The organism is Rhizobium sp. SG_E_25_P2 (assembly GCF_029892285.1).
Taxonomy (GTDB): domain Bacteria; phylum Pseudomonadota; class Alphaproteobacteria; order Rhizobiales; family Rhizobiaceae; genus Rhizobium_E.
On sequence record NZ_JARXVM010000005.1, the window covers coordinates 1 to 57,139 of the forward strand.

Below are 57,139 nucleotides of genomic sequence, written 5' to 3' on the forward strand. Positions count from 1 at the left end.
CGCATTCTTGCCCTTCCATGCGCTGACGCCGATATCGCTGAGGCCTTCATCAAGACGCAGGCCGTGCTCTTTGGCGAAGGACCGGGATTTTTCCAGCTGTCGGCGCAGGCTGTCGCCGGATAGCTGTTTGTGGGTGCTCATACGAACGTAGGAATAGGCCCGCGTCCCAGGCCGGGGATGGTCTTGGGTCATGTCATCTCCCTGTCAGCCCACGCCGGCCTTGGGCAGCGGCGAGGAAGGACGGGAGCCAGGGCAAAGCGTATCGCGCTATATTAGTGTGCTGTTCCAGCTAACAGGACAAGAGCGCAGGCGGCTCCTGTAGAAAAGGCCGTGAGCGGCCGTTGGAAAGCAAACATAAATACCCTCAAGTCACTGGCATGACTGCGTTTCGCACCGGAAATCTGCAATTGTGCGAAGCTGATCCCAGCATGCGGGCCGGGTGTTAAAACTGCGTTAACCGGCGGCTTGCGCAAACGCATATAACATGACCCTGTGCGGGCTTGCTGCGAGCGGAAAATTGCCCTTGCGAGCGCCGGCCATGACCAGCATCCACACCAACAGCGGCGCGATCTCCGCGCTACAAACGTTGCGCTCGATCAGCGGCGGCATGGAAAAGGCCCAAGGCCAGATATCCTCGGGTTTGCGGGTATCCACGGCCTCCGACAACGCCGCCTACTGGTCGATTGCAACGACGATGAAATCGGAGCGGGCCGATCTGTCTGCCGTGTCCGACGCCATCGAATTCACATCGGCTGTCCTGGCGACCGCCTATACCGGCATGGACGCCATTCAGAAGGAATTCTCCACAGTCCGAAACCTGATGATCGCGGCCTCGCAAATGCCTACGCCGAAGATTGCGTTTCCCTGGTCGGCCGTTGATCAGGTGGACCAACTCGACCCCGGCTATAACCGGTCGCAGCAGGCGAAGATTGCCCATGAGGTCGATCAGCACATGCTGCAGATCAGGACCATCCTGCAAAGCTCGTCATTTGCCGGTGTGAACCTAATCTATCTGGGCGACAACAGTCCGGTTCGGGCAAGCGAAGTCGTCAATTCTTTCGTGACGGGATACGCCGATGGCAGGGTTTTAACCTCCGACCTCGCGTTGAAAGATACGCTGCTCGTCAACGAAAGCTTTATGGACGCCGCGACATTTTCTAACATGGACCCCGAGGATGATGGCTTGTTCGATCCATCCTATAGCCTCACCGTAACCGGCGCTGACGGCGATACGCACGCAACGGGGCTCGCCAGTTTCAGCCAATATTCGGTGTCGTGGGAAGGTGGCAGCACCGCACCGATTACGAAATCCAACGACATGATCAGAACAGTCGAAATGTATGCCCAACGCTACGGCGCAGACCGCCAGGCGGCTTGGGACTATCTCATTCCGCAGATCGACGAAAGGCTGCAAGGGCTGATCGACCGGATGAGCACGCTCGGCAGTCTGCAAAAAGCGGTCCAAGCGCATGGCGAGACTGTCGTCGGCAAGATGGATGCCATCGACAGAGGCGTCGGCCGTCTCATCGATACCGACATGAACGAAGCGTCCACCCGGTTTCGCGCGCTTGAAACGCAGCAGCAGTTGGCAAACCAGGCGCTCACCATTGCCAACAGTAATGCGGAGAATATCCTGCGTCTGTTCGGGTGACCCAGGGCGATGGCCATAAGATGGAAATATTCCATCTTATGGCGGCGGCAGCTTCAGGGGGAGAGCCCCGTACACACGCGGCCCTCTCTGCGCGCATCGTTGCAGCAGCGCGCCCCATGACCGCATTGCACGAGCGCCGTAGGGCATTTGTGGCGCATGTAAGGGCAGGGGCAGCGAGCAACGCCGCCGGGTAAATATGCGGGTCGCCCAGATTAACCCTGCTGCCGTGTCTGTGCTCGCTCTTCCATCAAAAAGGATTTTTGTTGAGCCGATACAATCGGATCAGAGGCGCATGGACGAGGGCAGCAACGGCAAAGGTGATAGCGACGCCAATACGAAAGCCGCCGTCTCTGTCCTCGATAGTGACCTCGCCGCGTTGGCTACATCCCGGCTGGTGATCGGCACAACACCACTCAGCGAGATCAAGCCGCCGAATGCTCGGCCTATGTGGATGCGCTTCGAAGAGGTCGGCATTGTTCACAATCGAATGTACCGGACAACGTCGCTTTGGCGTGTTCGGGTGACGTTCGCTCTAAAAGAGGGGCGCTCGATCCACGCGTTGGAGATGGACGAATGGGGGCGGCTGAAGGCGATGTTCCCCAAGGAAGTCTGTGCCCGTCTCGCCTGGAACGCTGCGCATGACGGCGAGGTTAAGCCGGTTGCGCGGTTGTTTGATCCGAACGGCCATGCGGAACTGCTGCTGTTCCGTAGCCGTTGTCACGGTCATGCCGTCCATGTCCTACACAATCTCACCGATGGTGGTCCGGTGTTTCAGCCGCTCTGGATCTCCGACATTATGCGGCTTCATCCGCTGCTCGGGATCAAGCTGGTGCGCGATGAGGCATTCAATTCAGCCGCGCCGATCAGCATTTTGCTGGACCGCGACAACTCCGCCAACTGATCGAGAATTGGGTGCAGAGGTCGATGGCGCAGATTTAACCGACGTGGTGTCCGTGGGCATCTCCCCAGTCCAGTTAGCATCATGTATAGATTTATTATACATGCATGATCCATGAACATCATGATCATCAACGAGCACCAGCTCCATCCCAGTCATCTCGATCATCTTCAAGTCCGAAGAGATAGACAGACACGAAATCCCATGAGCCTTCAACGGTTTGTCTTTCTCCTTATGTCGATTCCGAACACGGTCGATAATCGCTGCACCCGGTGTCAGACCGTTCCCATCGTTTTCTACTTGTACTGCCGCATCAGAGCAATCGGCCTCATCGGCCTCCTTGCTGCCAATGATGACGCGAAGCGACTGAAAGCCGGATCTTCCTGTCGGGCATAGCCAATCCACATAGGCGGCTATATCCGCTGCAGGCCACCAGGCGCGTGGGCGGGCCTTGTCCTCTGCGTTTTCCGCTTCGATGAAGTCCTGAGCATCCACGCGCTTGTAGTCGCGTTCGATGCGGAATTTCAGCGAGTACCGGATCACGTTCTTGAGATTCTCGGCGAAATCGCGGTTGGTGCGGAACCGCTGAAGGTCGACTTGATAGCTACCCGTATGGGTTTCCTTGCGCAGCGCTTGGGTGACCTCGTCAGCAGTCAATCTGCCCAGGCGAACGATCGCATGCAGGTGTGGCCGCCAGATTGTCTTGTCGGGAGCGGCGGCAATGGGGAAATCTAGGTCATCAAGCGCCAGACGCGTGTTCCGACCCGCAGTCTCGTAGTCGCCGTGACTCATTCTATCGATCTCCCACCACCCCATGAGCTGGAAATCGTCCCAGCGAGAATCCTTCTTGCGGCGTCGATCGATGAGTGTTCGCAGGCGGCGCTTTTCTATTTCGAACAGCTCGGTCATGCCGCTGAAATCCAGCTGCACGGGCAGGAGGATCGTGGCGAAAGACATTTCCTCGTTCACCGCGCCGACGAATTCCCTCTTGATGGCGATCGCCGATTGCACGGTGCGCTCCCGCATATGGCATCTCGGACAAAGCGGCACTCGGCAATAAATGAGGTTGTTCCAGTCGTCGCGCTTGCCGCATTCCGTCATTTGATCGCGCAGCAAATGCTTTGCGGGCAGCGCATCCATCACCACGCGGCGCTGTTCGTTATGTGCGTCCGTCAGATATTCGATCGACTTTTTATCGCGGCGCGTAAACCCGCTACCCCGCTTAGTCATCATATTTGCGCGAAGCTGTTTGATCGGCGTCTTCATCAAAATCTCCAGTGTTATCAAAGCTATATATTTAGTACCTTGGGCGGATGGACCGGCGGAGCACATAAATAGGGGTGGAGGTGCCCAATGAATGTTTCTGAAATCTACCAAGCGATGCGCTCACTCGGACTGGCAAGCTCGCAGGTGCAGTTCTCGACCGTGTGGCTCGGCCGCAGCCCGCGCTATTACTCGCAACTCGTAGCGACTGGCCGCCAGCCCAGTGTTGGAGCGCTTCTGGGGTTAGCCAACAGGCTTGGGCGAATTGCGCCGTCGCTCCGGCCCAACAGCGGGCATGCGATGCTGGATCTCAAGCTGGCGCTCGACCGCCATTGCGAGCGCAGGGAGCTTCTCGCGGTTCGCCGGCACAGCAGCCATGCGTTGGCCCCTGTGGCCGGTAGTGAGGGGCGCTGATAGCGCCCCTAAAGTCCCCTGCTATGGCGAGGCAAGCCCGTCTATCGGTCGTCATCTTCCATGGCCGCAGCAACCGCGTAGTGGTTCAGGAAGTCCTTGTATCGCACTAGCTCTGTCATTGGCCTCTCCGACGAGAAAACTGCGTCGAAGCCGTTCCAGGCTTGCCGAATGGGCCAGGGCGTTTCGCCCATAGTGGATGCCGCCTCTGCTTCCGCCAGCCGGTTCACCTCTTGTAGAGCCGCGACTTCCTTGAATACCTCATGGTTCGAGAGCATCTGCATCCCGAGCGTGTCCCACCCCGTCGCGCTATTTGCGTTGGCTGGATTGAAGTCGCCGATAGTCGTGAGGTCGCCGAGAGGACTGGAAAAAGGAAAGCGCGCTGATCGGTCCAACGCCGACCAATGGTCCGGGAAGCAGTAGCGTGAAAACCGCATGTCTTTACGGTCATAGTTGATGCCCGTGGTGATCTGCTTGTTCACCTGCACGATCCGGAATGCTAGGGAGCTATCGTAGCTGACCCTGATTTCCGAATGGAGGTGCTTTCTCAGAGCTCGCTGTAGCCCCGTCAACATGACGCCGACGCCGGGCTGGGCGGTCCCCAGAACGTGGATCCATCGCAACTTGTCGAGAAGGCCTTGGTCTCTCATCTCCACCAGAATGCCAGCCCAGGCCGCAAAGTTCAGCTTCGTAGCACCGGCAAGCGCGATACCCTCAAAATCGTTTTGAAGCGGGGCAACCGCCGCGTTCCATGCCTTCGCCTCCCTGCCGCTCCTGCCTTGCATAACGGTGAGCAGGCGCATCTCGGCATTCGAGCGGTTCTCGATTGCGAACCGCATGCTGTCGAGGGTCACGTCCAAGCATTGCTGGAGGGTCGTGTAGGGGCTGCCTTTCACGTCAAGCGCGCGGGTCGGGACATCCAAGATGATGCCAACATCGCAATGCTTCTCCTGCCACGCAAGAGACTTGGGTCGGAACGCCGCAAGGGGCTCCCGGAGCCCTCCGTTGATTTCCGTGAAGCCGCCGCTATCCCCAACTATGATCGTTTTCTCGCGGTCCCGCTGCGTGATGATGGTCGGCGCGTTTTCGTAAGCGCCGAAGGCCGCGCTATGCAGGCCGGCATGGTAATGAAACAACCGGCTCTTCGGCGATAGGTAATTTAGATCGGATACCCTGATATTGCCGGGCAGTGCTCGTGACACATTCGCCGACGGCGTCAGGGGATAGCGTGCGAAGCTCTCGTTGATCGCCGGGAGATAGAGAGCATGAGCGTCCGAATGGATGCTGAGATCGATAGCCATTGGCGGCCGTCCCTTCTTTTTAAAAGATTGTTCGCTGAAACTGAAAAGGCGGGGGGCAACACCCCCGCCTTGGGGATTGGGCCGGATCGGCTCAGACCGAGTAGGGGAGCAAGAGCGCCGCCGTCCGGTCGCCTGCCGTGGTTCGGGCGGGGATGTAGACCTCGTAAGCGAAGTGCTCGGTGGAGAACGCAATGACCAGACCGATGTGGCGGGCGGCCTTCACAGTTATCTCGCCGATGACCGGCAGCGAAGTGATGACCTCACTGACCCGCTTGAAGTCCGCCGGAAAGACTTCGACATCGGTCGCCGCCCCCGATCCCTGGAAATCGCAGCGATCGTTTTTCTTGGCCGATCGGATCGTCCACTCGGTCGTGGTGAAGCTGTGCTTCTGAACCGTTTTGGTGTCGTCCTCCTTGTGCGACTTCGCCACGTAGTCCTTGTGACGACGCTTCCAGAGGTCGTGGCTGACGTTGCCTTCGATCTGGACGTTAAAGCGGTCGAGGTCGATTGCCAGCGGTAGATTATCCTGCGCCGATCGAAGCGGCTCGACGAGAACGCCGACATTGCGGCCGTTGTCCGTCTTCTCGGCGGCAACCTCCGTCGTCACGACGATGCGGAAGACCCCAAGGGTATCGCCGGCGTCTTCGACATAAGCAGAGAACGCGCCACGGCGTGCCGGTTCGGCGATGTTGGTCTCCATGATCCGACGCTCGCGTGTCCGGAAATGGCAGGGCTTCCCGAGCGGACGGCCGAACATCGGCTCGATCGGTGCCGCCCGCACAATCACGGACGAGCTTACAAGGATCGGCGCAATCACGACCGGCTTGTCATCCTCGAACACGAAATGGCGAAACGCCTTCCGGTAGCCCTCTTCAGGGTCTTCCGGATCATCCAGCGGATTGACCAGCGCGGTGGACGATTCTTCAGCCACCATCTCGCCGGCTTGAAGAAGTTCGCCCAGCTGATCGACGAGCGGATCGACGACCTTAAGGTCAAGCAGCGCGCGCTCGATCACGTCGTCATTCGGCTCGATGACCGCGCCCACCGACCTGCTCGCGCCGTCATCATAGACGAATCCCAGTTTCATCGTCGCGCCGGGGCTTGGCGCGTGCTTGACGAGCAGATCGAGCGCCCGATCGACGTGGCTCTTCTTTTGAGCCGCAGGATCGAGCTTGATCTTCGCCGGACGCCGACCGCCGACCGCAATCTCCTTCAACGCGATGCGTTGTAGTTTCGCGATTTCGGAGAAGCCGCCATTGTCGTCGATGAGCTTCAGAACCGCTTCGACGCCAAGCTCGCTCGCCGGAAAATCCGTCGGGCGCTTCTTGACCTGGGTGACCAGCCAACCGACAGCCGCTGCCATCCGGTCAAGGAACGCGGACAGCGCCTTTTTGGCTGTCTCAGTCGAGGTGGTGCCGCCAAAGGTGACCACGACCGCTGGCATCTGCGCGTGCCGGCTCTTCGGCACATCTATCCGATGGGCGTATGCGTCGCCCTTCCAATCCCTGGATGGGCCGCAGGCGATCTCAATCACGAGGTGGCCTACCGCGTTCTTTTGCGTCTGCCGCGACCCTTCGTATTCGTGCTGACTTTGCTGACCGAGCTGGTGTCGCTTTTCGGACCATGCCGGCCAGCCGCCGGTCGGGGCGACGGCTTCAAACTCCGCCGCCACCTCCTTGACCACCTCTGTTTCGCTACCTGCGCCGACCTTCGCTGCTGCGATGGTTGTGTCCGATGCCACCACGGCATCGGCTGCATAGGCTTCGTTGTGACGCTCTTCAAACGTATCAGCCATGTCTGTCTCCTGTTTTGGTTGGCTAACGATGCCAGGATTAGACACGGTCGGAGGGCCTTAAGCTCACCGAATAGCTCGGCAACTGAGAATTAGACCAGCGAAAAATAGTGATGAAAAATCAGATCTTTAGGCGGATATCTTCCGCGAGTTGAAATGGCTAGTTTTTGTGCAGTCAGGTAAGCGTGGTATTTTCGGGCGACTAAAGCGGCGAGCACCGGATCGAGCTGAGAGATCGGACTTGACTGTTTCCGCGGAATTGAGGCCGCCATGCTGATGGCGATCCGCGACGTTCGCGAGCCAACCATCGTGAGGTGGTCATGGGAGGGAAGTCGCGAAACATGGAACTTCGTCTCAAGCCGCGACAGATCGATGGAGGTAAGCCTGGCTAAATCAGCTTCGAAAATGGCGAGCGCTTGGCAGGCATTAAACGACAGCTGACCTCGCCAAACTGTCTGTCGCTTGAGAAAGGTCGAGGCCGCAGCCTTCTTAGATGTAGAGTTATAGCGGGCAGAAGAGTGGAAGCCATCGGCCAGTCGAAAGCGTTCAGTGTGCTGCAGGCTTCGGTTGAACCTAAGCGTTTCTTCTTCCACCCTACGCGGGAGCTTCTCTTCGAGGTAATCTTCTAGGAGTGCGATGACCCGCCGCTCGTCAGGGAGCATGCCGTCCTCTTGAATGCCATTCATGTCTTCAAGAATCTGCGACACTGGCTGTGGGCCAGCCCCAGGCGTTAAATCGCCCCGTGTAATTTGGAAATACACAAGCGACAGCACGGTCGCCGGATCGGCTCGATTGTAGGTGTATCGTGCGGGGAGCCCTGGACGCGTGACACCTGGCCGTGCCGCCATGAAGCCAGCTATTTCGTGAAGGACCTCCAGCCGCTCCAAGAACTCCACCGCGCTATCGGAATTGGGGTTTACCGCGTCGTTCTGAAATCGGTCTCTTTTGTCGACAACGTTCCGATAGGACGCCCGGTCCAGAACGGAACCATGCACATTATAAGGGGATAGGCCTGTTACCCTGCTTCGTGGCGTGCCCATCTTCCAGACCCTTCCGGACTAACCTTAAACCGCGTGGATGATGCTCGCAGTTTCTTTTTAAAAGATTATCGCGGCGCACATCCCTTCAATCATGCGAGCGGTTTGGCCTACAAAAGCTCTACCGCCGCCTTCATCATTTCGTCGCGGACATCGATATAGCGCTGCGTCGTCGTCAGGTTCTTATGACCGGCCAGCGTCATGATAACCTTCGGGCTCACACCGGAGTGGGCGAGGCGCGTGATGAACCATCGGCGACCGCTGTGCGAGCTAGCCCCATCAAGACCGGCTTGGCCGTAGAGTTGGGCCATGAGCTGGCACAAAGTGTTGGCGGAGAATGCGGTTTGCTTCTGGGTCAATAAAAGCGGCGCGGCCGCCGGTCGTTCCTGAGGCCATTCCGCCCGGTGTCTTTCTATCTCACGGCGCAGTTTCTCGCCGACAAACACGACCCGGGCATCACCGCCCTTTGTGATCTCGGCCCGTAGCCGGATTTGCTCCCGCACCTTGCCATCGCTATCGAGAACGTCCTGGACAGCCAGAGCGGCAATCTCACCTACGCGTAGGCCGGCGAAGTGCGACAGCATCAGCGCGAGCCGGTTCCTGCCCGCATGCTTGCCCTGCGCTACGACCGCCAGCAGCCGTTTGAATTCCTGGTCCGTTAAAACTCTCGCCTGTTTCAAAATCCCTCACAAAAAGTCTGGTTTCCACGGCTTTTATTGTGTTTCCGACTGGCTCAAAGAGCGACTGGAATTTGACGAGAAAAATTGTTCAGCATGATCAATGCGGTAACTTAGGATCGGAGCACTACCTAACAAAATGCACATTTTTTGAGGTTTTGAATTGACTGATTGGAGCGCGACAAGCTGCAAAAATGTGGTCGGCGTCGCGGTTGGATTTAATGCCGACGATAACAATGAAAGTTGGCCTGCTAAACCTCGGCTGCGGGATTTCCGAGTTAACCAACCACAAAGTTCAGACGAGCAACATCAATTTCGCACTTGCGAAGAATGGGAAATCCTGAATATTGATAGTGTAGTCTGGAGATTGTCGATGCAGTTTGAACGTCTAGCTATCCCCGATGTTGTTAAAATCACGCCTGCCCGTTTCGGTGACAATCGTGGATACTTCTCGGAAGTGTTCAAGGATTCCTGGTTTCGTGAAAACGTTGCCGATGTAAGCTTCGTGCAGGACAATCAATCCCTTTCCGCAACGCCGGGCACCGTGCGTGGCCTGCATTTCCAGCTGGAGCCCTTCGGCCAGGGAAAGCTGGTGCGTTGCATACAGGGTTCGATTTTCGATGTTGCCGTGGATATCCGCCTGGGGTCGCCGACCTATGGGCAATGGGTGGGTGCTGAGCTTTCCGCCGATAACGGGGCGCAGCTCTGGATTCCCGTTGGTTTCGCCCATGGCTTTGCGACCTTGGTTCCCGATACGATCCTCCACTACAAAGTGACAGCGCCCTATAGCGCCAAGGACGATCGCGGCCTGCTTTGGGACGATGCCGATATCGGCATCGAATGGCCGTTCGACATGAGCGCGGCCGTGTTGTCTGACAAGGACAAGGTCCAGCCGAAGCTGGCCGATCTTCCACCTTCATTCCATTATGCCGCCTCCGGGGAGACTGTCTGAAATGCGTATTCTGGTCACCGGCGGCGCCGGTTTCATCGGGTCAGCCCTAGTCCGCCATCTCGTGCGCGACGTCGGCGCCGAAGTGCTCAATGTCGACAAGCTCACCTATGCCGGCAATGAGGCCTCGCTGAAGGTCATCGAAAACGCGCCCAACTATCACTTCCTGAAGGCCGATATCTGCGACGGCCAGGCGATGAATGAGGCCTTTGGATCCTTCAAGCCCGACCGCGTCATGCACTTGGCGGCCGAAAGCCATGTCGATCGCTCCATCACCGGTGCGGCGGAATTCGTCCAGACCAATGTGATGGGCACGTTTATGCTGCTGGAAGCCGCACGCCGTTACTGGGGCGGGCTTGATGGCGATGAGAAGGACGCGTTCCGCTTCCTGCATGTCTCCACCGATGAAGTCTATGGTTCGCTGGGCGACGAGGGGCTTTTCCATGAGACGACGCCCTACGATCCGTCTTCGCCCTATTCGGCCTCCAAGGCCGCCAGCGACCATCTGGCTATCGCCTGGCATCGCACCTATGCCCTGCCGGTCGTGGTGTCGAACTGCTCGAACAATTATGGCCCCTATCATTTCCCTGAAAAGCTGATCCCGCTGATTATTCTCAATGCGCTCGATGGCAAGCCGCTGCCGGTCTATGGCCAGGGCGTCAACATCCGCGATTGGCTCTATGTTGAAGATCACGCCCGCGCTCTGCATCTGATCGCCTCGAAAGGCCGGCTCGGCGAGAAATACAATGTCGGCGGACGCAATGAGCGCCGCAATATCGACGTGGTCAAGCGCATCTGTGCGCTCATGGATAAGATGCGGCCCAAGGCTGAGCCGCATGAAGCGCTGATCAAATATGTCACCGACCGGCCCGGTCACGATGCGCGCTACGCGATCGATGCGACGCGACTGGAAACCGAGCTCGGCTGGAAGGCGCTGGAAAATTTCGATACCGGCATTGAAAAGACGGTCGCCTGGTATCTCGACAATGAATGGTGGTGGCGGCCCTTGCGCGACGGCGTCTATTCCGGCGAACGTTTGGGCACGCTGGAGAAAAAAGCGTGAGCCCGCTTCGCATCGCCGTGACAGGCAAGGAGGGCCAGGTCGCCCGCTCGATGATTGCGCTCGGCCCGGAGATGGGCGTCGAGATCATCGCCGTGGGCCGCCCTGACGTGGATCTTCTAGACCCCGCGTCCATCCTGCCGGCACTTGAGGCGGCGCGGCCCGACGCGATCGTCTCTGCCGCCGCCTATACGGCTGTTGACAAGGCAGAGACCGAGAAGGACGCGGCTTTCGCCATCAACGGCGCCGGCGCCGGCGCGGTGGCTGAGGCGGCCAGGGCGCTGGGCGTGCCTGTGCTGCATCTCTCCACCGACTATGTCTTCGATGGCTCGAAGGCCGAGCACTATCTGGAAAGTGATCCGACCGGCCCGACCTCGGTCTATGGCGCCTCAAAGCTTGAAGGCGAGCGCCAGGTGGCGGCGGCGACGGATGACCATGCGATTTTCCGCACCGCCTGGGTCTATTCGCCCTATGGCGCCAATTTCTTGAAGACCATGTTGCGGCTTGGCGAAACGCGCGATGCGCTGTCCGTCGTCGGCGATCAGTTCGGCTGCCCGACTTCGGCCGAAGACATTGCCCGCGCCATGATCCTCGCGGCGCAGAAAATGGTCGAAAGCGATGATAATAAGTATCGCGGCGTCTTCCATCTCACCGGGTCTGGCGAGGCGAACTGGGCCGATTTCGCGCGCGAGATTTTCGCCTGCGCCGAAGCGTTCGGCCGCAAGCCGGTGACGGTGACGGCGATCACCTCGGATCAATATCCATCGCCGGTGAAGCGCCCGGCCAATTCCAGGCTGTCGGGCGAAAAACTGCAACAGATCTATGGCATTGTGCTGCCGCCATGGCGGCAATCGACCGCCAAAGTGGTCGCGACGTTACTGGGTTGATCGGGGCGCGACAGCGTCCGACGCATAAGAGGGGAAGACGATGAAGGGCATTATTCTGGCGGGCGGCAGCGGCACGCGTTTGCATCCGATGACATTGGCGCTCAGCAAGCAGCTGATCCCGGTCTATGACAAGCCGATGATCTATTATCCGCTGACCACGCTGATGCTGGCGGGCATCCGCGAGATCCTGATCATCTCGACCCCGCATGACATGCCGCATTTCCAGAAATTGCTGGGCGACGGCTCGCAATGGGGCATTTCGCTGAGCTATGTCATCCAGGAAAAGCCCGATGGCCTCGCCCAGGCTTTCGTGCTCGGCGCCGATTTCGTCGGCTCGTCCCCCTCCTGCCTGATCCTCGGCGACAACATCTTCTTCGGCCACGGCCTGCCAAAACTGATGGCCGACGCTCGCGCCAATCTCACCGGCGGCACCGTCTTCGCCTATCACGTCGCCGATCCCGACCGCTACGGCGTGGTGGAGTTCGACGACAAGATGAAGGCTGTCTCGATCGAAGAAAAGCCGGCGGCGCCGAAATCGAACTGGGCGGTCACCGGCCTCTATTTCTACGATTCCTCCGTCATCGACATCGCCGCCAATCTGAAACCCTCCGCGCGCGGCGAATATGAGATCACGGACGTCAACCGCATCTATCTCGAACAGGGCAAGCTGAAAGTGTCGATCATGGGCCGCGGCTACGCCTGGCTCGACACCGGCACGCCGGACAGCCTGATCGAAGCCGGCGAATTTGTGCGCACGCTCGAGAAGCGCCAGGGCTTCAAGATCGCCTGCCCGGAAGAAGTGGCGCTGCTGCAGGGCTTTGTGTCCAAGGAGACGTTCGAGAAGCAGGCGGCGCGGTATGGCAAGAGCGATTATGGCAAGTATTTGATGAATATTGTCGGAACGCACTCCTAATATCGTTTTCGAATTAAGGGGAGCTGAAAATGCTAGAAGACACGGAAGTTGGTGAATTTCTTACCTTCGATGCCTGCATTGAAGCCATCGAAAAGTCACAGAATTTTATTGTCCTCGACGGGTGGATTTCAACTTCAAGGCCGCTAACACAAAGCGACGCTGTAACAATGAAGATTGGGCGGAAGAAATTCCGAATAGAGGGACTTTTCCCGCGCCCAGATTTACCCAGTGAATCGGACCTTAACTACTACGGCTTCAAATCGGATCACCCCATCACAAGCCGCGATCTCAGGGGCGAGACGATAGAAATTGAATTTGAAGGTCACGGAGAGAGGGATTTTGATCTATCCGGGCTAAGTGTCGTCGATTTCGAACCTACAGGTGGTTTTGATCCAAGTACGTTCAGCTATGTTGCAGGATGGATTTACGCCCCGGGCATGTGGCATGATCCGGTTCGCCTTAAAACGTTGAACCTAACATGCGGCGATGTCGTTATACCTGTGGACATCAATTGTTTTCGTTACGAACTTCCCTTTTCTGCCGCCAGGGCGGGAAAGCGTTTGGGTTTCCAGATTTCGCTTGAACCGTATTTTGATAGCATTAAATCGCAAATCGGACCATCCAATTCCGATTCAGTGGTTTTAAGATTGATGTATGGCGCGTCTGAGTTGGCATCAGCCTCTGTAGATGTAAGTGAAGTTCTCAATGCTGAGATACGCCGTGTTCCAGTCAATTTAGACGTTAACCTAAATATTGCAGAGTCCGCGGAAACAAGTCTTCAGACATACTCAGCTGAGTCCGCAAAAGAAATCGGCTATATCGATTTCTGGAGCTATTGTCCGTCGCTCCAGGGATGGATCGTGGGGGGATGGATCCGTAATGAGAGCCAAGCCGACGCCGATAGTCCAAATGTCACCGTCGATTTCAGTGGAACGCATATAAAGTCTCTGGCCGAGATATGTTTCTTTGACAGAGAAGATGTAAAGTCCTTCGGATCTGGCTTTATCTTGTATTTCCCGGCGGGCCGCGCAGATGGTGCGCTTTCCAGTATTTGCGTCGACGCTGGGAACAAATGCATCCTGCGCTCATCGGACGCGGCGCATAAAATCGACGAAAAAACAGCCGTTACTGAGGCCCGTATCCGATGCCAGAACGCATTATCGGCCGCGCCCGAGTTTTTTAAGTCCTTGATCGAAAACTCGATTTTCGACGGATCCGACACAATTAGCCAGTTGGGGCCAGAGGTTCAGATCGGAATAGACGAAACCTTCATTGCCCCCGGGGAAGGCGCGGTCATCATCGGATGGCTTCTGGATCCGAACAAACAGGTTGTTGGACTCCGCGTCAGGTCAGATGAGTTCTCCTCCCCGAATCTTTTGGATCATTGGATCACCACGGATCGGCCAGACATTGGTCAGGCATTCGGCAGCGCTATGGGTTTGACGCATTCGCGATGGGGCTTCACCACATTCGCTGCATTGAAAGACCTCACGGCGAACAAAGCCTATCTTGAGCTTCGATTGGCCAACGGGCGCATAGGATACCGGGCGCTGCCGCCCGCGAAACGCGCCGGCATAGCCGCCATTACCAGAATGCTCAATGACGTTGTGCTCTCAGCCGATGTGTTCATTCCAGCCCTGCAAGATGTGCTGGCGACGCCAGCGCGGGCGATCAACAGAGCGAGACTGCCGGAAAAGCCTTCCTGTTGGGAAGCTGTGGCCGGCGCTCCGCCGTCCAATCCGCGCGCGTCGATCGTTATTCCACTCTATGGCCGGCTGGATTTCTTGACGTATCAAACCGCATTGTTTGACAAGGATGAACACGCCGAAGACGAGATAATTTACGTTCTCGACCAACCCGAGCGTAAAGAAGAGTGTCTCGAACTCGTGAAGATGAGCTATATAAAATATGGCGTGCCAATTCGCTTGGTTATCCCCGAGCAAAATCTAGGCTTCGCGGGCGCCAGCAATGCTGGCATGCGTGTGGCCAAGGGGAAATATCTGGTTTTTCTGAACTCTGATGTCATCCCGAAGACCGGAAACTGGATAACGCGCCTGCTGTCAACCCTGAGAGACAGGCCAGATATCGGCATTATCAGTTCCATGCTTTTGTTCGACGACGAAAGCATCCAGCACATTGGTATGGACTTCGAACGAAACAGGCAGTTTGGCAACTTGCTGTTTCCTTTCCACCCGTCCAAGGGGCGGCGACCTCCGGCAAGTTCTGAAGTTGAGATTGTTCCGGCGGTCACCGGCGCGTGCATGGTCATGGAGCGATCGCTAGCCGAGACCGTTGGCGGATTTGACGAAGATTATATCATCGGCGACTTTGAGGACGCGGATCTGTGCATGAAAATCAAGGCTATGGGCTTTGAGTGCGCCGTGGATTTCGGCACTGTCCTGTATCATCTCGAGCGTCAATCACAGTCCAAGGCTGTCAATCGGGGGCGCCTGAACCTGACGCTTCTCAACGCCTGGACTTTCGCTGAGCGCTGGGATCAAAATCTCACCGACCGCCAGCCGGTCGAAACCGTCTTCCAGATCGTATGATGGCGCTTATGCAAAACAAGGCTCGGGCAACTGTGACATCATCTGCGGAACCGGACGGATTCGTCGTCATGAAGAAAAACCAGAAGAACGCGCAGCCACAGGCGAAGTCCCGGACCCCGCTCAAGGTGTTGATGGTGAGCCACATGGATCCGCGCCTGTCCAACGGCGGCGCGGAGATCGCCGCGTTCCAACTTTATAATCAGTTGCTCGACACGGGCGATGTCGACGGCTGGTTTCTATCGGCGGCCCCAAACAAGATTGAACGCAAGGATGGCGTGGTCTTTGCACAGCCCTTTGATGATCGCAGCTATGTCTATGCAGGCGGTGCGTTCAATCACTTCCTTCACGGCAACACCGACGCGATGTTCTTCGAGCACGCCCGCGAGCTCCTGGCCGATATAAATCCCGACATCGTCCACTTTCATCACTACACCAATTTCGGCGTCGAGATGTTCAAGCTGGTCAAGGATGTCTGTCCCAAGGCCAAGGTCATTCTGACGCTGCATGAGTTCCTGGCGATCTGCAACCATTTTGGACAGATGGTGAAGCGGGGCAACTTCATGCTGTGCAACAAGAGCGGCGCCCGGGAATGCGCCAAATGTTTTCCCGAACATTCGCCGCAGGATTTTTTCCTGCGCAAAGCCTATCTGATGCGCTATTTCGGTGAAGTGGATCACTTCATCTCGCCCAGTCATTTCCTGGCCGAACGTTATATCGAATGGGGCGTCGACAGGGAGAAGATGTCGGTCATCGAGAATGGCAGTCCGCATATTGAACCTCGACGCGATGACGAGCCCGCATCGGCGTCAGGCGTGCTGCGCGTTGGCTTCTTCGGTCAGATCTCCAAGCTGAAAGGCGTGAACGTCATTCTGGACGCCGCCGAAATCCTGGCCAACGACGAAGATACCTCCATCCGCATCGATATCCACGGTGACTACAGTTCTCAGCCGCCGGATCTCCAGGCGGAGTTCCTGGCGAGGATCAAGGACGCGCCTGGCAACATCAATTATTTCGGCCCCTATGACAACAGTCGGGTGTCGCAACTCATGGCGACCGTCGACGCTGTGCTCGTGCCGTCGATCTGGTGGGAGAATTCACCACTGGTGATCCAGGAAGCCCTGGCGCGCGGCCGTCCGGTAATCTGCTCAGATATCGGCGGCATGAAGGAAAAGGTCAGGCCTGGGCTGGACGGCTTTCATTTTCAGGCAGGGAGCGGGTTGGCTTTGGCGAATTTGCTCAAGGAGTTGGCGGAAAATAGGAACAGACTTGACTCTCTCAGGTCCACGATTAGCACGCCACCTACAATTTCCGAAACGGCGTTCCAGACGGGAGAAATATACAACTTGATCTCTGCCGAAAGATAGGCAACATGAAGAACGTTACAATCAAAGACGACGGGGGAATCCAGTGCGAGTAATCGTTTTAACTTTAAGTCCATATTTGCCGGATCCATGGACTCTGTCGGCTGATCAAATATTTGATTTGACGGGTGGCAATACTGGAAACATGGCCTTTCAGTTCGCCGTAATTCAACACATTGGATCACCATGCAAAGTAATGCATTTAGGCGCATCCCCTGAACAATTGCGAGAAGCGGGTGACATAATCGTAATGCCGTTGGCAAATCAGCTAGGGAGCCACACAGATCTTGGCGCTCTTGCAGATAGGCTTGAAGCCGCCCAATTGCCGGTAATCGGCATCGGTCTGGGCGCGCAAGCTGCCAGCCAGTCTCAAGACATTAGTTTGTCTGAGGGGACTTTGCGTTGGGTTAAGACCATGGCGTCACTGTCTCCGACCGGTGGACCAAATCTTGGAGTTAGAGGCGAATATACTCGGCTCCAGTTGGAAAAGCTTGGTTTTGGTGATAGCGCAGTCGTGATGGGATGCCCGTCAAACTTCATTGCACCAGATGAAAATTTCATTCGAAAAATATCGAAAAAGTACAACGAGGAAATTCAAAAGGTCGCTGTCACTGCAGGTATTCCTTTTGTTCCAAAGCTAGACAAATTAGAAAGAGATTTGGCTGACATCGTAACTAGTTCAGGCGGGCTCTATATCGTACAACACGCTATCGATATGATACGTTTGGGGCGCGGTGAATTTGATAAGCTCAGCGACACTGCGATGGAAATGCATCGCAAATATGTTGCGCCACATCTCCCGACTGATGCCTTTAAGGTTTGGTGCCGTCGGTATGCCCGAGCATATACGGATATTCGTCACTGGATGGACGATCTGAGCCAATGTGATTTTGCGGTGGGAACTCGGTTTCACGGTGCAATGCTTGCTATCCAAGCTGGGACGCCCGCTGGATGTATCGCGCACGATAGCCGTGTATATGAGATGTGCCAAACAATGGGTATACCGGTCGTTCTTGAGCAAGATGTTAAGAATATTACTGCCAGCAGCTTGAAAGACACATTTGTTTGGGATGAAGAATATTACGTATCAAAGCGTAAAGCTCTAAAATCCATATATTTCAATCTTCTTACGTCAGCTGGAATAGAGACTACAAGGCGTGTAAAACTTTAAGTTTTCAACTGGGGTAAAATAGTAATTATTTTTACTTTGGTAAGTTGAGGTCGCGAGGTAGCTTAAAGTAGGTTGCTATTTGGGTTGGTGTTGCTTTAGAATTCGAGGGCAGAGGTCGCTTTTTGCTACGCGCCCGTTGTGGTTGTGGTGGAGCGGTTTGCTTACTGTCTTGGTGGCTTTGCTTGCTTAGGCGGCATAAACTGAGCTCGTAGTTGTTTTTGACGCGAGACGGAGGTCGTTCAGATATTGCGGTCCGCTGAGTATATTTGATGGTGTCGGTCATACTTCTGCAGTACTGCTATCGCTTAACTCTTGCTTCAAGAGCCGCTCGTTTGAAGGAAAGGTGATATCGCTCGAAAAGCCCATTCAGTACGAGAGGAACGGTTGCTAGAGCCGTGCTTTAGATAGACTGTAGAGAGTGTGACGACATGAATGACAAACCTGGTCAAAACTATGGTTTCACATGCTTTGACCGGTGGAGTACTCTAATCTCATCAGAGAGGGCCTTATGATTGGGGATCAAGTAGAGTTTGGTGTGGCGCAAAAAACTGCATCTACAAACAAGCAACGTATATGGTCATCCACCGGTAAGGGCGGCTCTGGGTTTGAGCGGATCAGTGGTCATTTCCCGGATTTAAAGATAAATCCTAAATTCAAAATCTCAAAAGATGCGAATTTTTTTACTATTGGCTCTTGCTTTGCAAGGGAAGTAGAAAGTGCGCTGCAGGCGCTAAACATTACTTCTTTAACATTAAGTGCTTTATTCCCAGCCACATATTATGCCCTGGCCAAATCTGAAGCCTATAACGGAGCGCTGAACGTCTATACGCCTGCGTCAATGCGAGATCTGCTGTCTTTGGGATCTCGACCAAACCCAATGGAGATCGCCGCGCTCCAGGTCGGTGACGATTGGTACGATATGCTGCTTTCCGGGTTCCGCCCGTTAACCCGCGAGGAATTTGACATTGCGCGGGGTATTCTTGTGTCGACATACGCGCAGCTTTCAAGCGCGGACGTTGTTGTAGTTACGCTTGGATTCACCGAAGCGTGGTTGGATACGCATGATCATATCTACGTCAATCGATCGCCCGCAGCGACAATGGCAACCGTAAAGGCAGGTGCTCGTTACAACTTTCATAATTTAGCCGCGCCTCAAGTGATGGACATGCTTGAGAACATCGTTTCAATAATCCAAGCCCAGACAAATGATAGGGCTAAGATTGTCTTCACGACATCGCCTGTCCCTTTGCACGCAACTTTTGGGGGGGCGGATGTCATCTCTGCCAACACATATTCGAAGAGCACGCTTGTCAGTGCGGCGAACTGGATCGCATCGAAATACGATTTTGTGGACTATTTTCCGTCTTACGAATTCGTTACTCACATGCGCCGCGATCTAGCATATATTGAGGACGGTGTGCATGTGAACCGCGATGTCGTAGCAGCCATAATGAAGCTGTTTGTTGAGTCATATATCGAGTAAATGCACGGCACACCGCACAACATCGCAAATTCTGATTGGGTGCGAAACCGCGCCGGTAAGTAGAAACCAGGAGACTGAAATGGCGATGCGGGCTGTGCGGGCGCTGTTTCTGATCTTTATCTGCCTTAGTTGTTCATATGTGCTGGCGGATGTCCGGGTGGAAGCCGTCGGCGAGATCAAGACGCTTTACTCTTGGGAGGTGGACAGGTGCGAAGCGGAATTCATTCCTGACAGTCCGGCCAGGGCGTTTCGCCGTTACGATGGCAAGACTTTGCTGCTTGCGACGCATCGTGAGAACTGGGTGTTGGAGGGCGACACCTTGTTGAATGTTCAACCACGCTGCAGATCTGTGTTGCGTAGCAGCGCCTATGCCAATTCCGGTTTGGGGGCGCTCTGGATTGAAGCCGTGTATACGCCGGATGGCAAAAATGTCTATGCGCTAGTGAGCAACGATCTGACCAGCGTGATGCTTGGCCAAGGTTGCAAAAAAGATGGGAAGCCAGGGCGATGCTGGGTGAACCGCATTCTGGCGGCGCGTTCCCTAGATGGCGGGACGAACTTTTCTTTGGAGCCGGAGGCTAAGCGAGCAGTCGCTACTGCGGGTGACGATTTTCCCGAGGGGCGAGAAGAGCGATATGGCGTTTTTACAACGAGTAATATTTTCAGGTGGCGAGATCACTATTTCACATTCGTGTGGCGCGGCTCCGCAGGTCGGACAAAGAGTGGCAACTGCCTTTTGCGCAACGCGGATCCTTCAAAGCCCCACGAATGGCTTGGATGGGATGGTAGGCAATTTTCGATCAAGTCAGCTGAAAAAGGCGCCATTCTCGACTGTGCGATTGTCGCGCCGAAGGAGTTGGTTGGAGAAGTGCGCTCTGTAATATTCGACAAGAAAAGCGGTATGTGGATCGCCGCCTTTTCGGGGCGACTTAATGTCGATGGCAAGGTGACTACGGGCTTCTACTATTCTGTATCAAAAAACTTAGTGGAATGGTCCACCCCAAGACTTGCGATGGCGGCCCCGACAAAACCTCGGGAGCAACAGTCTGACTACTTCCTGATGTATCCCTCTATGTTGGATCCCAACAGCAAATCGCGAATTTACGATACTTTAGATGGGGATCAGCCGGTTATGTTTTTCACCAAACAGCATTTACTTCATGGACGCGGCACAATGAAACGTGATTTGCAGTTCGTTCAGCTTCGAATTGTACGCTCACCCTGATGCTTATGGACACTCAGTCTTTCCGCTTCGGCTTGGAGATTCCAAATTTCCATAAAGTGAAAATAATTCTGTCGCCGCCCTTGCAATGGTGAAAAATGCCGCCTTAATAAAAAGGCGTGTAAGATATACGTAACTCCATTCAGAATGCGCTTTCAGTGCGACGAATAAATCTAGCGCAACTCTAGCGCACCAGGACACGACATTTTTAAAATCAAATGCTTATGCACTGGTTCACTCAATTGAAAATCCGCGTATGATTTTCAATTCCGCTTCACCTGTCTCAACGAAAATCGCTTGCCTACTTCCTCGCTGTCCCATGCCATGCCGCACTCCGCTCCCCCGCTTGACATCCCGCCCGCTCCGGACAACATTGTTTGCATACAAATAAGCGGCATGCTCCGTTTCAACCCGCATGGGTTTCAAAAACCGACGTCATGAGCGTCAACGCTCCAGTTTGGGTCCTGTTTGCCTCCCGCTGTCGCTGCGGGACGTTTGTCCTCGAAAAATAAACAGATAAAACAATCAGTTGCTCGGGATATTGCCCAAAATATCCCCTTGCAAACAAATTAAGCTTTGTTATCCTTCCCCGGTAATTCAAGCGCATACGCTCAAACCGCAAAGAGGCTGCAAAGGCCCGGCGGCGCAGGCTTCCGAGAGTGATCAGAACAGAAGCAAGGGGAACCAGAATGACAAGGCAATCCGAAAAATTCGCCGTCACCAGGCGCGGCGCGTTGAAGACGTTGGGCGCAGGCGCTTTGGCGCTCGCCTGTCCGGCGGTGCTCCGGCCGGCGTTCGCCGCCGACGGCAAGATCAAGTTTGGCGCGCCGATCCACCGTACCGGCATCGGCGCCTCCTATGGGCGCTGGTATGAGCGGACGGCGGCGGCGGCGATCAAGCTGGTCAATGAAACCGGCGGCATCAATGGCCGCGAAGTGGAGCTGATCGTCGAGGATGACGGCACCGATCCCAAGCGCGGCACCGAACTGATCGAGAAATTCGCGACCGATTACAAGGTCGACGCCGTGTTCGGCCATCTCTTCTCGCATGTGGTCGCCGCCGCCGCGCCCCGCGCCGGCGAATTGAAGATGCCCTATTTCATTTGTTCGGAAGCGAGCCTGCTGCCGTCAGGCGCGCTCAACCGCTATGTGTTCCAGCCGGGGATCACCGATGTGCATGCGCAAGTGCACGCCATGGCGCCCTGGGTCAGCTCGACGCTCGGCAAGAAGGTGACGATGTTCATCCCCGATTACAATTTCGGGCATAACCATCGCGACTTCTTCACCGCCGCCATCAAGGCGCAAGGCGGCGAGGTGATTTCTGTGATCGCCGTTCCGCCGACCGAAACCACCTTCACCCGCTATTTCCCGCAGATCCCGCCGGAGACCGACGTCATCTACCATGTCATGGTCGGTCCCGCCGTGCTGACCTTCGTCAAGGAAATGGGCGATTATCTCGGCAGCCAGCGGCCGCAGATTTTTGGTTTCATCGATTCGCTCGAAGCGGTCGATCTCGCCACGCCGCAGCTCGAATTCCTCGATGGCACCTATTTCTGGGAAGCCATGCCCCGCTACGCCCAGGCCGACCAGAGTGAATTCGACAAGTTCTACCGCGAGAAGGTCGGCGTCGACGCCAATGGCGCGAGCCTGTCGGATCCCAAGGACATTTCCACCTATTCGCACATGTTCTCCTGCTGGGAGACGGTGTTCGCCATGAAGCAGGCGATGGAAATGGCCAATTACAAGGGTCCGGACAGCAAGAAGGACCTGGTCGTGGCGATGGAATCCATCAGTGATTTGCCCGAGAGCAAGGAGCGGCCCCAGGGCGCCAAGATCTTCGACGGCAAGACCCATCAGGCCTTCGGCAAGCAATCTATCTCCAAGGTCGAAGGCGGCAAGCTTAAGGTGGTCCACACCACCTCCATCGAGGATGGCCGCTACGAGACGACGGTCGACTACACCAAGATGGATCTCTGATCTCTCCGTGCTGTTCAAAGCCCTCCGCTCTGGCGGAGGGCGGATGTTTAATCGCGGCGGCGGCGCTGGCTAGCCGGGGCGCGTCGCCGCATGTCCGAAAGGTCCCTTCATGGGAATGGGCCCCTATTTTCTTCTCGCCACGCTCGAAGGCCTCGTCCAGGCGGCCGTGCTGACAATCATGGCCGCCGGCCTGTCGCTGGTGTTCGGCGTCATGCGCATCGTCAATGTCGCGCATGGCGAATTCGTCATGCTCGGCGCCGTCATCGCCTGGTTTGCGGCGAGCCTGATCTCGGGCCATCCCGCCCTCGGTTTCATCGTCGCGCTGCTGGTCAGTCCGCTGCTGGTCGGCGCGATCGCTTACGCCAGCGACCGCCTCATCCTCAAACGGCTCGATTACAATCCAGAGGCGACGATCGTCGCGACAATCGGCCTTCTCTATATTCTCCAGCAGGGCGTGCTGATCATTTATGGACCGGATGCGCGCCCGGTCGAGCCGCCATTCTATTTCACGATCCGGCTGCCCTGGTTCGGTTATTCCGGCTACAAGCTGTTCGTCATCGCCGCCGCTGTGGCGATCATGGCGGGCATCTGGGTGGTGATGCGCAAGACGCGTCTCGGCTTGATCATGCGCGCCGCCCAATATGACCGCGAGACAGCGCAGGCTTTCGGCATTCCCGTCGATCGGGTCTCGGCCTTCGTGTTCGCCTTCGGCGCCATGCTGGCTGCTCTGGCGGGTGTGCTGGTGGCGCCGATCCAGCAGGCCCACTATCTGATGGGGGCCGATCCTTTGCTGTTGTCCTTCATCGTGGTGATTATCGGCGGGCTCGGCTCGCTGTCCGGCGCCGTCGTCGCCGCCATGCTGATCGGCCTGTCGGACGGGATCATGTCGATGATGTTTTCGCCGACGCTGGCCAAGATGGTGTCGACGCTGCTGGTGGCGCTGGTGCTGGTCTTTCGGCCCAACGGCCTGTTTGGAAAGGCGACCCGATGACCCGCGCCTTCGCCAACAATCTCGCCCTCGTGGCGGCCACGCTTATCGGCCTGTTTTTACTGCAATTCAGGTTGGCGGATTACTATGTCCTGACCGCCACCCGCATGATGGTGCTGGGCGTTTTCGCGCTCGGTTTCAACGCCTTGTTCGGCTATGTCGGGCTGCTCAGCCTGGGGCATGCGATGTTCTTCGCCTGTGGTCTCTATGCCGCCGGTCTCACCTCCTATCACCTCGGCTGGAGCGCGCCGGCGGCCTTCGTGGCGGCGCTGGCCGCTTCCGCCGCGCTGGCCGTGGTCATCGGCGCGATCACGCTCAGAACCGCTCGGGTCTCCTTCATGATCGTGACGCTGATGTTCGCCCAGGTCTTCTATCTGGCGAGCCTCTATTTCTCCGCCTACACCAATGGCCAGGAAGGCCTGTCGATACCGGTCGCGCAACGCCGCTTCACACTGGCCGGTTTCGAGATCAATCTCGCCGACGCCGTGACGCGCTACAATATCGCCCTCCTGCTTCTGGCGGCTGCGCTTATCATCCTGTTTCTCTATCTGAAGGGCGCGCGCGGAAGGCTGGCGGTCGGCGTGCGTGAAAATGAAGAGCGCACGGAGATGCTGGGCTTCAACATCTTCGCCGCCAAGCTGGAAATGTTCGTGCTGTCGGGCCTGTTGTCGGGGGCGGCCGGCGGCGCCTATGCGCTATTGTTCGGCTATGTCGGCTCGACCTTCGCCTCGTTTCAATATTCGATCGAGGCGCTGCTGTTCACGCTGCTCGGGGGTGCGGGCACTCTGCTCGGACCGCTGGTCGGCGTCGTGTTGATGGTAACGATGATCGACAAGCTCAGCGAATTGACCAGCGCCTATCTCCTGGTCATCGGCGTTGTGCTCATCGCGTTGGTGCTTTGGTTCCCCAAAGGTCTCCTCGGAACGATCCGCGAAAGGTGGGCCGCATGGCTGATGTAATCCCGCTTCTGCAAGCCCGTGGGCTCAAGCGCTATTTCGGCGGCCTGAAAGCGGTCGACCATGTCGATTTCAGCCTGAATACAGGCGAGATCCGCGCCATCATCGGTCCCAACGGCGCCGGCAAGACCACTTTTGTCAGCCTGTTGTCGGGGCGCACGCAGCCGACATCAGGCACGATCCTGTTTGACGGTGAAGATGTGAGCGCTCTGCCGGCCTATCGCCGTGTCGAACGCGGTATCGCCTATACGTTCCAGATCACCAACATCTACAAGACCATGAGCGCCGCCGACAATGTCCGCATGGCGGTGCAGAGCCGGCTGAAGCGCGTGCACGGGCAGAAACCGAATTTTGAGGGAGAAACCCGCGCCGCGCTCGACGCTGTCGGCTTGTCGGACCGGGCGGACACGATCGCCGGCGAACTCGCCTATGGCCATCAACGCCTGCTGGAGATCGCCATGGGCGTCGCCCTCAGGCCCAAATTGCTGATCCTCGATGAGCCGACCCAGGGACTTTCCGACCTGGAGATCGAGAATTTTCTCACTCTGGTCCGCCGCATCGCCAGGGACGCCACCGTGTTGCTGATCGAGCACAATATGCATGTGGTCATGTCGCTCGCCGATCGCATCACCGTTCTTGCGCGCGGTCAGACGCTCGCGGAGGGAACGCCCGCTGAGATCCGCGACAATGCCGAAGTCCAAGCCGCTTATCTGGGGTCGTGATGCTGAAGATCGATAGACTGGACGCATTTTACGGGCAGAGCCAGGCGTTGCGGGGCTTTACCATCACCGTCTCACCCGGCGAGGTGCTTTGCCTGCTGGGACGCAACGGCGCTGGCAAGACCACGGCGCTGAAGGCCATCATGGGCGCGGTGGACCGCAAGGTCATGGGCATGGAGCTTGACGGCGTCGATCTCGCGCAATTGCCGGCCCATCAGATCGCCAAGCGCGGCGTCGGCTATGTGCCGCAAGGCCGGCGGCTGTTCGCCGAACTGACCGTGCGGGAAAACCTCGAAATCGGCCTGATGACCCGCAACACCGGACAGGCCGCGTTCGAGCGCGCGCTTTCCTATTTTCCGGTGTTGACCGAACGCATGGATCAACGGTCCGGCACGCTGTCGGGCGGCGAGCAGACCATGCTGGCCATCGCCAGGGCGCTCTGTATCGAGCCGAAGATCATCATTCTCGACGAACCGACCGAAGGCCTGATGCCGAGCATGATCGGCAAGATCCGCGATGTCGTGCTCAAGCTGCGCGGCGAGGGTGTCGGCGTGCTGCTGGTGGAGCAGCGTATCGATGCGGTGCTGCCGGTGGCCGACCGCATCGCCTTCATGGATCACGGCGAGGTCAAGGCGGAGTTCGGCATTGAGGATGTCCGCGCCGACACGTCGATCCTCAAGAAATATCTCGGCATCGGCCATTGAGCGCGAGGGGAGGGGACATGCCGGCGTCGCGCCAACTGCTCCATCCTCTGCTTCGTCCACGCGCCGTGTTCTGCGGCCTCGCTCTCGTGGCGATCGCCGGCGAGGCCGCAGCGCATAGTTCCGAAGGCGGGCTGGTGCTTCTGCTGCCCACCGGCTATTTCATTCTCGCTGGCGTCCTCGCCGTGGCCGCGACCTTTCTGATCCTCGCGCTTGCACCGGCAGGGCCCATTCGCGCGCTGCGTGAGAAGCAAATTTTCATCGGCGTGATCCCGGCCATTTCGCCCGTCATCCCGAGCAGCCTGTCCTTTCTGCTTCTCCTGTTCATGGTGGTTTGCGGCGCGTTGGGCAGCGTCGATCCGGCTCACAATCCCTTGCCTGCTTTTGTCTGGACGGTGTTTTGGGTCTGTCTCGTCTTCGCGCACGGAATTGCAGGCAAACACTGGACCTTCGTCAATCCCTGGGCCGGGCCGCTCGCTTTGCTCGAGCGACTGGCCCCCGGCGCCGCAAATCCGCATGGACGGTTTACCCTGCCGAAAAAGCTGGGCTATAGCGCAGCCATTCTGCAATTTGCGGCATTCGCCTGGTTCGAACTCGTCTATCTCTATCCAGAGGATCCCCGCCGGCTCGCCGCAGCGGTTGCAGCCTATTGGTTGGTCAATGCGCTGGGCTTTCTGTTGTTCGGCGAGCGGCAATGGGGAGGTCGTGCCGAGCCCTTCGGCATTTTCTTCGATCTCATTGGCCGGCTTGCTCCGTTCGGCTGGGAGAAAAGCGGCGTGCGATTGCGGCTGTTTCTCGCCTGGCCTGGGATGCAATTGGCTCGCCAGCGGGCCATGAGCCCGAGCGGCGTCATCTTCGTGCTGCTTACATTGTCGACAGTCTCTTTCGACGGATTGTCCTCGACTTTTGCCTGGCTCACCGCAATCGGCATTAATCCGCTCGAATTTCCGGGCAGAAGTGAGGTGACGCTCTCCTCCAGCCTTGGCCTGCTTTTGACGTTCCTCGCTTTGGCCGCCGCTTATTTCGGCAGCATCGCGCTCGGTTGCGGGCTCTCCGGCGAACGGCGGTATGCGGAGATCGCAGGGCGTTTGGTTTTCTCGATCCTGCCGATTTCACTCGGCTTTCAGGCTGCGCACTACCTGACGCTCGCCATGGTCGGCCTGCAGGATTTCGCTGTCGCCGCCTCGGATCCTTTTCATCGCGGCTGGAACCTGTTTGGCTTTTCGGACTATCAGGTCAGCACGTCCTTCCTGAATGTCTATTCCTCGGTGCGGATGATCTTCGTGACGCAAACCATGGCGGTCACGCTCGGTCATGTCATCGCGGTCATTCTGGCGCATGTTATCATCAAGGCTATCGCGGGCGACCGGCGAAAGACGCTGATGATCGAAACGCCTTTCGCGTTGCTGATGATCGCCTATACCGGCTTCGGCCTGTGGCTCCTGGCTGCGGCGAGGATCTGATCATGGCCAACCTGCCATACGAGGAAAAACGCCTGCGGGACGACGCAACCGGGCGTTCGGCTCCCGAAGGGGCAGGTGGCGAAGCCTATGTCGTCACCCAGCAGGTCGGGCATCTTCTGCGCCGCGCCTATCAGCGGCATCTGGCGATTTTTCAGGAGTTCGCCGAGGATCTGAACCTCACATCAATGCAATTCGTCACGCTCTGTGCGCTCTCGGACCGAGGGCCTTGTTCGCAGCGCGATCTGGTCGAGGCGACCGCGATCGATCAGGCAACCATCCGCGGCATCATCGATCGGCTGCAGGCGCGTTTCCTGTTGCAGGTGTCGCGCGATGAAAGCGACGGCCGCAAGGTGGTGATGTCGCTGACCGGTCAGGGCGAAGATCTGCTCGCCGCCATGCTGCCGCGCGGGCCGGCGATCTCGGAAAAGACCATGGAGCCCCTCAACCCGGCCGAACGGGTGGCGCTGCTTTTTCTGTTGCGAAAACTGTCGGATTGACAACCGGGACTTGATTGGCGGAGCGCAAGACCCGAAGGTGTGTACATGTTGAAGACGCGCCCGTTGCTGTTTCTGGTTTTCGCCGTCTGGTTCGCGCCGGGCGCGCAGGCGCATGTCTTCTCCCCGCCCGCTGATGTCAGCGGGGTGCCCATCCCTTCCATATCGCATGGAGAAATGGCTGTTCTTTCGCGCTATCGCGGCGAGGTCATGGACCTTGCGGAACAAACGTCTCAAAGAGACGCGGAAATCAGGGCCCTGCTGATGTTCACCGGCCTGCAGTCGGCCAATTGCGCCTGGGGCCTTGTGCCCGGAAGCGTGACCGACGAGGCGAATCCGCTCAACGAATGCGCCCATGCCGAACTCGCGGGCGTCAAGGCGATCCTGCTCAAGCTTCGCGACTTGCCGGCAGCGCAGCCGATGGCCGGCGATCTGGTGTCGCGCATCGACCGCGAGATGACGCTTGCCGGGGCAGCGCTGATCCAATGCGAGTTCAGCGCCGAGGGCTTTAATACGGCTTCGCCCGTGGTTCCCGACTGGGGTGCGGTCGGCGCCTATCTTTGGCAGCGCTTCGGCAAGATCACATCCGTGCTGATCGCAACGCTCCTCGCCACTCTGGCGGCGATCGCCGTTCTCCGCGCGCCGGGGCGTCGCGCCGGCCCGCTCGGTTGAAGCGTGTCAGCACGCCGCGACGTCCATCGTCTTCTGCCGGCTAAGGTCGCGTTCGACGATGGCGCGAACCCGAACCTGGCTGACGGGCAAGGCTCCGCGCGGCGTCGGCGACACGATCGCGAAGGGCCGACCATCGCCCATGCGCACATGGATGCGGATCGCAGCCTCATCGGCCCCGCGCGCCAGCCGATTGGCGATCACGCGTGCGTAGTAAAGCGCCGAACCTTCGTCGAAATGCGACGCGCCGTCATCGTCCTGGAGCATTTCGCCGTTCCAGTTGATGTCGAAGAAATAGGTCTGCATGGCCGGCTCCGATAACGCCTCGATCTTGGCCATATTAAAGCAGCCGGCATCCGAACCAGGCCTGAATTGGCCGTTCAGCCGCCATTCACATTTCTGATCCGGCTTCCGTCGGATCTTGATCGAAAGCGCCTAAATACAGCCGTCCGCCAATTGATTTATGTCATGGTTGAAACGGCGCCTGTCCCTAAGCTCTCCTCGACTTGCGACGGGTGGTTCACCAGCAGGATTTCGAGCACGAAGGGATTTGCCGCATGCGTTTATCCAGACAGTTTTTCGCCGGCGCCCGTACGCTCAATGACCGGACCATAGGAGAGGTATGATTATGGCGTCTTCCAAGATGATGCCGGTGCTGATCGCGGCGGCGCTTGCAGCCGGTTTCGGCTATTACGGCTACAAGACCTACCAGGGAAACGGTCTACCGGATGGCATCGCCGCCGGTAATGGCCGGATCGAAGCGGTCGAGATTGATGTGGCGGCAAAAAGCGCCGGGCGGGTCAAGAGCCTCGAGGTCAAGGAGGGCGACTTCGTCCAAGTCGACCAGGTGCTGGCGCGGATAGATACCGAGCAACTCGAGGCGCAGAAGCGTCAGGCGGAGGCGGATTTGCGCCGGGCCTCCATCAGTGTCGACACCGCCAGGAGCCTGGTCGAACAACGGCTCGCGGAAAAGCGGGCCGATCAAGCGACCGTGGCTCAGCGCCAGGCGCAGCTCGACGCCGCCGCCAAACGCCTGGCGCGTTCAGAAAAGCTGACTCAGACCAACACCGTTGCGCTACAGGTGCTCGATGATGACCGGGCGAGCGAAGCCGGCGCTCGCGCCGCGCTCGCGGCTGCCGATGCATCGGTCGCGGCGGCTGACGCCGCTATCGGCGCGGCCCGGGCCCAGGTGGTGGACGCCGAAGCCGCGGTGGACGCCAGCCGCGCCGCGATTGATTCCGTCGACACGCAGATCCGCGACGGTGTGTTGAAGGCGCCGCGCGACGGGCGCGTTCAGTATATCGTCGCCGAGCCCGGCGAAGTCGTCGCCAGCGGCGGCCGCGTGGTCAACATGGTGGATCTCACCGATGTTTACATGACATTTTTCCTGTCGTCCGAAATGGCGGGCAAACTGGCGCTCGGCGCGGAAGCGCGGCTCGTTCTCGACGCTGCCCCGCAATATGTCATTCCGGCGACGGTGTCCTTCGTCTCCGACGTCGCGCAGTTCACGCCCAAGACTGTGGAAACCGAAGAAGAGCGACAGAAACTGATGTTCCGCGTCCGCGCCCATATCGCGCCGGATCTGCTGCGCAAATACATAACTTATGTGAAGACCGGTCTGCCCGGTATGGCCTATGTCCGTCTCGACAAATCCGTCGCCTGGCCTGCTGATCTCGAAAAAGGTCTTGTCAAATGACCTCGGCCGCAGAGCCTGTCGTTCGACTGTCCAATGTAAGCCTTGCCTACGGAAAAACCCGTGCACTGGAAGATATCACGCTGGATATCCCGGCGGGGCGGATGGTCGGGCTTATCGGTCCCGATGGCGTCGGCAAGTCCAGCCTGATGTCGCTGGTTTCGGGCGCGCGCGCCATTCAATCAGGCGCCGTGACCGTGTTGGGCGGCGACATAGGCAAGCCCGCTGTTCGCGCCGACCTCTGCCCGCGCATCGCCTATATGCCGCAAGGCCTCGGCAAAAATCTCTATCCCACGCTGTCGGTGTTCGAAAACATAGATTTCTTCGGCCGACTGTTCGGGCAGGACAAAGCGGAGCGCAAGGCGCGGATCGCCGATCTCGTGGCGCGCACGGGGCTTCACCCCTTTGTCGACCGTCCAGCCGAGAAACTGTCGGGCGGCATGAAGCAGAAGCTCGGCCTGTGCTGCGCCCTCATTCACGATCCCGATCTGCTGATCCTCGACGAGCCGACCACCGGCGTAGATCCCCTGTCGCGCCGCCAGTTCTGGGAAATGATTGATGCGATCCGCGCCGGCAGGCCGTCGATGAGCGTGCTGGTGGCAACGGCCTATATGGAAGAGGCCGCGGGTTTCGACTGGCTTGTGGCGATGAATGACGGCCGGGTTCTGGCCGAAGGCGCGCCGGCCGACTTTTTGGCGCGCACCGGCGCTGAAAACCTCGATGAAGCCTTCATTGCGCTGATGCCCGAAGAGGTCACGCGCGGCCATCAGTCTGTCGTAATGCCGCCACGCTCCGGGAACGAGTCCGACCTCGCGATCGAAGCCGAGCATCTCACCATGCGCTTCGGCGATTTCACAGCTGTCAGCGATGTCAGCTTCGCGATCCCGCGCGGCGAGATCTTCGGCTTTCTTGGCTCGAATGGCTGCGGCAAAAGCACGACCATGAAAATGCTGACCGGTCTGCTGCCAGCCACCGAGGGCAAGGCGCGCCTGTTCGGCCGCGAGATCGACGCGGGCGACATGGAGGCGCGTCGGCGGGTCGGTTACATGTCGCAGGCCTTTTCCCTCTATACGGAATTGACGGTCCGGCAAAATCTCGAATTGCACGCTCGGCTGTTTCAGATGCCGCCGGAAACCGTTGAGCCCCGGATCCGCGAACTGACGGAGCGCTTCGGCCTCGACCCCATCATGGATGAATTGCCCGATGGCTTGCCGCTCGGGGTGCGCCAGCGTCTTTCTCTCGCCGTGGCGCTGATCCATCGGCCCGAAATCCTGATCCTCGACGAGCCGACCTCTGGCGTCGACCCGGTGGCGCGCGACGATTTCTGGCGAGTGCTCGCCGATCTCTCGCGCAAGGACAATGTCACGATCTTCATCTCCACCCATTTCATGAACGAGGCGTCGCGTTGCGATCGCATCTCGCTGATGCATGCCGGCAGGGTTCTGGTCAGCGATACGCCGGCGGCAATCATCCAAAGCCGCGGCGTAAGCGATCTCGAAACCGCCTTCATCGCCTATCTGGAGGAAGCCTCCGGCGAAACGCCCAAAGCGGATGCACCTGCATCCCCATCTGCGCCATCCAGCGCGTTTCAGCTTCCCAAACGTCGCGCCTTCGATCTCCGTCGTCTCCTGAGCTACAGCCAAAGGGAGGCGATGGAATTGATACGCGATCCGATCCGCGCCACGCTCGCTGTCCTCGGCAGCCTGATCCTAATGTTCGTGATCGGCTATGGCGTCAATCTCGATGTCGAGAACCTCACTTTTGCTGTCCTCGATCGCGACGACACCTCCATCAGCCGTGATTACGCCTTGGACATCAAGGGCTCGCGATACTTTGTCGAGAAAGAGCCGATACGCGACTATGCGGACTTGGATCGCCGGATGAAAAACGGCGACATCAGCCTGGCGATCGAAATCCCTCCCGGCTTTGGCCGCGATCTGCTGCGCGGCGACACGGTGTCCGTCGCAGCCTGGATCGACGCGTCCATGCCCTCTCGCGCCGAAACAATGGCGGGTTATGTCCAGGGCATTCACAATACCTGGCTGACCGCCAGGTCGCGGCTCCTCTATGGCGACGCCGCCCAATCCGGCGCCTTCACGATCGAAACGCGCTATCGCTATAACCCCGACATCAAGAGCCTTGTCGCCATGGTTCCGGCGGTCATCGCGCTGCTGCTCATCCTGATCCCGTCCATGCTGACGGCTCTGTCTGTGGTGCGGGAGAAGGAGCTTGGCTCGATCGTCAATCTCTATGTGACGCCGGCGACGCGGCTTGAGTTTCTGTTGGGAAAGCAGGCGCCCTATATCGTCATCGGCATGTTCAATTGCCTGTTGATGTGCTTCGTCGCGGTTTTCCTGTTCGGCGTTCCGTTCAAGGGCAGCTTCCTTGGTTTCGTGCTGGGCGGGTTCTTTTATGTCTGCGCCACCACCGCAATGGGGCTCCTGATCTCCACCTTCATGTCCAGTCAGATCGCCGCTGTCTTTGCGACCGCGCTCCTGACGCTCATTCCCGCGGTCCAGTTTTCCGGCATGATCGACCCGGTTTCGTCATTGCAAGGCGGCGGGCGGTTCGTCGGCGAAATCTACCCGGCGACCTATTTCATGAACATTGCCCGCGGCGCATTTTCCAAGGGACTCGATTTCCACGGATTGTCGGGATCGTTCTGGCCGATCCTGTTGTCGATCCCCGTTCTCATGACGCTGAGCGTCGCCCTTCTCAAAAAACAGGCGAGATGATCCATGCGGCTTGCCAATATCTTCAATCTCGGCGTCAAGGAAATCCGCGGTCTCCTCAGAGACTCCATGCTGATGATCCTGATCATCTATTCCTTCACGATATCCGTCTACACGGCGTCGCGCGCGATGCCCGAAGCGCTCAACCATGCCGCCATCGCGGTGGTCGACGAAGATCGCTCGCCGCTGTCGGCGCGGATCGAAACGGCGTTTTATCCTCCTTATTTCACGACGCCGAAACTGATCGACATTTCCGAGATGGATCGCCGCATGGACGCCGGCCTCGACACATTCGCTCTCGACATTCCCGCAGACTTTCAGCGTGATCTCTTGGCGGGCCGGCAGCCGACACTGCAATTGAATGTCGACGCCACGCGCATGACGCAGGCTTTCAGCGGCAATGGCTATATCCAGTCGATCGTCACGTCTGAAATCAACGAATTCGTCAAACGCTATCGCGGATCGACCAGCGTTGGCGCGGACCTCGTGATGCGCAACCGCTTCAACCCGCAGCGGGACAGCCTCTGGTTTGGCTCCATCGTCAATCTGATCACCTCCATCACCATGCTGGCGATCGTTCTGACCGGAGCGGCGCTGATCCGCGAACGCGAGCATGGCACGGTCGAGCATCTGCTGGTGATGCCGGTGACCAGCACCGAGATCATGCTGAGCAAGATCTGGTCGATGGGACTGGTCGTTCTCATAGCGTCGGCTTTTTCGATCACGGTGGTCATCAATGGTCTTTTGAACGTGCCGATCCAGGGATCGCTGGCGCTATTCCTCGTCGGGGCGGCGCTTCACCTGTTCGCCACGACCTCGCTCGGCATATTCCTGGCCACGACCGCCGGCTCGATGCCACAATTCGGCATGCTGCTGATGCTGGTGATGATTCCGCTCCAGGTTCTCTCGGGCGGGGTGACGCCGCGCGAGAGCATGCCGATGATCATCCAGGATATCATGCTGGCCGCGCCGACCACGCATTTCGTCATGCTCGGCCAGTCGATCCTGTTCCGAGGCGCGGGCCTGTCCGTGGTCTGGCCGCAATTCCTGGCGTTGATCGCCATCGGCGCCGTATTGTTCGCCATCTCGCTGCACCGCTTCCGCGCCTTTCTGCGCTGAGAGAAAGGGGCGTTCGATAAAAAGTGAGCCCGCGCTCTTGGAAATGCGTATGATGCTTCGAATGGAGGATCGAGATGACACGCAAGATCTTGATGGCTGCGGGCCTGCTGATTGCCTTGATGGGCTTGATCTGGATGGGGCAGGGAAGCGGGATGTTTCCCTATCCCGAACAGAGCTTCATGATCAACGACCGCAGTTGGATCTGGTGGGGCGGCGGCATGATCCTGGCAGGTCTTGGCCTGTTTGCCGCCGCGAGACGGATCTGAACGATCAGTCGTCCGAATAGCGCTCTTCCCGCCAGGGATCGCCGCGCATGTGATAGCCGTTGCGTTCCCAGAACCCGGCTTTGTCTGCGTCGATGAACTCGATGCGGTTTAGCCATTTGGCGCTTTTCCAGAAATAGAGATGCGGCACGACCAGCCGCATAGGGCCGCCATGCTCCGTAGTGATCGGCTCGCCTTGCCAGTGTGTGGCGAGAATGGCGTCCTCGCTGGCGAAATCCGCAAGCGGAAGATTGGTGGTGTAGCCGTCATAGCTGGTCAGCATCACATGCGTGGCTTCGGGCGTCGGCGGAGCCGCATCCAGCAGGTCACGCACGAACACGCCGCGCCAGTCATTGTCGTAACGCGACCACGTCGTCACGCAATGAATGTCGCTTCGGCTCTCCGACTGGTCGAGCGCGAGAAAGCTTTTCCACGATAGCGTTACAGGACTGTCTATCAGACCGCGGATATCCAGCCGCCAGTTCTCCAGACGGATCTCTGGCTGTTGGCCAAGATCCAGCACGGGCCAGTTTTTGACCAGATGCTGGCCGGGCGGCAGCCGCTCGGCTTCGGGTCGGGCGATCCGTCCGGTCAGAAACTTGCCTTCCTCGGCCCAGCGGCGCTTGGAACGCGTCAGCTTGCTGTCGACCGGTTCGTCATGGTCTGTCGTCATCATCTGCTCCCTTGGCGGCCAAGTGTCGGACAAAAGCGTGTCGCGCGCAAGAGTTCCCCCATGCGGCTATTGTCGTGGCGATCACGTCCGCGTGAGACCAAATCGACGGGGAACCTTCCCGCCGTCGCCGCATTTTCTCAGCGACGAATAAACCTCAAACGCCTGAAAAACTCGGGCTTCAGGAGATAGGGAAAATGAAGATCCTCTCCACGATCTTGCTTGCCGCCATGATTGGCGCTCCGTCCGCAGCGCTTGCCGAGGATATCGCGCTGGCCAAGAATTCCATGCGTCTGTATGGCGGCCCCTCGATGGATTTTCCCCGGATCGGATTGATCGCCTGGGGGCAGGGATTAAAAGTGATCGGCTGCGAGCGCGACACCGGCTGGTGCGAGGTCATCGCTGACGGACAGCGTGGCTGGGCGCCGTCCGACGCGATGAACTGGCCGGACCCCGTCCGCGCGCCTGTAATCGACAAGTCAACCCATGTCTATCGACTGGTTCTTTGACGAAGGCTGTAAAACTTAACCGTGTTTCACCTCATTCCACGCCAGTGAAAATGAAGGAGGGTGTCGAAATCCATTGTTAAGACGCAAAAGTTACACCTGAGATCAAATGGGGCAGAATTATCGAACATTTGTAAGGGCGTAACGGGGAATGTCTGACGGGGCGGCAGAATCCACCAAAAGGCCGAGACGGATTCTCGGATTTGTATCACTTCACTATGTGCCGGCCTTCGTCGCAATCGTCGCGATGGTGGGCATTCTCGTCTATGCCGATTGGCAGCATCAGTCCGCCGCCTATCAAGAGCAGCGCCTCGCCTCTCTTGATCGCCTGAACCAGATTTCCTCCAAGCTGCAAAGCGATATCCAGGGCAATTTGCATCTCATGCGGGGTTTGGTCGCCACGATCGAGGCGCTGCCGGATATGCAGCAGGCGCAGTTCTCACAGATCGCCGACCAGGTCATTCAGGGCCAGACGCAGATCATCAACGTCGCGGCGGCTCCCGGTCTGGTGGTCCGTATGGTCCATCCCTATGCGCCCAACACAGCCGTGCTCGGTCTCGATTACATGAAGTCGCCTACACAACGCGAAGCCGTGTTGATGGCGCGCGACACCAGTGCGCCCGTCATCACCGGGCCAGTCAATCTCGTCCAGGGCGGCCAGGGCTTGATCATCCGGCTCCCGGTTTTCCTGCCAAGAGAGAATGGCAAACGCGAATTCTGGGGCGTCCTGTCCTCCGTGGTCAGTCTGGAGGCGCTGTACAACCGTAGTGGACTTTTGGAAGCCCAGCGAACGGAGCGTCTGGCGATCCGCGCCGAGACCAGGGATGGCTTGCCGCCTGAGTATTTTTTCGGGGACAAGGCGTTGGCGTCGGTCGACAATATTTCGGTGTCCCTGGACGTCGGACGCGAGACATGGGTGATTTACGCCGCGCCAAAGAGCGGTTTCGGCCTCTCCTTCGCCGACATCTGGCTCTTCAGGCTGCAGTTGCTGCTCGCCGAGGCGATCGTGGTGCTGCCGATGGTGTGGGCGGGCAGGCTCATGCAAGAGCGCCAACGCAACCTGGTCATGCTCCATGAGCGCGAAGAGGCGATGCGTTTGTTATCGCACCGGCTGCAGGTGGCGCTGGAGACGTCGCAGATCGGAGTGTGGGAATATGATCCCACCGCCAATCTTCTGGTCTGGGACGAACGGATGAAGGTTCTCTACGGCCTTCCTGCCTTGGCGCGAACCGCATGTTATCAGGACTGGAAGGACGCCTTGCATCCGGCCGATTTCGCTCAGGCGCAGCGGGAATTCACCGAGGCGGCGACCGGCGCCGGAGAATATCGCAGCGAATTCCGGGTTGTCGGCAAGGACGGCTCCATCCGCTTCATTCGCGCCATCGGCAACGCCTATGTCGACAGCAAGGGTCGGAAAAAGATCGTCGGCGTCAACTGGGACGTCACCGAGGACATTCGTCTCCAGGCCGACCTCCGGCGCGCCAAGCGCCAGGCCGAAGACCAGAACCGCGAGTTGGAAAAAGCCCATCTGCGCATGGAGAACGCGGCGCTCCATGATGCCCTGACGGGGTTGCCAAACCGGCGTTATCTGGATCAGGTTCTGGCGGATATGGACGGCGCCCCCGGAGAGGCCGATGTCACCGTTCTGCATATCGACCTTGATCGCTTCAAGGACATCAACGACACCCTCGGCCATGCCGCGGGCGACGTGATCCTCAAGCACGCAGCCCAGGCTCTGAAGCTCAATGTTCGCGGCAGCGACTTTGTCGCCCGCATCGGCGGCGACGAATTCGTCGTCGTCTCGCGCATGCCGGGCACCGTCGAGGAACATTCCGATATGGCGACCCGGCTTGTGGAGGCGCTCAGCAAGTCGGTCGATTACGAAGGTCACGAATGTCGCGTCGGCGCGAGCATCGGCATCGCCTCGCGCACGGATGCGTCGGAGCCGGTGGAGCAATTGCTTGTCGACGCCGACATCGCCCTTTATGAGGCCAAGAGGCGCGGCCGCAATCGCGTCGAGCGCTTCAACGAAACTTTGCGGCTCAATGCCGTCAACACCAAGAAGACGGCGGATGACATTCTGCGCGGTCTGGAGCAGAACGAGTTCGTATCGTTCTTTCAGCCGCAGTTCGATGCGACGACGCTCGAAGTGGTGGGGCTCGAGGCCCTTGCGCGCTGGGATCATCCGGTCAAAGGCCTTCTCGGCGCCGACACGTTCCTAAAGATCGCCGAAAATCTGAAAGTCCTCGCCGCCATAGACGAGATCATTCTCAATCAGGCTCTCATGCAACTCAACCGGCTGAAGCTGGCGGGGATGCCTGTACAAAAAGTGTCGGTCAACATTTCCGCCCAGCGCTTGCGGGAAGAAGGGCTGATCGAAAGGTTGGCTGCATTGCCGATCCTGCCGGGAACGCTGTCCTTCGAACTCCTGGAATCCACCTCGTTCGATGGCCATGACGGCGAACTCGTGCCGCAGATTGAAAAAATTCGCGCGCTCGGGATCGACATCGAGATCGATGATTTCGGCACCGGTTACGCCTCCATCGTGACCCTGCTCAAGCTGACGCCCCGCCGGCTCAAGATCGACCGGCAACTGATCCAACCGATCGTGGACTCCGAGCCGCAGCAGCAACTGGTTCGGTCGATCATCGACATCGGCAGATCGCGCGGCATCGAGATTGTCGCTGAGGGCGTGGAAACCATGCGTCATGCCGAAATCCTCCGCGACCTCGGTTGCCATTACCTTCAAGGCTATGCCCTGGCGCGCCCCATGAGTCCGGCCGACCTTCTTCCCTTCCTCAAAGCGCGCAATTGGATGCCGCAGCCGCTGCTGGAAAATGTAGGCTGAGGTTTTTCGAAGCAGCCTTGGAACTTTCCTGTTGCGCGCGCGTTTCTGGTTGTCGAGACGGGCAAGGCGCGAGAGGGACATATGGAACGAGTGAAGGCGGCCGCTGCTGCTCATGGAGCATGGGCGGATGAGGCCCGGACATCGCCGCGCGGGGGCCGCGCCTGAATGTCCGACCAACAGCAGTCGCTGATTAGGTCGACCTTTGTCGCCCTGATCGTAAGCGCTTTTCTTCTTGCCGGCATCGTCGCCGGCATCATTTACCTGGTTTACAAGACTCAGGACTATGTCGCCGGCGCCGCCGAAGCGCGCCGTGTCCGAAGCGCCGCTGCGGACTTGTTGCTGTCGTTGCAGGATTCCGAAAGCGGTCAACGGGGCTTCCTGTTGACCATGGAACCGACATTTCTCAAACCGTATCGTGATTCCATCGACGAAATCGGCCGCCGCGAAAATGTTCTTGAGGCGGCAATCGCCGGAAGCCGGTTTTCTGAAATCGAGATCGAGCCGCTCCGCCGCGTCATCGCGCAGAAGTTAAACGAACTGAAGACGACCTTGTCGCTCGCCCAATCGGAGCGCCGCGAACAAGCGCTTGCCATGGTGCGAAACCAGGTTGGCCTGACGCTGATGAACGACATCCGCAGCACGCTCAGCGAAATGATCGCCGAGGCCGACCGCCAGATTGCCGGGCAGCTGAAGAGCCATCTCAGCCTTGCCGCAGGGCTCCGCATGGTGACGATCGCGGGCGCGATCGCCGTTCTCGCTGTTTTTATCATCGTGTTCCTGATCATCCGCCGCTATGTCCAGGAAATCCTGGTCGCGCGGCGAGAGCTTGAAGGCTTGAACGCGGGGCTGGAACAGCGCGTGCGGGAGCGCACCGAGGACCTGATCCAGGCCAACCAGGAAATTCAGCGCTTCGCCTATATCGTCACCCATGATCTGCGCGCGCCGTTGGTCAACATCATGGGCTTTACCAGCGAACTCGACAATGCGCTGAAGACGATCCAGTCCTATTTCAAGAGCGAAACCGGCTCAGTCGGCAATGAAACCTCCCGCGTCGAAACAGTTCTTGCGGTCGAGGAGGATCTGCCGGAGGCGATCGGCTTTATCAGGTCGTCGACTCGCAAGATGGACGAACTGATCAACGCCATTCTGAAGATCTCGCGCGACGGCCGCCGGCAGTTGAAGCCCGAGCGCATCGATCTCGCCGCGCTTATCCAGCATAATGTCGCCGCCATCCAGCACCAGGTTCTGGAAGCCCGTGGCGAAGCCGACATCAAGGTCGACGTTAAGTCCGTCGTCACCGATCGTTTCTCGCTCGAACAGGCGCTTGGCAATCTGCTCGACAACGCCGTGAAATATCGCGAGCCGGAGAGGCCCCTGCGGCTGTCCGTTCGCGCCTTCCGGGTCAACGCATTTACCATCGGCATAGATGTGTCCGACAATGGCCGAGGCATCGCGCCGGAGGATCACGAACGCGTCTTTGAATTGTTTCGCCGCTCCGGAGTGCAGGACAGGCCGGGCGAAGGGATCGGGCTGGCGCATGTCCGTTCGCTCGTGCGCAATATGGGCGGCGATATCCAGCTGAAATCTGAACGGGGCACAGGCTCGACATTCATGATCCGGATGCCTTCGGATCTCAGTCGTTTTGTAGGGAGTATCAGCGAATGATGGCGGCAGGCAAGGAAGTGACGATCGTGATGGTCGAAGACGACGAGGGCCATGCGCGCCTCATCGAGAAGAATGTTCGGCGGGCAGGGGTCAACAATCCGATCATCCCATTCATCAACGGCAATTCCGCCCTCGATTTCATTCTCGGTGAAGATCGCTCAGGCTCGGTGAGCGAAGGTCGCTACCTTTTGATACTCCTTGACCTCAATCTGCCTGACATGTCGGGAATCGATATTCTAGATAAGGTCAAGGCCAACGCGCATACGAAACGTTTGCCGGTGATCATCCTCACCACCACCGACGATGAGCGGGAAATCCAGCGCTGCTATGACCTGGGGGCAAATGTCTATATCACCAAGCCGGTGGACTATGACAGTTTCGCCCATGCCATCCGGCAATTGGGGCTGTTTTTCTCCGTGATGCAAATTCCTTGAAGGCGACGCGGCGATGGCGAAAAAGATACTCTATATCGACGATGATTATGCTCTTTTCCGCCTTGCCCAGAAGTCGCTCGGTCGTCTGGGCTATGAGGTCGAACATGCCCAGGACGCAGGGCAGGGTCTGGAACGCTTGGTCGGCGGCGGCTTCGACGCCATCGTGCTCGATCATTACCTCCAAGGGTCGACGGGGCTGGATTTCATGCGTCGTCTCGACGAGCAGGGCGTCGTGCTGCCGGTGGTCTATGTCACCGGATCGAACGACGCGACCATCGCGGTCGACGCGTTGAAGGCTGGCGCGGCCGATTACGTGATCAAGACCATCGGCGAGGATTTCTGGCCTCTGCTTGGCAACGCCCTGCAGCAGGCGCTCGAAAACGCCGAACTCAGGGCGGCGCGCGAACAGGCTGAGCAGGAAATTCGTCTCGGCAAGGAACGCGCGGAAATCCTGCTCGCCGAAGTCAATCATCGTGTCGCCAACAGTCTGGCGTTGGTCGCCGCTCTTATCCGTCTGCAGGTGTCGGCGAGCGAAAGCGATGACGTCCGGCATGCGCTTTCCGAAACGCAGGCGCGGATATCGGCCATCGCCGGCATGCATCGAAGCCTCTATACGTCGGACGATGTGCGCGAGGTGGAGATGAGCCGCTATCTGTCGACGCTGATTTCGGAACTGGCCGAAACCATGGCCAAGGATCGGCGTAAATCGAATATCCGCTCGCATTTCGATAGCGTCACATTTCCTTCGGACCGCGCGGTGTCGACCGGCATGATCGTGACCGAGCTTTTGACCAACGCCATAAAATACGCCTATCCCGAAGAAGAAGACGGGGAAATTCGCGTGGAACTGACACGGCTTACCGACAGCGAAGCGCTTTTGGTCGTCGAAGACGATGGGCGCGGCATCGAACTCTCGCAGCCGGCACAGGGCACCGGTCTGGGCTCGCGTATCGTCGCCTCCATGGCCCGCACGGTCGGCGGCGGCATCCGCTATGTGCCGCGCGAAAAGGGCACGAGAGCGGAAGTCAGCCTGACCATCTGAGACACGTTAATGCCGGGGATCATGAATAAATGCGCTTGAGCTCCTGTCAGGGGCACTTGGTGTAAGTCGCCCCCCATGCAGCACCGGACATGAAAAAACCGCCAGCCGGAAGGCTGACGGCGTCATTGCCACGATGTCATTGGGATCAGCCGACGAAGGTCCGACCGGTGACGGCGAGGGCGCGGGAATCCGGGCCGTATTCGCGGTCGCCCTCCACAGCCAGCAATTCGGCCAGCCGGTTTCGGGCGCGGTTGACGCGGCTCTTGATGGTGCCGATGGCGCATTGGCAAATTTCGGCGGCTTCTTCATATGAAAAACCGGATGCGCCGATCAGAATGATCGCTTCGCGCTGGTCATCCGGCAATTTTTCGAGCGCCGCCTTGAAATCCTGTAGATCCAAGGCGCCATATTGACCGGGATGTGTCGAAAGCTGCTCGGTATAGTATCCGTCGGAATCCTGAATCTCGCGGCCGCTCTTGCGGATCTGGCTGTAGAATTCGTTGCGAAGGATCGTAAACAGCCAGGCCTTCATATTGGTGCCGGGTTCAAACGAACTCTTCTTCGCCCAGGCCTTCATGATCGTGTCCTGGACCAGATCATCCGCCCGGTCGTGGCGTCCGGTCAGTGAAACGCCGAAAGCGCGCAGGCTGCCGAGGCAGGCAAGCATCGTACGCTTGAAATCTCTTTCGATGCTGTCTTCGTCTTGCGTCATGATCCGCTGTCCTCCGTCATCAGAGGCTGCATCTTGCCGGTATGAAGACGCTCGGCTTGATCCAACTGCTCAAGAAGGTCCAGAAACCGATCCGGAACAGCCTCTTCCTGCAGGGAATCGTAGTATTCTTTAAGTTTTTTGGGGATTTCGCCGAACGGGCCAGGCACGCCTGGATCTCCCATTCTGTTCGTTTCATCACTATTCATATGTGCGGACTCGTATTGTTGCGACGATGATCTTCGCGGGAACGTTCTGCCCCGACGTTGGTTCCACACTGCTGAAAATTTTGGGCGCTGTCTTTTCATTTGGGCTCCAGACGCCGCAGGCGTCCCTCGGAATCATCTTCGATGACCCAGACATAGCCGCTCGAATCGACCGCGACATCACGAATACGCGCTTCCATGTCCCACCGCTCCGCTTCATGCGCCGCGCCATTGTCCTCGAAAGTGATGCGGCTGAGGCTCATTCCGGCCAGGCCGCCGATCAACGCCGAACCGCGCCATCCGGAAAACCGCGCCTGCGTATAGAAAACCAGGCCGGCAGGGGCGATTACCGGGGTCCAATAGACGGATGGGGCGGCCAGGTCCGGACGCGTGGAATGCCGCGGGATCGGCGCGCCGCTATATTGATCGCCATTGGAGACCAGCGGCCAACCATAATTCGAGCCGGCCTTTATGAGGTTGAGCTCGTCTCCTCCGCGTGGGCCCATTTCGTGCGCCCAAAGGGCGCCGTTGGGGGCAAAGGCGAGGCCATAGGGATTGCGGTGCCCATAACTCCAGATTTCAGGCCGGGCTTCTACGTTATTTTCAAAAGGATTTCCCTTTGCGGGAGCGCCGTCGAGCGTAAGCTTGACGATGCTGCCTTGAGGCGTCGAAAGATCCTGGGCGCGTCGCGGACGCATTCGATCGCCGACGGTCAGGAAGAGATGTCGGCCATCGGGCGCAAAAGCGATCACGCCTCCGGGCTGGCCGCCTCCCGGCATCGCTCCGTCGCGCCAGATGACCTTCAGGTTTTCGAGAGCGGCTTTGCCGTCGGTCCGCGTGAGTGCGGCGCGCGCGAGCGCGAGCGATCCGCCTTTTGACGTCGGCGCGACATAGCTGAGATAGACAAGGCCGGATTGCGCGAAATCCGGCGCGGGCGCAATGTCGAGCAGTCCTAGCTGCCCGTCATGGACGACTTCCGGAACGCCCTCCACCGGCTGCTTGTGGCCCTGGGAGTCGACGAGCCAGACAAGACCGCCTTTTTCAGTGACGAGCATTTCGGTCCCATTGAGGAAGGCGAGCGCCCAGGGCGTATCGAATATCGCGACATCCCTGGCCAGAAAGGGCGGATCGCTTTTAGCAGTGTTTTTGCCCGCGTTTTCCGAAGCGATCGCGACGGTCGCCGAAAATAGGGCTGCGGCTCCCGCCAGAAGCTTGATCATTTTCGGCATCGTCGCCTCCTCTGTCAGACCTTTGCTCGCGGTCTCCATCTCAAGACCACAGCTGGTCGAATGGAGAAAAGCGCCACTGCATATAGGGTGGGAGGCGACGCTGATGAAGGGAGCCATCGATTTGTGGCGGCGCACGATCCCGTGAATGCGCATCGTGATGGATTTTTTGAAAAACTCGAGATTCTGGCCTGTCCGGAGGAACCAATCGCCAAACGCGCCGTTATTCGGTCGTCGAATGCGGAGCCCCCTCCTCTTCATTCGAAAGCTGGCGCCGGATCCGCCCCTTCATCCCCCCGAAGGCGCCAGACGCATAAAGGAGAGAACCTTTCCTCCCGCCGGAATGGTTCTCTCCTTTTTATTTTCTCGGGAACTTTTCCAGCTTCCGTGCATTTTCCGGGGCAGGCGCGGCCAAGGCCGCGCGAGTTTCGAGATGATAAGGGATGACATCATGGCTTTTTCCGACGCGAACGAAAAGAATGCGCCCACCGTCGAAGACCTCGAGGCGCAGATCGGCGATCTCAAGCGCGATATCGCTGAATTGACCAAGAGCCTGGCCGCCTTTGGCGCAGCCAAAGCCGAAGCCTATCGCGACGGCGCCGAGAAAATGGCGGCGGACGCTGCGGCCGCGTCGCGTCGCGCTTTCAATGACGCCCGCGAGGAAGCTCATTCCTTTGGTCGCGACGTGGAGGATGAGATACGCGCCCGCCCTTTTCAGGCGGTGGGACTGGCGCTCGGCCTCGGCTATCTCGCCGCGCTTCTCACCCGCAGGGGCTGAGCATGCAGCAGTTCATGATGCTGGCCGGGCGGAGCCTGGCGGACGGCGCGAGCCGAGCCGCAGCGCGCGCCGCGCTCTACCTTGCATTGTCGATCTTGCTCGCGGCGGGACTGTCCTTCATTCTCGTCGCTGCCTCCCTCGCCATTGCCAATGTCTATGGCGCCGTTATCGGCTGGCTGTTTTCCGGATCGGTTCTTATCGCGATTGCATCGTTCGGATTGCTGTTAATCGCCGTTCGCCGTCGCGGCGTGATCCTGCGCCAGCCGCCCGCGCGGCCGGTTTCCGACGTTGATCTTGCGCTCGGGCTGATGCCGGACCTGGTGCGGACAAGCCCGTGGGCCGTGTTGGCGGTCTGCGCGGCGGGGGCGTTTTTCGCGGGGCGGAGCGTGCATGGCGCCAGCAAGCGCGCCGACCGGCGTTGAGATGGCGACATAAAAATTGCCATGACGACTTAAAGTCATGGAACCTTTTGCTTATCTTCGAATTATCTAACGCGTCAGCAGAATCCAAGAAGGGGAGAATATCTGAATGACCTTGACCGAGCGCGTGGCTGCCCATTTGCCGTTCCTGCGCCGCTATTCGCGCGCGATCACCGGATCACAGACGTCTGGCGACGCTTTCGTGGTTGCGACCCTTGAGGCGCTGATCGCTGATCTCAGTATTTTTCCGGAAGCCTCTTCCGATCGTGTGGCGATTTACAAGCTCTTTGTCCGGATCCTGAAATCCGCCCAGGTTGACGTGCCGCATGCCGTCTCTCCCTTCGCCTGGGAAAAAAAGGCGGTCGCCAATCTTTCCGCTGTGCCCACGCAAGCCCGGCACGCCTTCCTGCTGGTGTCGGTGGAAGGCTTCTCCTTCTCCGAAGCGGCGGAGATCCTGACCGTCAGCATCGAGGATGTGAAACGGCTGATCGACGAAGCCACTCAGGAAATTTCGCGTCAGATTTCCACCGAGATCATGATCATCGAGGATGAGCCGCTGATCGCGCTCGATATCGAGCATATCGTCCTCGATCTCGGCCACAGCGTCAGCGGCATCGCCCGCACCCATGCCGAGGCGCTGGACCTCTATCGCCGCAGCAATCCGGGCATGATCCTCGCCGACATCCATCTTGCCGATGGCAGTTCCGGTATCGATGCGATCAATGATATCCTCAAGGTCGCTAGCGTGCCGGTTATCTTCATTACGGCATTCCCGGAACGACTTTTGACCGGCGAACGCGCCGAACCGACATTCCTGGTCACGAAGCCTTACAATCCCGATATGTTGAAAGCGTTGATCAGCCAGGCGCTTTTCTTTAACGACGGCGACAAGGCCTATCAGGCGCTGTCTGCCTGAAATATCGAAATTGCCGAAGCCGGCGCGGTTGGCGAATTGACGCGAAGAGTGCTTTCGCCGCCGCAATAAATCGAGGTGCGAAGGTGCGGCGATTCCTTTGGTATGCCAAGGATCTCAACGAGGGGGAACTTGGCCCGTTCTTCATCACGGCCTTGCTCGACATGAATGCCAGCCTGATCCTTCAGGATCACGATCATCGCTATCTCTGCGTCACCGGCCTGCCTGATGTCTGGAGACTGAAATCCGATGAGGCGCCTGACGATGACATGGTGTTCGGGGCCGAGATCGGTGGCCGGCTTGGGGAATCGAAGGCGCGCGCACTCGAAACGCGACAGACCGAAATTCTGGAAGTGACGCTTGAAAGCGGCGGTGTGTTCGAGTTTAGGGTCCTCGCCTTCACGGGTCCTGGCGGACAGATGCAGTTCATCACCACGATCATTGACCGCAGTGAGGACCGCCGGCGAGAGAGGGTGCTGCAATCCCTGTTGCGGGATGTCAGCCACCGTTCCAAAAATCTCCTGGCGATTATTCAGAGCATCGTGACCCAGACGTCGCAATATACCGATTCGATCGAAGCCTATGTCCAGAAGCTCCGCGGCCGAATTTTCTCTTTGTCCCGGTCGCAGGATCTGGTCACGGATTCCGGCTGGCGCGGCGCATTCGCGCGAGAACTGCTGGAGCAGCAGGTTTCCGCCTATATTCCGAATGGTCAGCAACTTGTCACTTTCGAAGGGGAAAATCTGCTCCTCTCGCCGAATGTGACCATGCATCTCGGCCTCGCTTTCCACGAATTGCTGATCAATGCCATCAATTTCGGCAGTTTTCTGCCGGCCGGACAAACCATCGTCGTGTCGATTTCCATGCAGGAGAAAGACGGGCGCGATTTTGTCAGCGTCTCCTGGCGCGAACCCCTGGATGCCGGCCTTCGCAAAAGTCAGGATTCGGGGTTGCCGGTCCGGCGGCTCGGAACTGCGATCCTGGAACGTGTCGTTCCGGCGTCGGTCAATGGCCGCGCCGAATACAGCGTCTCGCAAAGCGAGGTGCGTTATGGTCTGATTTTTCCTGCGGACCCGCGCAAGGCAGCCTGAAGCCGATATCGCGCTCGCCTAAGCCGCCGCCTCAAATAAAGGGGCGGCGCCTCGGAATGGGGGGACGCCAATCGGCGATTCGCGCCAGTTCAACCTCGTTCAGCACCTCGCAGCCGCGTTCCAGCCAGCGGATTACGCCTCGCTCCGCGAGTTTGCGAAGCGTTTTATTGGTGTGAACGATCGAAAGCCCCAACGTATCGGCGACATGGGACTGTGTGACCGGCAGATTGGTGAGCTTGCCCTCGGCCAGGCCGGATTCGCGGGCTTTATGAGCGAGGAAGGCGAGAAGATAGGCGGCGCGTTCGATGGCGCTGCGCCGACCGATGCTCAAGAGATGCTCGTCGAGAATCCGTTCTTCTCTCGCGGCGATCCAGGTCAGGTCGAAAGCAAGGCCCGGATGGTCGCGAAACAGGTCGCCAAGTCTTTCACGCTCGAAGATGCAGACTTCAAGCGGTGAAAGCGCTTCCACCGAATGCTGCATTTCGCCCATCAACGTTCCCTGCAGGCCAAGCAAGTCGCCGGTCGATACGTAATTCAGCACTTGTCGTCGGCCATCTTCCAGAATCTTATAGCGGAAACCCCAACCCGACAGCACTGTGTAGAGATGTGGGCTGAGAGAGCCTTCGCTGAGGACGGTCGAGCCAGGTTCGACCTGCATTTGTCCACTCTTGAAAGCGGACACGAATTCAAGTTCCGGAGGCGAAAACTCCCGGAAGGTTTCAAGATGTCGGACCCAGCAATTTTCGCAGTCGTGTCGCACTGCGCGGCGAGACGATGACTCCACCCGGTCTTCTCCGTAGGACGCAGATCGACAATGCGAGGGGCCCGTAAAAGTTCCGGCTATGTCAAATTTAAATGACGCGCCGCCGCGAAAGCTATTGATTGCGCGACATCGAAACCGGGTCCGGAGAGTGATTTGCGTATACTCGTGGTGCAAAAAGAATATCTCATCGCCCTTGATGTGAAAGAGGCGCTGGCGGAGTTGCTGCCGGGAGATATCGAAACCGGTTCACTGGCAGAACTGGGGCCGCAGTTGCGGGCGAAATCCTGGGACCTCGTGCTCCTGGATACGGGCGATACGGCGGATATGGACCGGCGCAACGCTTCGGCTGTGCTCGCATCGGGAGCGGCGCTGGTGTTCCTGACCGGTCATGTGGATTTTTCCGACGGAGTGCCGGGGTTTCAGGAATGGCCGGTGCTGGTGAAGCCTTTCATCGAAGGGCAATTGCTTGACGTGGTCCTGCGCGGCCTGGCGCTGGTTGGGAAAAGCTGAAAAACCTGTCCCTTATTGACAGACATCGACCCATTCCGCATCCACCAGCGCCGCCATCCGCTCGGGCGCAATCCTGACTGCGGCGTGAATGTCACCCGCGGCTGGGACGACTTCCGGATAGGCTTGCAGGGATGTGTCGCAGAATACTCTGAGAGGGTTCAGTAGGCCAAACGGGCAGACCCCTCCCACGGGATGACCGGTTACCGCCACAACGTCCTCCGGTGCGAGCATGCGCGGTTTTGCAGCGAAACGGGACTTGAACTTCTTGTTGTCCAGTCGCGCGTCGCCCTTGGCGACCAGAAGGATGGTCTCGTCGCCGATTCTGATCGCCAGCGTCTTGGCGATCTGGCCCGGCTCCACCCCATGCGCTCGCGCTGCGAGTTCGACGGTCGCGGTGCTGACGGTGAGTTCGATCACGGCGATATCGGGAGCTTTTTCGCTAAAGAACTGCGTCACGCTCTGGAGGCTCATGCGGGATTCCTGCAAATATGTTGATACGTGATCATAAGGTTCCGGCCACCGCAGGCAAGCCCGGGCATAAGGCGTAAAAGTTAATAGCGTCAGCCCATAGGGATTAATATGGGAAGCGTGCCAAAACGCGATGCCGGCTGTGCGGAAATCTCTTCGGCAAATCGATGATTAACCGGCTTCTTTTGCCGATGCTCGTAATTCCGGTAGCTCTTATTTTAGAAAAAATGCGTGTTGGTGAGCGGCGTTAACCTTCAGGCAAGGAATTAACCATAAACATTTTACCTACGCCGGAATGGGATCGCTGCGCGGTCCAATAGGCATGAAGCCGCTTCGCCGTGCCGGTACTTAGCCCGGAGTTAACGAATTCAACAATGCAGATCGTGCCTGGCGCGTCTGGGAGCGGATATGTGTCCGCTGCCATGCGGAGCAGGCCGTGTCAGCCCGTCGGCTGGCGTCATGCGTTTGGACGGGGAAGAGAAGTGGTGGACGAGGCGGCAACGGCGGACAGGGAAAGACGCGAAGGCGGAAGCCTCGGCGGTCGCCTGCGTTTTGCCGGGCTCGCCGCCGATGAGGCCGCGCTTCTTCGAGATCGCCGGAGCGAACTGCTTCCCCATGTAAAAACCGGCCTGCGCGACCTCTTCCAGCGTTATCAAACTTTCCCGGATGCGGCCCGACAGTTCCAGAGCGAAGGGCAGATCGATCGTCTCCACGATCTCTGCCAGTCGCATTGGGATGTGTTGACCGATGCGCGATTCGACAGTCTCTATGCCGAACGCGTCAAAGTGCTCTCGGATACCGAAAGCAGAGGCGGGCTTGACCCGCGTTGGCGCATCGCCGGCCAGGCGGTGGTCCTCGAGCATCTCGTCGACGGCGTTCTCAGGGCGAACTGGCCGAAGAGCTGGTTTGGCGGCGCGCGCAAGCGCGACGAGACGTTGCGTCTCGTCTCCACGCTCATTCGCGCGGTTATGGTGGATCTCGAAATCGCGACATCGCTGCGCTTTAACGAAACGCGCCTTGGCTATCAGAAAGACCTCGCCGCCAAAGACGCCGCGCGGCGCGGCGAAGCGCGCGCCCTGATCGGCGAAATCACCGAGCGACTCACGGGCAAGGATTTCTCCCAGCCGGTAGGCGGCGACGCGCCGGACGACTATCGCGATCTTGTCGAAAGCCTGAATGGCGCTTTGAAAGTCATCAGCGAAGAATTGCGCCAATCGTCGGATGCCGCCGAACGAGCAAGCGAAGGGGCAAGCCGTATCGCTCTGTCCGCCTCGGCTTTGGCGACCGGAAGCGATCAGGCGGCCAGCCGATTGGACGAGGTCTCTTCCGACGTCACCGCTCTTGCCGCGAAAGTCTCAGCCGCCGCCGATCGGGCTGGCTTCGCCGAAGGCGCATCAGGAAAGGCGCGCGACGCCGTCCTCGAAAGCGGCAAGATCGTGGGACAAGCGATCGACGCCATGGCGGATATCGAAAGCTCGGCTGAAAAGATCGGCCAGATTATCGGCGTCATCGATGAAATCGCCTTCCAGACAAATCTTCTCGCTTTGAACGCCGGCATCGAGGCGGCCCGCGCGGGCGATAGCGGCCGGGGTTTCGCGGTCGTCGCGCAAGAGGTTCGGGGCCTTGCCCAGCGATCCGCCGAAGCGGCGCGCGAAATCAAGGATCTCGTCACCGGGACGAAGGCTCAGGTCGATAGCGGTGTGGCGATGGTCAACCGCACGCAAGGCGCAATCGGGGAAATCGCGACCCAGGTGACCGAGATCAATACCGCCATTTCTCAATTGGCGCGCGACACCGGCGAATGTGCATCCGAAGTATCAAGTCTGGCTGCTGCAGCCAGTTCGATTGGCCGCATGCTCAATGAAACTTCTCACGTCGCGACGGGCGCGTGTGAACACTCCGATAACCTTAAGGCTGTAATAGTAGAGCTTGGCGACACGATCAGGGCGTTCAGGCTCGGCCAATTCGACCATGGCCGAACATGGGGACCTTCCAAAAAGACCGGAAGCGACCAGATCGTTTCGCCCATGGCGGACACCGGACAGACAGCTTTCGCCTTGCTGGATGAAAGGGTGGCGTCATGACGCATGAACGGGGACCTGAAATTAAAGCGACGGGAAAGACCCAATGAGTGGCAAAGCAATGAAGAAACTCAGTCTGGAGAAGATCCTCGATCTGAACGAGGCCTCCGCCCTGCACGGCAAGCTGATGTCGATGCGCGGCAGCGATCTCGCCATCGATGGATCCGTGGTGGAGCGTTGCGGCGCTCTGTCGATCCAGGTGTTGATGTCGGCATCTAAAACCTGGGAACAGGAAAAGCTCTCGTTCAAGTTCTCGAAAATATCCGATGCGCTCGCCAAGACGATGCAGCTCATCGGTGTCAATCACGAAATGATGCTCGCAAAGGAGAGCAAGCAATGAAGAAACGCGTTCTCACGGTGGACGACTCCAGAACCATCCGAAACATGCTTCTGGTCACTCTCAACAATGCCGGCTTCGAAACCATCCAGGCCGAAGACGGAGTTGAAGGCCTCGAAGTTCTCGAAACCTGCAATCCCGACGTCATCGTCACGGATATCAATATGCCCCGTCTCGATGGCTTCGGCTTTATCGAAGGCGTGCGCAAGAACGACAAATATCGCGCGATCCCGATCTTGGTTCTGACCACGGAGAGCGACGCTGAGAAAAAGAACCGCGCTCGTCAAGCTGGCGCGACGGGCTGGATCGTAAAACCGTTCGACCCGACAAAACTGATCGATGCCATCGAGCGCGTAACCGCTTAACGGGAACAATCCTATGGATATGAACGAAATCAAAGAGATCTTTTTTCAGGAATGCGAGGAACAGCTCGCGGAACTGGAATCGGGTCTGCTCAAGATGAATGATGGAGATACGGATCCAGAGACGGTCAACGCCGTTTTTCGAGCCGTTCACTCCATCAAGGGCGGCGCAGGCGCCTTCGGTCTTGACGACCTCGTGGCGTTTGCCCACGTGTTCGAGACGACTCTGGATTGCGTTCGTTCCAACAAGCTTGATCCTGGTCCTGACGTTATGAAGGTGATGCTCAAGTCGGCGGACGCGCTGGCCGACTTGACCAACGCCGCCCGCGAGGGCAGCTCCGTCGATCCGAGCCGGACATCGGGTCTGGTCAAGGATCTCGAAGCGCTTGCGCATGGAGACCCCCTGCCAAGCTCTGGCGGCGCAGAACCGGCTCCGAAGGCTCCGGCGCCCGCGCCAAAGCCAGTCGCCGCGGCGGCTCCTTCACCGACGGACGACAGCGGCTTTCAGCCGATACCCTTTTCCTTCGACGATTTCGGCGATGAAGGCGACCCCGCTGCCGCGCCGACATTCGAAGTCAACTTCAAGCCGCGCACGGAACTCTACACCAAGGGCAATGACGCGGCGCTGTTGCTGCGCGATCTTCGCCGTCTCGGCGACATGAGCCTGCATTGTGACATGACCACGCTGCCAGGCCTTGACCAGCTGGAGCCGGAGAACGCCTACTTCTCCTGGAAGATCTGGATCAAGACCGACAAGGGCGAAGAAGCGATCCGTCAGGTGTTCGAATTCGCCGAATGGGATTGCGAACTCGACATCAAGCAGCTTGCCGACGGCGAAGGCATCGGCAAGGAGGAAGCCGAAGAGCTTCCGATGATCCCGATCCTCTTCGACCTCAGCATCCTTGAGGATGAAGAGCCGGCGGTGATGATCGAAGATCACAATGCTGAAGAAGACATGGCCGCCGCCGCAAGCATGGCCAAGAAAACCGCTGCCGCAGCCTCCGAGGTCGTGGCGAAGGTCGAACGCGCCGCAGCGCCCGCCGCTGAGAAGCGTGAACCGGCCGCAGCCGCCAAGGCCGCCGACGCCAATTCGGCCGCCGGCGCCAACCAGACGATTCGCGTCGATCTCGATCGTGTCGACCGCCTGATCAACCTGGTGGGCGAACTCGTCATCAATCAGGCCATGTTGGCCCAGAGCGTCATTGAAAACGACTCGACCGGCACGCAAGGCATCAATATGGGTCTCGACGAGCTGCAGCAGCTCACCCGCGAGATTCAGGACTCGGTGATGGCCATTCGAGCCCAGCCGGTCAAGCCAGTCTTCCAGCGCATGTCGCGCATCGTTCGCGAAGTCGCGGACATGGTTGGCAAGTCCGTGCGCCTTGTAACGGAAGGTGAAAACACCGAAGTTGACAAGACCGTCATCGACAAGCTCGCCGAGCCGCTGACGCATATGATCCGCAATTCGGTCGACCACGGCATCGAAAGCCCAGAAAAGCGCGCCACCATCGGCAAGCCGGCCGAGGGCACCGTCAAGTTGACCGCGAAACACCGTTCGGGCCGCATCCTGATCGAGCTGTCCGACGACGGCGCCGGCATCAACCGCGAGAAGGTCAGGCAGAAGGCGATCGACAACGATCTCATCCCCGCCGACGCGAACCTGTCGGACGAGGAAATCGACAACCTGATCTTCATGCCGGGTTTCTCGACCGCCGACAAGATCACCGACGTGTCCGGCCGCGGCGTGGGCATGGACGTAGTCAAACGGTCGATCCAGGCGCTTGGCGGACGCATCTCGATCCAGTCCCGTCCGGGGCAGGGCTCTACCTTCATCATGAGCCTGCCGCTCACGCTGGCCGTTCTTGACGGCATGGTGGTGACGGTCGCCAACCAGACGCTGGTGGTGCCGCTGACCGCCATCGTCGAAACTTTGCAGCCCGAGGCGAGCGCCATCCACTCCTTCGGCGCCCATCAGAAACTCATCGCCATCCGCAACTCCTTCTGCCCGCTGGTCGATGTCGGCCGCATCCTCAACTATCGCAGCAATTCGGCCAATCCGGTCGATGGCGTCGCGCTGCTGGTGGAATCGGAAGGCGGCGGACAGCGCGCGCTCATGGTCGATGCGATCCAGGGGCAGCGTCAGGTGGTCATCAAGAGTCTCGAAGCCAACTACACGCATGTGCCGGGCATCGCCGCCGCAACCATTCTCGGCGACGGCCGGGTGGCGCTGATCCTGGATGTTGACGCCGTGGTCGCAGCCTCCCGAGGTCAGTCCTTGAGATCGGAAGGCGCGCTCGCCGCGACGGGTTGAGGATGATGTGAGGAGTTTGGGTTCGTCAGAATGTCGTACACAGCGAAAACCATTTCGCAATACGGTCGCGAACTCATCGCGTTCCGGATCGGCGATCAGGAGTTTACCGTGAACATCATGTCTGTCCGGGAGATCCGTGGATGGACGCCTGCAACCCCGATGCCGCATACGCCGTCTTACATGCGCGGAGTGATCAATCTCCGCGGGGCCGTATTGCCCATCATCGATCTTTCGGCCCGGCTAGGCATGAAGCCCGCCGAACCGACCGAGCGCCACGTTATTATCGTGGCCCAGGTGCGGGACAAAATCGTGGGGCTACTGGTCGACGCCGTGTCGGACATCCTGACGGTGACGGATGAATTGATACAGCCGACGCCAGAGATCGCGTCGGACCTCGAAAGATCCTTTGCTCGCGGCATCATCGCGATCGAGGGGAGAATGATCTGCCTGATGGAGCTGGAAGCCCTGTTCCACGAGAGTGAAAGCGAAGCAGCGTGACCATGAGTTTAGCCATTGACCCGCGCCGTAATCAGGAAGAGATCCTCGCAGGAGGTGAGTTCCCGTTGACGCGCCGTGATCTCGCCGAAATAGCCGCGATGATCTATTCGGATGCGGGCATCTATCTCAATGAGACCAAGGCTTCGCTTGTCTATTCCCGGCTCTCCAAGCATATCCGTCAATTGGGTCTGCGCGACTTCCGGACCTATTGCGAACTCGTCTCCTCACAGCATGGCGCGGCCGAGCGCCGGGAGATGCTATCCTTCCTCACGACGAACTTCACGCGCTTCTTCCGTGAAAACCATCATTTCGATCATCTGCGCACGGAAGTTCTGCCCGGTATGATCAGCCGCCTGAAATCCGGTGGTCGCGCCCGTATCTGGTCTGCGGCGTCTTCCGATGGTCAGGAGCCCTATTCGATCGCGCTGACGGCATTGTCCGTCATGCCGAATATCGCCGATTACGATTTCAAGATCCTCGCCACCGATATCGACCCGAAGATTTTGGCCGCGGCGCGGCTGGGGGCCTATGACGCCAACTCGCTCGAGACCGTCAGCCCGCAAATGCGCAAGCAGTATTTCTCCGAGGTGAATGTCGACGGGAAACAGAAGTGGCAGGTTGGCGACCAGGTCAAGCGGCTGATCACCTATAACGAACTCAACCTCATGGCCAACTGGCCATTCAAGGGCAAGTTCGACGTCATCTTCTGCCGCAATGTGGTGATCTACTTCGACGAGCCCACCCAGGTGCGCATCTGGAACCGTTTCTCCGATCTGCTCACCGACGGCGGTCATCTCTATATCGGTCATTCCGAGCGCGTGTCCGGCGAGGCGAAGGCCTATTTCGACAATACCGGCATCACGACTTACAAGTTCATCGGCAAATCAGGGGGGAGGAAGACCTGATGGCGCCAGCACGCGTTCTCGTTGTCGACGACTCCCCCACCATGCGCGGTCTCATTTCGGCGGTCTTGAATTCGGATCCCGATGTGAACGTGATTGGTCAGGCGCGTGACGCCATGGAAGCGCGCGCGGCGATCAAGGAGCTCAACCCCGATGTCGTCACCCTCGACATCGAAATGCCGGATATGAACGGGCTCGAATTCCTTGAAAAGATCATGAAGCTCCGTCCTATGCCGGTCATCATGGTTTCGTCGCTCACCCATCGCGGCGCTGAAGCCACCATCGCGGCGTTGGAAATCGGCGCTTTCGATTGCGTCGGCAAGCCTGCGCCGGGCGATACTCGTCCGTTCCACGAACTGATCGACAAGGTCAAGGCGGCGGCCAAATCGAGTTATCGCTACCAGTATATGCGCCGGCCGGCGCATCCGGTCCCGGCCGCGAATGTCAATTCGGCGCCATCCGAATACAGGGTCGGCCGGAAAGTCGTGGCAATTGGCTCTTCAACGGGCGGCGTCGAAGCGCTGATAGAAGTTCTTAAGAAATTTCCGGTTAATTGCCCGCCGACTGTCATAACCCAGCACATGCCGTCGACCTTTACGAAAAGTTTTGCGGAAAGGCTGAACCGGCTATGCGCGCCGCAGGTGCAGGAAGCGACCGATGGAGCCCGGCTCGAAATCGGTCGCGTCTATCTCGCGCCGGGCGGCGAGCGACATATGACGGTCACAAACGCCCACGCTCCCGTGTGCCGTCTGCTCGATAAGCCGCCGGTCAACGGACATCGACCTTCGGTCGACGTTCTTTTTGACTCCGTGGCTGAACTCGCCGGGCGCAACGCCGTGGGAGTCATTCTGACCGGTATGGGCCGCGATGGCGCATCGGGACTGTTGAAGATGCGTCACGCTGGAGCGCGCACCGTCGGTCAGAATGAAAAGACCTGTGTGGTCTATGGAATGCCCCGCGTGGCTTTCGAGCTCGGAGCTGTGGAAACACAGCTTCCGCTGACGGCTATAGGGGAAGAGATATTGAAACTTACTGCCGCCCGAAAAGAAGGGAGCGACTGATGTCTATCGCTGAAAAAATCAAAGTCCTTATTGTCGATGATCAGGTAACGAGCCGCTTGCTTCTTAGTGACGCTTTGACCCAGCTCGGGTTCAAGCAAATTACAGCAGCCGGCGACGGGCAACAGGGCGCACAGATCATGGCCCAACAGCCTCACCATCTGGTCATCTCGGACTTCAACATGCCGAAAATGGATGGCCTGGGACTTCTTCAGGCCGTTCGATCGAACCCGGCCACGAAGAAAGCCGCCTTCATCATTCTGACTGCTCAGGGCGACCGCGCGCTCGTCCAGAAAGCGGCGCAGATGGGGGCCAACAATGTCTTGGCCAAACCTTTCACCATCGAAAAAATGAAAGCGGCTATTGAAGCCGTGTTCGGATCCCTCAAATGAGCGATGGCTTCAAACGTGTCCATGTAATCCAAGGCGAGTGGAAAGTCTCGCGCGACCCGGATGTGGTCCTTTCAACGGTGCTCGGCTCCTGCGTGGCGGCATGTCTTCGCGACCCGGTGAACGGTGTTGGCGGGATGAACCACTTTCTCCTGCCCGGATCCGCAGAAGCCATGGCGCAGGGCGGTGACGTGTCGCGCTACGGCGTCCATCTGATGGAGCTTCTGATCAACGGGTTGCTCAAGCAGGGCGCTCGCCGCGACCGGCTCGAGGCCAAAATCTTCGGTGGAGCAAAGACCATCGCGACATTTTCGAATGTCGGCCAGCAGAACGCAGAATTCGCGATGCGCTTCCTCAAAGACGAAGGCATCAAGATGGTAGGGGCCTCCACCGGCGGCGACGCCGGCCGCAAGCTCGAATTCTGGCCGGTATCTGGCCGGGCCCGTCAATACGCCCTCACCGGCGCTGAAACACAGCGGACCGTCCAGCTCGAAACGCGCCCAGTGCCCGTGCCGAAGCCAGCCGAGTCGTCGATCGAGTTTTTCTGATCTGGAA

At 58.5% G+C, this 57,139-nt stretch carries 56 protein-coding genes; 43 read left to right on the forward strand and 13 right to left on the reverse strand.

What is annotated here, in order from left to right:
* On the reverse strand, positions 1-192 hold a 192-nt coding region (locus tag M2360_RS08825), incomplete at its 3' end, for a recombinase family protein (protein ID WP_280774526.1).
* A gap of 346 nt (positions 193-538) precedes the next feature.
* Here M2360_RS08825 and M2360_RS08830 point away from each other — a divergent pair.
* Positions 539-1,651 carry a flagellin gene (locus M2360_RS08830; protein WP_280774528.1) on the forward strand — a complete coding sequence of 371 codons (1,113 nt, stop codon included), beginning with the start codon at positions 539-541 and terminating at the stop codon, positions 1,649-1,651.
* A gap of 292 nt (positions 1,652-1,943) precedes the next feature.
* A complete protein-coding gene (locus M2360_RS08835) occupies positions 1,944-2,552 on the forward strand; it encodes a DUF2958 domain-containing protein (RefSeq protein WP_280774529.1) in 609 nt (202 codons plus the stop codon).
* On the opposite strand, the gene M2360_RS08840 is transcribed toward M2360_RS08835, so the two are convergent.
* Positions 2,502-3,815, reverse strand: a complete 1,314-nt coding sequence (locus M2360_RS08840; protein WP_280774531.1) for a hypothetical protein — start codon at positions 3,813-3,815, stop codon at positions 2,502-2,504. The genes M2360_RS08835 and M2360_RS08840 overlap by 51 nt on opposite strands.
* Positions 3,816-3,902: 87 nt before the next feature.
* On the opposite strand from M2360_RS08840, the gene M2360_RS08845 reads away from it, so the two are divergent.
* Entirely contained in the window at positions 3,903-4,226 is a 324-nt protein-coding gene (locus tag M2360_RS08845) for a DUF6626 family protein (protein ID WP_280774532.1), read from the forward strand.
* Positions 4,227-4,267: 41 nt separating this feature from the next.
* Here M2360_RS08845 and M2360_RS08850 read toward each other — a convergent pair whose 3' ends face one another.
* From M2360_RS08850 to M2360_RS08865, 4 genes are all read right to left on the reverse strand, one after another.
* A complete protein-coding gene (locus M2360_RS08850; RefSeq protein WP_280774534.1) occupies positions 4,268-5,524 on the reverse strand; it encodes a hypothetical protein in 1,257 nt (418 codons plus the stop codon).
* A gap of 91 nt (positions 5,525-5,615) precedes the next feature.
* Positions 5,616-7,319, reverse strand: a complete 1,704-nt coding sequence (locus tag M2360_RS08855; RefSeq protein ID WP_280774536.1) for a hypothetical protein — start codon at positions 7,317-7,319, stop codon at positions 5,616-5,618.
* A gap of 89 nt (positions 7,320-7,408) precedes the next feature.
* On the reverse strand, positions 7,409-8,356 hold the full coding sequence (locus M2360_RS08860) for a hypothetical protein (RefSeq protein WP_280774538.1): 948 nt from the start codon (positions 8,354-8,356) through the stop codon (positions 7,409-7,411).
* 107 nt (positions 8,357-8,463) lie between these two features.
* On the reverse strand, positions 8,464-9,033 hold the full coding sequence (locus M2360_RS08865) for a site-specific integrase (protein ID WP_280774540.1): 570 nt from the start codon (positions 9,031-9,033) through the stop codon (positions 8,464-8,466).
* Between the two features lie 370 nt (positions 9,034-9,403).
* Here M2360_RS08865 and rfbC point away from each other — a divergent pair, with 370 nt between their 5' ends.
* The 17 genes from rfbC to M2360_RS08950 all read left to right on the forward strand — a co-directional run bounded on the left by rfbC (position 9,404) and on the right by M2360_RS08950 (position 28,594).
* Complete coding sequence (rfbC, locus tag M2360_RS08870; protein WP_280774919.1) at positions 9,404-9,982, forward strand: dTDP-4-dehydrorhamnose 3,5-epimerase; 579 nt, start codon at positions 9,404-9,406, stop codon at positions 9,980-9,982.
* 1 nt (position 9,983) lies between these two features.
* A complete protein-coding gene (gene rfbB, locus M2360_RS08875; protein WP_280774542.1) occupies positions 9,984-11,042 on the forward strand; it encodes a dTDP-glucose 4,6-dehydratase in 1,059 nt (352 codons plus the stop codon).
* On the forward strand, positions 11,039-11,926 hold the full coding sequence (rfbD, locus tag M2360_RS08880; RefSeq protein ID WP_280774544.1) for a dTDP-4-dehydrorhamnose reductase: 888 nt from the start codon (positions 11,039-11,041) through the stop codon (positions 11,924-11,926). Before rfbB ends, rfbD begins: the two co-directional genes overlap by 4 nt.
* Before the next feature lie 40 nt (positions 11,927-11,966).
* Entirely contained in the window at positions 11,967-12,839 is an 873-nt protein-coding gene (gene rfbA / locus M2360_RS08885) for a glucose-1-phosphate thymidylyltransferase RfbA (protein ID WP_280774545.1), read from the forward strand.
* Positions 12,840-12,868: 29 nt separating this feature from the next.
* The gene (locus M2360_RS08890) at positions 12,869-15,388 is read left to right on the forward strand and encodes a glycosyltransferase (RefSeq protein WP_280774546.1); all 2,520 of its coding nucleotides are present in this window, start codon (positions 12,869-12,871) and stop codon (positions 15,386-15,388) included.
* 68 nt (positions 15,389-15,456) lie between these two features.
* On the forward strand, positions 15,457-16,752 hold the full coding sequence (locus M2360_RS08895; RefSeq protein ID WP_280774547.1) for a glycosyltransferase family 4 protein: 1,296 nt from the start codon (positions 15,457-15,459) through the stop codon (positions 16,750-16,752).
* 43 nt (positions 16,753-16,795) lie between these two features.
* Positions 16,796-17,920, forward strand: a complete 1,125-nt coding sequence (locus tag M2360_RS08900) for a polysaccharide pyruvyl transferase family protein (protein ID WP_280774548.1) — start codon at positions 16,796-16,798, stop codon at positions 17,918-17,920.
* Positions 17,921-18,428: 508 nt separating this feature from the next.
* On the forward strand, positions 18,429-19,403 hold the full coding sequence (locus tag M2360_RS08905) for a GSCFA domain-containing protein (protein WP_280774549.1): 975 nt from the start codon (positions 18,429-18,431) through the stop codon (positions 19,401-19,403).
* Positions 19,404-19,482: 79 nt separating this feature from the next.
* Positions 19,483-20,628, forward strand: a complete 1,146-nt coding sequence (locus tag M2360_RS08910) for a hypothetical protein (RefSeq protein WP_280774551.1) — start codon at positions 19,483-19,485, stop codon at positions 20,626-20,628.
* A gap of 686 nt (positions 20,629-21,314) precedes the next feature.
* Entirely contained in the window at positions 21,315-22,601 is a 1,287-nt protein-coding gene (locus M2360_RS08915) for an ABC transporter substrate-binding protein (protein ID WP_280774553.1), read from the forward strand.
* Between the two features lie 109 nt (positions 22,602-22,710).
* Positions 22,711-23,592 carry a branched-chain amino acid ABC transporter permease gene (locus tag M2360_RS08920; RefSeq protein ID WP_280774555.1) on the forward strand — a complete coding sequence of 294 codons (882 nt, stop codon included), beginning with the start codon at positions 22,711-22,713 and terminating at the stop codon, positions 23,590-23,592.
* Positions 23,589-24,548: a branched-chain amino acid ABC transporter permease gene (locus tag M2360_RS08925; protein WP_280774557.1), complete on the forward strand. Its 960-nt coding sequence runs from the start codon at positions 23,589-23,591 to the stop codon at positions 24,546-24,548. The genes M2360_RS08920 and M2360_RS08925 overlap by 4 nt, the downstream gene beginning before the upstream one ends.
* On the forward strand, positions 24,536-25,267 hold the full coding sequence (locus M2360_RS08930; protein ID WP_280774559.1) for an ABC transporter ATP-binding protein: 732 nt from the start codon (positions 24,536-24,538) through the stop codon (positions 25,265-25,267). Before M2360_RS08925 ends, M2360_RS08930 begins: the two co-directional genes overlap by 13 nt.
* A complete protein-coding gene (locus M2360_RS08935) occupies positions 25,267-25,968 on the forward strand; it encodes an ABC transporter ATP-binding protein (protein ID WP_280774562.1) in 702 nt (233 codons plus the stop codon). Before M2360_RS08930 ends, M2360_RS08935 begins: the two co-directional genes overlap by 1 nt.
* A 17-nt stretch (positions 25,969-25,985) precedes the next feature.
* The gene (locus tag M2360_RS08940; RefSeq protein WP_280774564.1) at positions 25,986-27,428 is read left to right on the forward strand and encodes a hypothetical protein; all 1,443 of its coding nucleotides are present in this window, start codon (positions 25,986-25,988) and stop codon (positions 27,426-27,428) included.
* A 2-nt stretch (positions 27,429-27,430) separates the two neighbouring features.
* Positions 27,431-27,925 (forward strand): MarR family winged helix-turn-helix transcriptional regulator, encoded by a 495-nt coding sequence (locus M2360_RS08945; protein WP_280774566.1) that lies wholly within the window; start codon positions 27,431-27,433, stop codon positions 27,923-27,925.
* Between the two features lie 45 nt (positions 27,926-27,970).
* Positions 27,971-28,594 carry a hypothetical protein gene (locus M2360_RS08950; RefSeq protein WP_280774569.1) on the forward strand — a complete coding sequence of 208 codons (624 nt, stop codon included), beginning with the start codon at positions 27,971-27,973 and terminating at the stop codon, positions 28,592-28,594.
* 6 nt (positions 28,595-28,600) lie between these two features.
* On the opposite strand, the gene M2360_RS08955 is transcribed toward M2360_RS08950, so the two are convergent.
* The gene (locus M2360_RS08955; protein WP_280774571.1) at positions 28,601-28,897 is read right to left on the reverse strand and encodes a hypothetical protein; all 297 of its coding nucleotides are present in this window, start codon (positions 28,895-28,897) and stop codon (positions 28,601-28,603) included.
* A 322-nt stretch (positions 28,898-29,219) separates the two neighbouring features.
* On the opposite strand from M2360_RS08955, the gene M2360_RS08960 reads away from it, so the two are divergent.
* The 4 genes from M2360_RS08960 to M2360_RS08975 all read left to right on the forward strand — a co-directional run bounded on the left by M2360_RS08960 (position 29,220) and on the right by M2360_RS08975 (position 34,401).
* Positions 29,220-30,287 carry an HlyD family efflux transporter periplasmic adaptor subunit gene (locus M2360_RS08960; protein ID WP_280774572.1) on the forward strand — a complete coding sequence of 356 codons (1,068 nt, stop codon included), beginning with the start codon at positions 29,220-29,222 and terminating at the stop codon, positions 30,285-30,287.
* A complete protein-coding gene (gene rbbA / locus M2360_RS08965) occupies positions 30,284-33,019 on the forward strand; it encodes a ribosome-associated ATPase/putative transporter RbbA (protein WP_280774574.1) in 2,736 nt (911 codons plus the stop codon). The genes M2360_RS08960 and rbbA overlap by 4 nt, the downstream gene beginning before the upstream one ends.
* A 3-nt stretch (positions 33,020-33,022) precedes the next feature.
* Complete coding sequence (locus tag M2360_RS08970; protein ID WP_280774576.1) at positions 33,023-34,135, forward strand: ABC transporter permease; 1,113 nt, start codon at positions 33,023-33,025, stop codon at positions 34,133-34,135.
* Between the two features lie 74 nt (positions 34,136-34,209).
* Complete coding sequence (locus tag M2360_RS08975; RefSeq protein ID WP_280774578.1) at positions 34,210-34,401, forward strand: hypothetical protein; 192 nt, start codon at positions 34,210-34,212, stop codon at positions 34,399-34,401.
* Positions 34,402-34,405: 4 nt separating this feature from the next.
* Here the strand turns inward: M2360_RS08975 and M2360_RS08980 are convergent, their stop codons facing one another.
* Entirely contained in the window at positions 34,406-35,071 is a 666-nt protein-coding gene (locus tag M2360_RS08980; RefSeq protein WP_280774580.1) for a sulfite oxidase-like oxidoreductase, read from the reverse strand.
* Positions 35,072-35,265: 194 nt separating this feature from the next.
* Here M2360_RS08980 and M2360_RS08985 point away from each other — a divergent pair, with 194 nt between their 5' ends.
* The 5 genes from M2360_RS08985 to M2360_RS09005 all read left to right on the forward strand — a co-directional run bounded on the left by M2360_RS08985 (position 35,266) and on the right by M2360_RS09005 (position 41,563).
* The gene (locus M2360_RS08985; RefSeq protein WP_280774582.1) at positions 35,266-35,577 is read left to right on the forward strand and encodes an SH3 domain-containing protein; all 312 of its coding nucleotides are present in this window, start codon (positions 35,266-35,268) and stop codon (positions 35,575-35,577) included.
* 148 nt (positions 35,578-35,725) lie between these two features.
* Positions 35,726-38,422: an EAL domain-containing protein gene (locus M2360_RS08990; RefSeq protein ID WP_280774583.1), complete on the forward strand. Its 2,697-nt coding sequence runs from the start codon at positions 35,726-35,728 to the stop codon at positions 38,420-38,422.
* Between the two features lie 165 nt (positions 38,423-38,587).
* On the forward strand, positions 38,588-40,087 hold the full coding sequence (locus tag M2360_RS08995) for an ATP-binding protein (protein WP_280774585.1): 1,500 nt from the start codon (positions 38,588-38,590) through the stop codon (positions 40,085-40,087).
* Positions 40,084-40,521 (forward strand): response regulator, encoded by a 438-nt coding sequence (locus M2360_RS09000; protein ID WP_280774586.1) that lies wholly within the window; start codon positions 40,084-40,086, stop codon positions 40,519-40,521. The genes M2360_RS08995 and M2360_RS09000 overlap by 4 nt, the downstream gene beginning before the upstream one ends.
* Positions 40,522-40,534: 13 nt before the next feature.
* Entirely contained in the window at positions 40,535-41,563 is a 1,029-nt protein-coding gene (locus M2360_RS09005) for a histidine kinase dimerization/phosphoacceptor domain -containing protein (protein WP_280774588.1), read from the forward strand.
* Between the two features lie 145 nt (positions 41,564-41,708).
* Here M2360_RS09005 and M2360_RS09010 read toward each other — a convergent pair whose 3' ends face one another.
* From M2360_RS09010 to M2360_RS09020, 3 genes are all read right to left on the reverse strand, one after another.
* The gene (locus M2360_RS09010) at positions 41,709-42,275 is read right to left on the reverse strand and encodes an RNA polymerase sigma factor (protein ID WP_280774590.1); all 567 of its coding nucleotides are present in this window, start codon (positions 42,273-42,275) and stop codon (positions 41,709-41,711) included.
* Complete coding sequence (locus tag M2360_RS09015; RefSeq protein ID WP_280774591.1) at positions 42,272-42,481, reverse strand: NepR family anti-sigma factor; 210 nt, start codon at positions 42,479-42,481, stop codon at positions 42,272-42,274. Before M2360_RS09015 ends, M2360_RS09010 begins: the two co-directional genes overlap by 4 nt.
* 95 nt (positions 42,482-42,576) lie before the next feature.
* Positions 42,577-43,707 (reverse strand): PQQ-dependent sugar dehydrogenase, encoded by a 1,131-nt coding sequence (locus tag M2360_RS09020; RefSeq protein ID WP_280774593.1) that lies wholly within the window; start codon positions 43,705-43,707, stop codon positions 42,577-42,579.
* Positions 43,708-44,155: 448 nt separating this feature from the next.
* On the opposite strand from M2360_RS09020, the gene M2360_RS09025 reads away from it, so the two are divergent.
* The 4 genes from M2360_RS09025 to M2360_RS09040 all read left to right on the forward strand — a co-directional run bounded on the left by M2360_RS09025 (position 44,156) and on the right by M2360_RS09040 (position 46,905).
* Positions 44,156-44,482: a DUF883 domain-containing protein gene (locus M2360_RS09025; protein WP_280774595.1), complete on the forward strand. Its 327-nt coding sequence runs from the start codon at positions 44,156-44,158 to the stop codon at positions 44,480-44,482.
* 2 nt (positions 44,483-44,484) lie between these two features.
* Positions 44,485-44,904 carry a hypothetical protein gene (locus M2360_RS09030; RefSeq protein ID WP_280774597.1) on the forward strand — a complete coding sequence of 140 codons (420 nt, stop codon included), beginning with the start codon at positions 44,485-44,487 and terminating at the stop codon, positions 44,902-44,904.
* 106 nt (positions 44,905-45,010) lie between these two features.
* A complete protein-coding gene (locus tag M2360_RS09035) occupies positions 45,011-45,817 on the forward strand; it encodes a response regulator (RefSeq protein WP_280774599.1) in 807 nt (268 codons plus the stop codon).
* An 83-nt stretch (positions 45,818-45,900) separates the two neighbouring features.
* Positions 45,901-46,905: a sensor histidine kinase gene (locus M2360_RS09040; RefSeq protein ID WP_280774601.1), complete on the forward strand. Its 1,005-nt coding sequence runs from the start codon at positions 45,901-45,903 to the stop codon at positions 46,903-46,905.
* A 31-nt stretch (positions 46,906-46,936) separates the two neighbouring features.
* Here M2360_RS09040 and M2360_RS09045 read toward each other — a convergent pair whose 3' ends face one another.
* Positions 46,937-47,689 (reverse strand): Crp/Fnr family transcriptional regulator, encoded by a 753-nt coding sequence (locus M2360_RS09045; RefSeq protein ID WP_280774602.1) that lies wholly within the window; start codon positions 47,687-47,689, stop codon positions 46,937-46,939.
* 132 nt (positions 47,690-47,821) lie between these two features.
* Between M2360_RS09045 and M2360_RS09050 the strand changes: the two genes are divergently transcribed.
* Positions 47,822-48,178 (forward strand): hypothetical protein, encoded by a 357-nt coding sequence (locus tag M2360_RS09050; protein WP_280774604.1) that lies wholly within the window; start codon positions 47,822-47,824, stop codon positions 48,176-48,178.
* Between the two features lie 12 nt (positions 48,179-48,190).
* On the opposite strand, the gene M2360_RS09055 is transcribed toward M2360_RS09050, so the two are convergent.
* A complete protein-coding gene (locus M2360_RS09055) occupies positions 48,191-48,649 on the reverse strand; it encodes a YbaK/EbsC family protein (RefSeq protein ID WP_280774605.1) in 459 nt (152 codons plus the stop codon).
* 482 nt (positions 48,650-49,131) lie between these two features.
* On the opposite strand from M2360_RS09055, the gene M2360_RS09060 reads away from it, so the two are divergent.
* Genes M2360_RS09060 through cheD form a run of 9 tightly spaced genes read left to right on the forward strand, consistent with a single transcriptional unit; the run spans position 49,132 to position 57,132 of the window.
* Positions 49,132-50,730 carry a globin-coupled sensor protein gene (locus M2360_RS09060; protein ID WP_280774607.1) on the forward strand — a complete coding sequence of 533 codons (1,599 nt, stop codon included), beginning with the start codon at positions 49,132-49,134 and terminating at the stop codon, positions 50,728-50,730.
* A 43-nt stretch (positions 50,731-50,773) separates the two neighbouring features.
* A complete protein-coding gene (locus tag M2360_RS09065) occupies positions 50,774-51,067 on the forward strand; it encodes an STAS domain-containing protein (protein WP_280774609.1) in 294 nt (97 codons plus the stop codon).
* Positions 51,064-51,429: a chemotaxis response regulator CheY1 gene (gene cheY1, locus M2360_RS09070; protein ID WP_137156722.1), complete on the forward strand. Its 366-nt coding sequence runs from the start codon at positions 51,064-51,066 to the stop codon at positions 51,427-51,429. Before M2360_RS09065 ends, cheY1 begins: the two co-directional genes overlap by 4 nt.
* A 13-nt stretch (positions 51,430-51,442) precedes the next feature.
* A complete protein-coding gene (locus M2360_RS09075) occupies positions 51,443-53,737 on the forward strand; it encodes a chemotaxis protein CheA (RefSeq protein WP_280774613.1) in 2,295 nt (764 codons plus the stop codon).
* Between the two features lie 30 nt (positions 53,738-53,767).
* Positions 53,768-54,235: a chemotaxis protein CheW gene (locus M2360_RS09080; RefSeq protein WP_280774615.1), complete on the forward strand. Its 468-nt coding sequence runs from the start codon at positions 53,768-53,770 to the stop codon at positions 54,233-54,235.
* 2 nt (positions 54,236-54,237) lie between these two features.
* Positions 54,238-55,140, forward strand: a complete 903-nt coding sequence (locus M2360_RS09085; RefSeq protein ID WP_280774616.1) for a protein-glutamate O-methyltransferase — start codon at positions 54,238-54,240, stop codon at positions 55,138-55,140.
* Positions 55,137-56,198: a protein-glutamate O-methylesterase CheB gene (cheB, locus tag M2360_RS09090; protein WP_280774921.1), complete on the forward strand. Its 1,062-nt coding sequence runs from the start codon at positions 55,137-55,139 to the stop codon at positions 56,196-56,198. Before M2360_RS09085 ends, cheB begins: the two co-directional genes overlap by 4 nt.
* Positions 56,198-56,587, forward strand: coding sequence for a response regulator (locus M2360_RS09095; RefSeq protein WP_137156717.1), 390 nt, complete (start codon positions 56,198-56,200; stop codon positions 56,585-56,587). The genes cheB and M2360_RS09095 overlap by 1 nt, the downstream gene beginning before the upstream one ends.
* Positions 56,584-57,132, forward strand: a complete 549-nt coding sequence (gene cheD, locus M2360_RS09100; RefSeq protein WP_280774618.1) for a chemoreceptor glutamine deamidase CheD — start codon at positions 56,584-56,586, stop codon at positions 57,130-57,132. The genes M2360_RS09095 and cheD overlap by 4 nt, the downstream gene beginning before the upstream one ends.
* The last annotated feature ends 7 nt before the right edge of the window (positions 57,133-57,139 follow it).

Excerpts from the sequence above, each read along its gene's own strand:
- rfbC (WP_280774919.1), top strand. The coding sequence starts at position 9,404 with ATGCAGTTTGAACGTCTAGCTATCCCCGATGTTGTTAAAATCACGCCT.
- M2360_RS08930 (WP_280774559.1), top strand. The coding sequence starts at position 24,536 with ATGGCTGATGTAATCCCGCTTCTGCAAGCCCGTGGGCTCAAGCGCTAT.
- M2360_RS08905 (WP_280774549.1), top strand. The coding sequence starts at position 18,429 with ATGATTGGGGATCAAGTAGAGTTTGGTGTGGCGCAAAAAACTGCATCT.
- M2360_RS08920 (WP_280774555.1), top strand. The coding sequence starts at position 22,711 with ATGGGAATGGGCCCCTATTTTCTTCTCGCCACGCTCGAAGGCCTCGTC.
- M2360_RS08980 (WP_280774580.1), bottom strand. The coding sequence starts at position 35,071 with ATGACGACAGACCATGACGAACCGGTCGACAGCAAGCTGACGCGTTCC.
- cheD (WP_280774618.1), top strand. The coding sequence starts at position 56,584 with ATGAGCGATGGCTTCAAACGTGTCCATGTAATCCAAGGCGAGTGGAAA.
- M2360_RS08990 (WP_280774583.1), top strand. The coding sequence starts at position 35,726 with ATGTCTGACGGGGCGGCAGAATCCACCAAAAGGCCGAGACGGATTCTC.
- M2360_RS08895 (WP_280774547.1), top strand. The coding sequence starts at position 15,457 with ATGAAGAAAAACCAGAAGAACGCGCAGCCACAGGCGAAGTCCCGGACC.
- M2360_RS09030 (WP_280774597.1), top strand. The coding sequence starts at position 44,485 with ATGCAGCAGTTCATGATGCTGGCCGGGCGGAGCCTGGCGGACGGCGCG.
- M2360_RS08945 (WP_280774566.1), top strand. The coding sequence starts at position 27,431 with ATGGCCAACCTGCCATACGAGGAAAAACGCCTGCGGGACGACGCAACC.
- M2360_RS08950 (WP_280774569.1), top strand. The coding sequence starts at position 27,971 with ATGTTGAAGACGCGCCCGTTGCTGTTTCTGGTTTTCGCCGTCTGGTTC.
- M2360_RS08860 (WP_280774538.1), bottom strand. The coding sequence starts at position 8,356 with ATGGGCACGCCACGAAGCAGGGTAACAGGCCTATCCCCTTATAATGTG.
- M2360_RS08855 (WP_280774536.1), bottom strand. The coding sequence starts at position 7,319 with ATGGCTGATACGTTTGAAGAGCGTCACAACGAAGCCTATGCAGCCGAT.
- M2360_RS09010 (WP_280774590.1), bottom strand. The coding sequence starts at position 42,275 with ATGACGCAAGACGAAGACAGCATCGAAAGAGATTTCAAGCGTACGATG.
- M2360_RS09075 (WP_280774613.1), top strand. The coding sequence starts at position 51,443 with ATGGATATGAACGAAATCAAAGAGATCTTTTTTCAGGAATGCGAGGAA.
- M2360_RS08840 (WP_280774531.1), bottom strand. The coding sequence starts at position 3,815 with ATGAAGACGCCGATCAAACAGCTTCGCGCAAATATGATGACTAAGCGG.
- M2360_RS08955 (WP_280774571.1), bottom strand. The coding sequence starts at position 28,897 with ATGCAGACCTATTTCTTCGACATCAACTGGAACGGCGAAATGCTCCAG.
- cheY1 (WP_137156722.1), top strand. The coding sequence starts at position 51,064 with ATGAAGAAACGCGTTCTCACGGTGGACGACTCCAGAACCATCCGAAAC.
- M2360_RS08960 (WP_280774572.1), top strand. The coding sequence starts at position 29,220 with ATGGCGTCTTCCAAGATGATGCCGGTGCTGATCGCGGCGGCGCTTGCA.
- M2360_RS09080 (WP_280774615.1), top strand. The coding sequence starts at position 53,768 with ATGTCGTACACAGCGAAAACCATTTCGCAATACGGTCGCGAACTCATC.
- rbbA (WP_280774574.1), top strand. The coding sequence starts at position 30,284 with ATGACCTCGGCCGCAGAGCCTGTCGTTCGACTGTCCAATGTAAGCCTT.
- M2360_RS08995 (WP_280774585.1), top strand. The coding sequence starts at position 38,588 with ATGTCCGACCAACAGCAGTCGCTGATTAGGTCGACCTTTGTCGCCCTG.
- M2360_RS09025 (WP_280774595.1), top strand. The coding sequence starts at position 44,156 with ATGGCTTTTTCCGACGCGAACGAAAAGAATGCGCCCACCGTCGAAGAC.
- M2360_RS08850 (WP_280774534.1), bottom strand. The coding sequence starts at position 5,524 with ATGGCTATCGATCTCAGCATCCATTCGGACGCTCATGCTCTCTATCTC.
- M2360_RS09000 (WP_280774586.1), top strand. The coding sequence starts at position 40,084 with ATGATGGCGGCAGGCAAGGAAGTGACGATCGTGATGGTCGAAGACGAC.
- M2360_RS09015 (WP_280774591.1), bottom strand. The coding sequence starts at position 42,481 with ATGAATAGTGATGAAACGAACAGAATGGGAGATCCAGGCGTGCCTGGC.
- M2360_RS08925 (WP_280774557.1), top strand. The coding sequence starts at position 23,589 with ATGACCCGCGCCTTCGCCAACAATCTCGCCCTCGTGGCGGCCACGCTT.
- M2360_RS08890 (WP_280774546.1), top strand. The coding sequence starts at position 12,869 with ATGCTAGAAGACACGGAAGTTGGTGAATTTCTTACCTTCGATGCCTGC.
- rfbA (WP_280774545.1), top strand. The coding sequence starts at position 11,967 with ATGAAGGGCATTATTCTGGCGGGCGGCAGCGGCACGCGTTTGCATCCG.
- M2360_RS08970 (WP_280774576.1), top strand. The coding sequence starts at position 33,023 with ATGCGGCTTGCCAATATCTTCAATCTCGGCGTCAAGGAAATCCGCGGT.
- M2360_RS08830 (WP_280774528.1), top strand. The coding sequence starts at position 539 with ATGACCAGCATCCACACCAACAGCGGCGCGATCTCCGCGCTACAAACG.
- M2360_RS08985 (WP_280774582.1), top strand. The coding sequence starts at position 35,266 with ATGAAGATCCTCTCCACGATCTTGCTTGCCGCCATGATTGGCGCTCCG.
- M2360_RS09005 (WP_280774588.1), top strand. The coding sequence starts at position 40,535 with ATGGCGAAAAAGATACTCTATATCGACGATGATTATGCTCTTTTCCGC.
- M2360_RS08975 (WP_280774578.1), top strand. The coding sequence starts at position 34,210 with ATGACACGCAAGATCTTGATGGCTGCGGGCCTGCTGATTGCCTTGATG.
- M2360_RS08845 (WP_280774532.1), top strand. The coding sequence starts at position 3,903 with ATGAATGTTTCTGAAATCTACCAAGCGATGCGCTCACTCGGACTGGCA.
- rfbB (WP_280774542.1), top strand. The coding sequence starts at position 9,984 with ATGCGTATTCTGGTCACCGGCGGCGCCGGTTTCATCGGGTCAGCCCTA.
- M2360_RS09055 (WP_280774605.1), bottom strand. The coding sequence starts at position 48,649 with ATGAGCCTCCAGAGCGTGACGCAGTTCTTTAGCGAAAAAGCTCCCGAT.
- M2360_RS09065 (WP_280774609.1), top strand. The coding sequence starts at position 50,774 with ATGAGTGGCAAAGCAATGAAGAAACTCAGTCTGGAGAAGATCCTCGAT.
- M2360_RS08835 (WP_280774529.1), top strand. The coding sequence starts at position 1,944 with ATGGACGAGGGCAGCAACGGCAAAGGTGATAGCGACGCCAATACGAAA.
- M2360_RS09085 (WP_280774616.1), top strand. The coding sequence starts at position 54,238 with ATGAGTTTAGCCATTGACCCGCGCCGTAATCAGGAAGAGATCCTCGCA.
- M2360_RS09035 (WP_280774599.1), top strand. The coding sequence starts at position 45,011 with ATGACCTTGACCGAGCGCGTGGCTGCCCATTTGCCGTTCCTGCGCCGC.
- M2360_RS08910 (WP_280774551.1), top strand. The coding sequence starts at position 19,483 with ATGGCGATGCGGGCTGTGCGGGCGCTGTTTCTGATCTTTATCTGCCTT.
- M2360_RS08940 (WP_280774564.1), top strand. The coding sequence starts at position 25,986 with ATGCCGGCGTCGCGCCAACTGCTCCATCCTCTGCTTCGTCCACGCGCC.
- M2360_RS09095 (WP_137156717.1), top strand. The coding sequence starts at position 56,198 with ATGTCTATCGCTGAAAAAATCAAAGTCCTTATTGTCGATGATCAGGTA.
- M2360_RS09020 (WP_280774593.1), bottom strand. The coding sequence starts at position 43,707 with ATGCCGAAAATGATCAAGCTTCTGGCGGGAGCCGCAGCCCTATTTTCG.
- M2360_RS08915 (WP_280774553.1), top strand. The coding sequence starts at position 21,315 with ATGACAAGGCAATCCGAAAAATTCGCCGTCACCAGGCGCGGCGCGTTG.
- M2360_RS08935 (WP_280774562.1), top strand. The coding sequence starts at position 25,267 with ATGCTGAAGATCGATAGACTGGACGCATTTTACGGGCAGAGCCAGGCG.